Origin of the sequence: Undibacterium sp. YM2, assembly GCF_009937975.1 — a bacterium.
Classification (GTDB): Bacteria; Pseudomonadota; Gammaproteobacteria; order Burkholderiales; family Burkholderiaceae_D; genus Undibacterium.
The window spans coordinates 922,747-979,549 of the sequence record NZ_AP018441.1; the positions used below are offsets into that span (position 1 = coordinate 922,747).

Sequence of the window (56,803 nt, forward strand, 5' to 3'; positions counted from 1 at the left end):
CAATGGCGGCTGAGATTACCGACGTTTCCCGTTCTGCGAATGAATCAGCCGAGGTTGCGCGTCAATCGGTTGCTGCGGCGGAGCAAGGTGCCCATGCGGTGGAAAACGCCATCAAGGGTATGAACGAAATTCGCGAACAAATCCAGGAAACCTCCAAACGTATTAAACGTCTGGGTGAGTCTTCACAAGAGATTGGTGAGATCACTGAACTGATTTCCGACATTACCGAACAAACCAACGTACTGGCGCTGAATGCGGCGATTCAGGCGGCGTCTGCGGGTGAAGCCGGTCGAGGCTTCTCGGTGGTTGCGGAAGAGGTTCAGCGTCTGGCGGAACGTTCAGCTGAAGCGACCAAACAGATTGGTGCGCTGGTTCGCACGATTCAAACGGATACTCATGACGCGGTTGCCGCGATGGAAAAATCCACCCAGGGTGTGGTTGAGGGAGCAAAACTGTCAGATGCGGCCGGTACGGCGCTGTCTGAAATCCGTAGCGTTTCCAACCGTCTCGCGGAACTGATTCAAGGTATCTCGCTGGCGACGGAACAACAAGCTACCTCAGCCAACGGCGTTGCACAAAATATTCAACACATTTTGACCATCACCGAGCAAACGCAGCATGGTACGCAGCAAACTGCGGTTTCCATTAAGGAATTGTCCATGCTCGCGGAAGAACTCAAGAACTCTGTGTCACGGTTCCGGGTTGCCGCCTGATTCCCCAGCCCTGGTTGTACTAGCTGCAACCCTATCATATTTGCACGGCAATGGACTGCGGTCCATTGCCCTTGAGTTTGCGGAGTACGCATGACATCCGATTTTTCAAAATCGCCAGATCTTCCACAGGAGCAGTTCGACATCGGGCCGCTATCCTGGGTGATGGGAGAAGTGCGGGAAGCAATCACGAATGCTGGCAAGATGCTGACGGACGCACTTGGCCAGGACACTGAAACCCGCCCTACCTCCTTATTACATGCAAAAAGCTATCTGCACCAGGCTCATGGTGCCTTGCAGATTGTTGATATCGATGGTGTATCCATCGTTACAGAAACCATAGAAGAATTGCTTGAACGCCTGCAAGGCGGGCAGCTTGAAATGACGCAGGCAAATGTCGAAGTCATCGTCGATGCCTTCCATGCCGTCTTGCGCTATCTGGAAGACTTGTTGTCTGGCTCGCTGCATCAGCCCGTACGCCTGTTCCCTTATTACCGCGCACTGCTGGAACTCAAGGGGGCCGAGAGAATACATCCGGCTGACCTGTTTTTCCCGTCCCTGTCAGCCAAAGAGCAAATACCTGAACTAGCCGTCAGCAGCAAGGCAGCGGCGATCAGTTACACCGGCCTGCGCCAGCGCTTTGAAAAGCTCTTGTTGACCGTTCTGACCAGCAAGGATAAAGAGCAGCAGCGTACAGCCACGCAATCCATGCATGACATGATTGCAGAAATTGAAAGCGGCCAGACCAATTCGCAAGCCAAGGCTTTCTGGGTCGTTATGCGCGCTTTTGTCGAGGCCGTGGGTCATGGCGCCATCGATAACCAGCAATACGTCAAACAGATATTTGGCCGCATCAATCTGCAAATCCGCCGTTTGGTAGAAGGTGTCAGCACCATCCCTGAACGCCTGTTGCGCGACGCCCTGTTTTTCCTGGCCCAGGTTGAAAATCCTTCTCCTTTTGTCACCAGGGTACGCAAGGCTTACCAGCTTGATGACAAAGTACCGGTCGATTACGACAAAAAGAATTATGGTCAGATCACTGCAGGCGCACTGACCGCTGCAAAAGAACAATTGTCCGCAGTCAAAAATCTGTGGGGCAGGATAGCCAATGGCGAAACTGGCCTGGCAGAAAAGTTTTCCCAGAAAATGACCGACCTCGCCGATACTGGTGCTGGTCTGAATGCTCCTGCGCTGGCAAAGCTCTTGCGTGAACTGAACGGCATTGCCCGCAGTGTTGCGCATTCGCCAGATGGCAGCAAGCTCGGCATAGAGCTTGCAACCAGCCTGCTGTTTGTTGAGCATGCACTCGATCATGTGACACGCCTGCCTGCCAATTTTGCCGAACGTGCAGAAGAAATTACCACCCGTTTGCTGTCCGTAGTCTCAGGTGAAACACCCCAGACACAGGCGAGCTGGATGGGGGAGATTTCCCGCGAAGCGCAGCAGCGTCAGACCATGGGTGTACTGGTTGCTGAAATGCAATCCAGTCTGCGTCATATAGAAAAAGTACTGGATGAGTACTTCCGCAATCCTGCCGACAAAGAAATACTGAAACCTATAGACGGTAACCTGCACCAGATCGGTGGCGCCCTCGCCATGCTGGATCAGGATGACGCCATGCTGGCAGTCGATTATACCCGTCAGAAAATCAGCAGTTTTAATGCAGATGCTGGCGATGCTGCTGAGCAGGCAGCCGCCCATGAAAACGTCGCGCAAAACATAGGCGCATTGTCTTTCTTTATCGAGACCCTGCAGTCCCAGCCGGATACTGCGAAAAAGAAATTCAGCTTTGACCAGGAGGCTGGATTATTCCGCTCCAATTTGCTGGAAGCGCAAGCAAGCAAGGAATTGCTGCCTAGTGCAGACATCCATCTGCCTGGCGATGAAGCACATGGGCAGGAACCCAAGGTCGCCATATTGCAGACTGCCGAGCAGGAACTGGCCCAGCAACAACAGGAATCTGCCCGTCTCGCCGCATCCCTGGCTGCCGCGCCGGAAGACGCAGGCCTGCAGGCACAACTGAAGAGCTCGCTGGAATCGGAACGCTCTGTAGCTATCTTGCTGGACGATACTGCTGCTTCTGAACGTGCCAAATCTGCTATCGCCCTGCTGGCGCAGGCTGATACCGTATCTGGTTCCGGTGCCCTGCAGGAAATAGTCACGACACCTGCAGAAGTAGTAGCAACAAGCGCACCCGCCCAGGATATTCCTGACGGTGACGATGCCATTGATGCTGAACTGCTGGAAATCTTCCTCATGGAAGCTGATGAGGTGTTGGCATTTGTCCAGACTACCTTGCCACTGTCCAGAAAAGACACCAGCAACCAGGAATACCTGACCAGTTTGCGCCGTTCTTTCCACACCCTCAAAGGCAGTGGCCGCATGGTCGGCCTGATGGTGTTTGGTGAGGCCGCCTGGAGCATAGAGCAGGTCATGAACCTGTGGCTGTCCGATTCCCGTAACGGTGACGACAATCTGTACGCACTGCTGGAACGTACCGCCAGCGAAATGCTTGTTTGGGTAGAAGAGCTGAAACAACACGGCGTGTCCTCACGCACCGGCAAGGCCATCATCGCTGCCGCAGAGCGTGTCAAGGCTGGTGGCGATTATCAGGATATCCCTGAAGTCGTTGCCGCGCCGGTAGTTGAACATCAGGCTGAGCCTGAGCCGCTTGCTGTCGCACCTGTCATTGAAGAAGTGCAAGCCCTTGCAGCACCAGAGGTCGCAGAAACAGCAGAGACCGACATACCGGCTATACCTGCTCTCGAAGAAATCGCTGCAGAAGCAAGCGTTCCTGCGACGGAGCATGCTCCAGTTGAGCTCGATGCGTTTGAATTTACACCTGTAGAACTGGTCAACGCCGAACCACCAGTAGTGGCGGAATTGGCAAAATTGGCAGAAGTGCCGGTAGTCACTGAACATGCAGAACTGACAGAGCCAGTCGCCAACCTGCTTGCAGAAGCAGCGCCAGAAATTGCCAGCTTGCCTGAGCTGACACTGGATGCGCCAGCTATTGCAGAAGAGGCGGCCTTGCCTGAAACCAGCCTGCCTCTGGAGCTCGCGCTGGAAGTTGCCGTCGCTGCAGAAGATATGCCAGTGCCGGAAGCAGAAGAACTGGTCGCTGATTTGCCGCTGGAAGCAGTACATGAAGAAATTCAGGCAGTTGCTGTTCCAGCAGAAGATGCCGTGCTGGAAATCCTGACTGAGGCTGCACCAGACACAACGACAGATGCCGCTGCATTGGAATTGCCAGAAGTCATAGAACTGACAGCCTTGCCAGAAGCAGATTTGCCCGCAGTTGAGCCACATTCTGAGCCAGTTTCTGTAGAGTCTGTTGACAGCCTCTTGCCTGAGCTTGCGGCAGAAGAATTGCCTGAAGCGGTCTTGCCTGCTGCAACCATCGCAAGTGAAGAAATCGCAAAAGCACCTGAAGTGGCAGAAATCGCTACCGCGAAAATCATCGACTTCCCTGATTTGTCAGCACCGGCACCTAGCGTGGATGACAATATCAAGCGCATAGGTGATATAGAAATCAGCCTGCCGCTGTATTCCATCTACATGGCAGAGACCGATGAAATCGTCCGCTTCCTGGTGCAAGATTTTGCTGAATGGAGGCATGAGCCGCACCGTCATGTTTCTACACACGCTATTCACGCCAGCCACTCTCTCGCAGGTAGTTCGGCAACAGTAGGCCTGAAGCCTTTGCAAGAACTGGCACATAGCCTGGAATTCGTTCTGCAAAGACTGGAACGACATCCTGTCGTCTTGCTGGATGCAGAATACGACGTGCTGGACCGTTCCCTCGATTCGGCCAAACGCATGTTGCAGAAGTTTGCCTTGTCAGAAATGGCAGCGCCTGCACCTGAAGAAATCCGTCAGCTTGACCATTTGTTGCAAGTCGTCATCGAGCGTTCCAACGCTGGTGCAGATGAAGAATTCATCACTTCCACCAATGAAAAACTCGACCCGGTTTCTCTGGCTGAAGAGCCACATGCGCTTGACCTGGTCGCCGCAGACGCACCAAGTATCGATGCGCAGGACGCGCCGTTCACGCTGGAAAGCCTGCCTGAGCACGAAGCGGTTGAATTGCCTGAGCTGCATGAACTGGCTGCCTCGGCAGAAGTGTCAGCCGACATTCCTGTCGTCAGCGAAACCTTGCCTGAACCAGACTTCAGCCTGGAACATGCAGAAGTACTGGAAGCCTTGCCTGTTCCTGAAGAGCAACTGCTTGCAGATTTGCCGCTGGAAGCAGAGATCGTTGTGGCAGAGGCACTGCCAGAGCCAGACGCACCGGTAGAAACCATCGCTGACCGTATGGGCGCCATCATGTCGGATGCCCTGGATGATATACATCCGGTGGAAACGCATGCAGAAGCGGCTGGATTTGCAGCAACTCCTGCGCCTGAACCTCTGGTTGAGCTTGTATCTGAACCGGCGCCTGTGGTGGAGCCTGTAGTTGCAGAACCTGAAATCGCCGACACTGTGGCAGCATCTGTTGCTACGCCATCAGCCCAGCCTGCGGCGGCAGAATATGCGGCCCCAACTGATGGTACAGTGCAGATCCGTGATGATCTGGATATGGACTTGTTACCTGTCTTCATAGAAGAAGGTAATGACTTGCTGCCTATGGTTGGTCAGTTGCTGCGCACCTGGCAGGAAAAACCGGACGACATGGCAGCACCACAAGCCATCGCCCGTATCATGCATACCATCAAGGGTAGTGCACGTATGGCCGGTGCCATGGCCCTGGGTCAACACATCCATGACATGGAATCGCGCATCGAAACACTGATGCATGGCGGTAGTGCAGTCCGTGCATCCCTGCTGGATGACTTGCTGGCTCGTCACGACCACAGCATGCACATGTTTGATCGCCTGCTGCACCCAGAAGCGCACGTAGCACCTGCACAGCCTGAAGCAGCATTGACTGCCGCACAGGAACTGGATCAGTTCCAGGAACAAATGGCCGCGACCAATACCGATGCGCCGGTTGTCATCAATGAACTGGTCAACCTGACACCTGTCGTGCCGCTCATGACCCGCGCCATACCGGCCAGGGAAGTGGCTGCACCGGTTGCCGTGGCAGCCAATACGCCAGCGACACTGGTGCGTGTGCGTGCCGATATACTTGACCGTCTGGTTAACCAGGCCGGTGAAGTTTCCATCTCGCGTTCACGTCTGGAAAATGAAGTCAGCACCTTGCGCTCGTCCCTCAGCGAGTTGACAGAGAACGTCAACCGTTTGCGCGACCAGTTGCGTGAAGTCGAGATTCAGGCAGAAACCCAGATCACTTCACGCATGGCACTCTCTGGTGACCGTGAATTCGATCCGCTTGAGTTTGACCGCTTTACCCGCCTGCAAGAACTGACACGCATGATGGCCGAAAGCGTCAGCGACGTCGCCACCGTGCAAACCAACTTGACCCGTACCATCGACGGCGCATCGAATGACTTGCTGGTACAGGCGCGTTTGACACGTGACCTGCAACAGGATTTGATGCGCGTGCGTATGATTCCTTTCGCCAGTATTTCCGAGCGTCTGTATCGCGTGACCCGTCAGACTTCCAAAGAAGTCGACAAGCGCGTCAACTTGGATATCCGCGGTGCAACGGTAGAGATGGATAGGGGCGTTCTGGAAAAAATGGCCGGTCCTTTCGAGCATTTGCTGCGTAATGCGATTGTCCACGGCATAGAAAGCCGTGAGCACAGGCGTAATCATGGCAAAGAAGAAACCGGCGAATTGCTGATTGAAATCCGTCAGGAAGGTAATGAAGTTGTGATCCGCTTCAGCGATGACGGCCAGGGCCTGAACCTGACCCGCATCCGCGAAAAAGCCTTGTCTGTTGGTCTCATCACCAGCGAAGATCATCCTAATGAGCTTGAAACAGCCAATATGATTTTCGAACCTGGCTTCTCGACAGCGACAGAAATTACCGAACTCGCTGGTCGTGGTGTTGGTATGGACGTGGTCCGTTCTGAAGCTGCGTCGCTGGGTGGCCGTGTTGAAGTTATCAGCAATGAAGGCAAGGGTGCTGAATTCACGATTCGCCTGCCTTTGACACTGGCTGTGACGCAGGTGGTATTGCTGAGCTCTGGTGGCCGTACTTTTGCCGTACCTTCCGTTCTGGTCGAGCAAGTACAGCAACTGAAATCGAATGCCCTGGCCAATGCCTATAACGAAGGCGCAGTTATGTGGCAAGGTCAGCGTGTGACTCTGTACTACCTGTCCTCCATGCTGGGTCAGGACGATGCCACGCCGATGACACAACAATACAGCCCGTTGCTGATCATGAAGAGCGGTGGCGAACGTGTTGCGATTCACGTGGATGACGTTCTGGGTAACCGCGAGGTGGTTGTTAAAAACATCGGCCCGCAACTGGCACGTATGACAGGTATCGCTGGCGCTACCGTACTCGGTTCCGGTGAAATCGTTCTGATCCTGAACCCGGTACCGCTGGCACAACGCATGGAACATGAACATGCACGCCTGCAACAACTGGGTACAGAAGCCACGCCTGAAATGGGTGCGGTTGCCAACCTGCACAGCGCAACTGAAGTGGCAGTCGCCAAGGCCGAACCTGTACAGGGCCTGCGTACCCAGCATACTGTCATGGTGGTCGATGACTCCCTGACCGTACGCCGCGTGACCCAGCGTTTGCTGACACGTGAGGGTTATCAGGTCATCCTGGCAAAAGACGGTATTGATGCGCTGGAGCAGTTGCAGTCAGTCACGCCAGACGTGATGCTGGTTGATATCGAAATGCCACGCATGGACGGCTTCGATCTGACCCGCAACGTCCGCAGTGATTCACGTACCAGCCATATCCCTATCATCATGATTACTTCGCGTACTGCGGATAAACATAGGAACTATGCGAAAGAACTCGGTGTGAATGAGTACTTTGGTAAGCCGTATCGTGAGGATGATTTGTTGGGGGCGATTATGGGCTTCCTGGGTAAAGATGCGGCGGTGATTGTGTAAGTAGGCTGTAGATTTTAGATAGTCAAAAAAGCAGAGAGTGATCTCTGCTTTTTGTTTTGCTTTTAGCTTTATCTGACCGTTAATACACATCGATTGAATCACCGTAAACTAAATGTCGTCATTCCTGCGTAGGCAGGAATCCAGCGGCGTTCGTAGCAAACCATTGTTTGAATTAATTTCAGATTGCTACTTGTTGTAGGCATCTATGTTTTGAATACCTGCGCTCGTTACTTAAGATTGCAGGCCGGTGGTAGACCGGCGGCTACTTACCTTTTTGCTTCGCCAAAAAGGTAAGCCAAAAAGGCGACCCAGGCGTAGCCGCCCCTCCGGGGTTCCCGTTTGTGCAGTACAAAAAATGGGAAGGCCCGAAACTCGCTTCGCTCAGACAGCGGTCCTTCTTAATCCATTTTCTGTACCGCACAAACGGCGTCTACACATGGGAACTGCAAAATTCAAAACCAACGTCAAAAGCAACTTCAAAAGCAACTTCAAAAGCAACTTCAAAAGCAACGTCAAAACCAACGTCAAAACCAACGTCAAAACCAACGACAACGTCAAAACCAACGACAACGTCAAAACCAACGACAACGTCAAAACCAACGACAACGTCAAAACCACATCAACACATTGCTATCAGCGTCGGTTCATCAAACCTTCAGTTCTTTCACTTCTTCACTCATCCTCATCATGCGTAGCCACCTTCTTCACCAGCGCATACCGCGTCAAAGTCTGCTTGCGCGCCACATCATGCTCAACCAGCGGAAACGGATAATCCCTGCCTATCTTGACCCCAGCATGCTCCAGTAACAGCGGTGCAGCCTTCCACGGCGCGTGGATGCTGCGCTTGTCCAGTTTCGCCAGTTGCGGCAGGTAGCGTTTGATGAACTTGCCTTCGGCGTCGAATTTTTCTGACTGGGTGATGGGGTTGAAGATGCGGAAATAGGGTTGGGCGTCGCAGCCGGAGGACGATGCCCATTGCCAGCCGCCGTTATTGGCGGAGAGGTCGAAGTCGTTCAGGTGCTCGGCGAAATAGGCTTCGCCGCGGCGCCAGTCTATGCCCAGGTCCTTGATGAGGAAGCAGGCGGTGACCATGCGCAGGCGGTTGTGCATGTAGCCGGTCTGGTTCAGTTGCAGCATGGCGGCATCGACCAGGGGGTAGCCGGTGCGGCCTTCGCACCAGGCAGCGAAGTGGGCGTCCGCTTGCGGGCCGGTTTCCCACTGTATGGCATCGTAATCCGGTTTGAAGGAACGGCTTGCCACATGCGGGTGGTGATGCAAGATCATGAAATAAAAATCGCGCCAGACCAGTTCAGACAACCAGATTTCTGCACCGCGATTGGCAGAGATACGCATTTGCCTCAGGGCTTCCTGCACCAGTTGACGTATCGATATCGTGCCAAAGCGCAAATGGACTGACAGATAGGATGGCCCCTTGATTGCTGGAAAATCTCGCGACTGGTCATACAGCTTCATACGGCCCACAAAGTCTTCCAGCAAAGTGAGTGCGCCCGACATGCCTGCAGCAACTGGCATGCGGCGTTCAGCGGCCTGTGCAAAACCCATTTCGGCCAGCGTCGGCATGGTTTGTGCTGAGATGCTGCTTAGCTTGCTCGCATATTTTTCTATAGGGTAAGAGCGCGAATAAAAGTCGCTTCCTTCGGCATGGAATTTTTTTAGCCAGGCATTTTTGTAAGGCGTGAAGACAGAGAAGGGCGCGTTCGCCAGCGACAAGACTTCTGACTTTTCAAAAATAACCTGGTCTTTAAAACTCAGAAATGCACAATTTTGTTTTAATAATTCTTGCCTGACGGACTCATCCCGGTCCGCAGCCTGTGGTTCGTAATCATGATTGGTGAATACGGCATCGACACCAAGTTCGGCCACCAGTTGCGGGATGGCTGTTTCTGCATGGTCATAGCGCACCAGCAAGCCACCGCCCATCTGCTGTAATTCTTGATCCAGTTCAACAATACTTTCATGAATAAAGGCAACGCGCCTGTCATTTTCTGGCAAATTGTCTAATATTGTTTTATCGAAGATAAAAGCGCAGCAGACCTCGTCACTTTGCCGCAGGGCATGGTATAGGGCAGCATGGTCAAAATTACGCAGGTCGCGGCGGAACCAGACCAGCGAACGAGGGTAATGGGCTTTATGGGCTTTATTTTCTTGCATGATCTGTTTGATAGTGTGGTCAAAACGCTTGTGGCACCTTAGCACACATCGAAAATACACGCTAAAAATGCTAAAATGTGACTATGGCGAAGCAAACAAAATCACTACATACCAATCTGCACGACGATGCAACACAGTCGGCCCCGATGACTTCCAGACATAAATTTCAGGTGAAAAGCGAAGACGATAACAATTTGGAATTGAATTTAACCAATCATTTCCTGATTGCAATGCCGTCCATGATGGACCCCGTCTTTGGCGGCACGGTGATTTATTTGTGCGAGCACAGCCCGCGCGGTGCCATGGGCATGGTCATCAATCGTCCCATAGAATTGACCGTGGCTGGCCTGTTTGACCGCATAGATCTGAAGCTGGAAATCATTCCCGATTCCCACCCCATAGGAAAACGCCCTGTCATCTTTGGCGGGCCGGTGCAAGATGACCGTGGCTTTGTCTTGCATACACCGGTCGGTGCATATTCATCTTCGCTTAAGGTTACAGACGAAATAGCCTTCACCACCTCACGCGATGTGCTGGAAGCAGTGGCAGCCGGTGACGGGCCAGAACAAGTCCTGATCAGCGTTGGTTATGCGGGCTGGGGTGCTGGCCAGCTGGAACAAGAGATACTGGCGAATGGCTGGCTGACAGTCGCTGCCGACGCACGCATCCTGTTCGATTTGCCGCTGGAAGAACGTTTTGCCGCCGCCATCAAATTGCTGGGCATAGACCCATTGATGCTGGCAGCCGAAGCGGGGCATGCCTGATGGCTGCAAGCGAAGGTACGGTACTCGCCTTTGATTTTGGTTTAAAGCGCATAGGCGTTGCCGTTGGCAATACCTTTTTACGCCAGGCTGAAGCACTCAGCATCATCCACGCCCCTACCAATGATGGCAAATTTGCCGACATCACCAAGCTCATAGAAAAATGGCAGCCTGTGCTGTGCGTGGTGGGCTTGCCCATGCACCCCGATGGTGCCGACAATGAAATGACGCAGCGCTGCAAGCGCTTTGCCAATCAGCTTAATGGCCGTTTTAATATACCTGCCGTGTTGGTCGATGAACGCTATTCTTCTGCAGTACTTTCAAGCTCGCGTGGCGAGTACATTGATGACGATGCGGCTGCCCTTATTCTGCAACAATATTTTGATGAAACGCCATGACTACCACAACCACTCATGCTGCCCAGCTTGATGCAGAAGCCCTGTATCAGCAGCTACTGGAGCAAATCAGGCCACATGCGCTGGCACAAGATAAACTGGCCATCGTTGGCATTTATTCAGGCGGCGCCTGGATAGCGGAGCGTCTGGTAAAAGACCTGGGCTTGCCGAATAAAGCCGGCCGCATCGATGTGTCCTTTTATCGCGACGACTATGCCGCCAAGGGTCTGCATGCCGAAGTCAAACCTACGCAAATTCCTTTCGATGTCGATGGTGCACAAATCATCCTGGTAGATGATGTGTTATATACAGGCCGCACCACCCGCGCCGCCATCAATGAATTATTTGATTATGGCCGTCCGGCCCGCATCATGCTGGCTACCCTGGTAGACCGTGGTGGCCGTGAATTGCCGGTGGCTGCTGATTTTGTAGCACATACCGCCTCATTTGAACCCGCCGTCTCTGTCAATCTGCAACGTGCAGATGACGGCACTTTCAGCATCTCCGTCGATCATGCATAATCCCCAGCTCAATAAACACGGCGAACTCCAGCATTTGCTGACGATAGACGGCTTGCCGAAAGCCATCGTCAATCATATCCTGGATACCGCATCTTCCTTCGTCAGCGTCAGCGACAGGGAAGTCAAAAAAGTGCCGCTGATGCGTGGCAAAAGCGTCTTCAATCTGTTCTTTGAAAACTCTACCCGCACACGTACTACCTTTGAGATTGCCTCCAAGCGTTTGTCGGCAGATGTCATCAATCTTAATATCGCCGCGTCCAGTACCAGCAAGGGTGAATCCCTGCTCGACACCATCGACAATCTGGCAGCCATGCATGCCGACATGTTCGTCGTGCGTCACGCCACTTCAGGCGCACCTTTCCTGATTGCCAAGCATCTGAATGACACCAAACAGCACCATGTGCACGTGGTAAATGCCGGTGATGGCCGTCATGCCCACCCTACCCAGGGTTTGCTGGACATGTACACCATACGCCACTACAAAAAAGACTTCACCAACCTGACAGTCGCGATAGTCGGCGACGTCTTGCACAGTCGCGTCGCCCGTTCCGATATCCATGCATTGACCATGCTGGGTGTGCCGGAAGTACGCGTGATAGGCCCGCGTACCCTGTTGCCTGGTGGTCTGGAACAAATGGGTGTGCGGGTATTCAATAATATGAATGAAGGCCTCAAAGGCGTCGATGTCATTATCATGCTGCGCTTGCAAAATGAACGCATGAGCGGTGCCTTGCTGCCTTCTGCACAAGAATATTTCAAGAGCTATGGTCTGACACCCGAACGTCTGGCACTGGCAAAACCAGATGCCATCGTCATGCATCCCGGTCCCATGAACCGTGGTGTGGAAATTGATTCTGCGGTGGCCGATGGCCCGCAGGCAGTAATACTGCCGCAAGTGACTTTTGGTATCGCCGTGCGCATGGCTGTCATGAGCATCGTTGCAGGCAACAGCGGCGGGGTATGAGGAGAATATGAAGATACATATCAAAAATGGCCGCGTGATTGATCCGGCAAGTGCTAGCGATGTAGTACAGGACGTGTTTATCGCTGCGGGCAAGATCGTCGCCCTGGGTCAGGCACCAGCCGACTTTGTCGCCAATAAAACGATTGATGCCACTGGCCTGATCGTCACCGCTGGCCTGGTCGATCTCAGTGCCCGCCTGCGCGAACCCGGCTTTGAATACAAGGCCACGCTGGAATCTGAATTGCAGGCCGCCATGCGCGGTGGTGTTACCAGCCTGGTGTGCCCACCGGATACAGACCCTGTGCTGGATGAATCAGGCCTGGTAGAAATGCTCAAGCAAAGAGCGCGCATGCAAAACAAGGCCCATGTTTATCCGCTGGGTGCATTGACTGTTGGTTTGAAGGGCGAATCCCTGACCGAGATGGTAGAGCTGACAGAGGCTGGCTGCATAGGTTTCTCACAGGCTGAAGAAACCATTGCCAATACCAATACCCTGCAAAGAGCGCTGGATTACGCTGCCACCTTTGGTTTCACCGTCTGGCTGCGTCCGCAAGATGCCTACATAGGCCAGGGCGGCGTTGCCCACAGCGGCCCGCTGGCTTCACGCCTGGGTTTGTCTGGCGTGCCTGTCATGGCCGAGACGATAGCTCTGCACACCCTGTTTGAACTCATGCGCGCCACCGGCGCCAAAGTGCATCTGTGCCGCATCTCTTCTGCTGCTGGCCTGGAGCTGGTGCGCAAGGCCAAAAAAGAAGGTTTGCCGCTGACCTGCGACGTTGGTGCTCATCATGTGCATCTGACGGACGCCGACATCGGTTACTTCGATTCCAACGCCCGCCTGACACCACCTTTGCGCAGCCAGCGTGACCGCGATGCCATTTCTGCGGCATTGAAAGACGGCACCATCGATGCCATCTGTTCAGACCATACCCCGGTCGATGATGATGAAAAATTGCTGCCCTTTGCTGAGGCATCACCCGGCGCCACCGGCCTGGAATTGTTATTGTCACTGGCACTGAAATGGGCAGAAGACAGCCGTGGTGACGTCAGCCTGACGCTGGCCCTGTCCAAGATCAGCCAGCATGCCGCCAGAGTGGCAGGTGTGCCCGCCGGACAAATCGCCGTAGGCCAGGCAGCCGATATCTGCATCTTTGATCCTGTCACACGCTGGAAGGTAGAAGCCAAAGCCCTCGCCAGCCAGGGCAAGCACACGCCTTTCCTGGGTTATGAATTGCCAGGCGTGGTCAAGGCCACGATAGTGTCAGGGCATATTGCGTTTGATACCTTGCATTAACATCGCAGATGAAAAGTAATCAGCTTACCCGTGGCGAACAAAGACGCGTCATGTATGTGGAAAACAAAAACGGCTTGATCGATGGTGTCGCTGCACGCATAGGTTGGGTTGAGTTTTCCAAAACAGGGCGAACAGTTTACTACCGTGGCAAATCCTTGCAGGCATGTACCGGAGGTGGAATCTCCGGTAATTTTATGGATGCCGATACCCGAGAAGAATATTGGGTTTCAGGCGTCAAAAGACGCGGTTCCAATGTGCACTATGCAGAGTCAGTGAGCGTCTTGATTGATGAAGGTGCCAAAGAGGAAGTGGCAAGGCTGCGTGCCTGAAGCAGGCTGAGGTAGTGTCCAAACTGCTCAGTGAGAAATTCGTTTGATTGAGTGGGATGAGTGGGAGTAAAGGCAGGGAAGCCTTACTCCCGCTTTTGTTTATTCAGCTTGGCTATTTTTAATTGTTACTCTACGTGAGTATTTTTGTGAGTCAGTATGATCGTTTGGCATTTTTTCCGGATATTTCTCCATCTCACGGCAGGTCTGCTGACTTGTGCATTGATTTTTCCGTTTTCTTCTGATGCCAGGCGTGACTATCTGGTACGCCGCTGGTCGGTAAAATTACTGGCCATCTGCACTGTGGATGTGGCTTTCAAGGATAAAAGCGAGGGGGCGGTGAATCCGTCGGCGATGATCGTTTCGAATCATGTGTCATGGCTGGATATTTTTGTCATCAATACCCTGCATCCTTGCCACTTCGTCGCCAAGTCTGACATCCGCAACTGGCCTTTGCTGGGCTGGTTATGTGAAAAGGCTGGTACAATTTTTCTGGTACGCGGCAGGCAGCGTGACGTGCGCCGTATTTACGAAGGCCTGGTACATCAGATAGAAGCTGGCAAGCGCATTGCTTTTTTTCCCGAGGGTACAACAGCAGCACAAGGCAATCTGCTGTCTTTTCACGCGAACCTGTTTGAAGCGGCAATAGAAGCACATGTACCTGTGCAACCCTTTGTTGTGCGCTACCTTGATGCGCAGGGGCAGTTCCATGCGGCGGCTGACTTTATCGGTGACATGACTTTTGTAGAAAGCATGCGGGTCATCCTGCTCGCGCCGCGCATGACGGCGGAACTGGTGCGCCTGCCTGCGATACCCACCGAAGGTGCGCACCGCAGAGAAGTAGCGCAAGTTGCGCGTGCGGCGGTGATGAAAGAACTGGGAATAAGCGAGTAAGGCTTAACCCGGTTTTTGCTGCTGCGGACAATCTATCTGTACGACTTGCCTGTCTTCCAGCGCTACGGCAGTCAGTTTACCACCCCAGATGCAGCCGGTATCCAGGCTGATCAGATTGTCACGCAAGACCAGGCCCAGGGTGGACCAGTGACCAAATACCACGGCGGTTTTTTCACTGTCACGTGACAGGTCAAACCAGGGGGCAAAGCCTTGCGGTGCGCTGTCCAGGCCATCCTTGCTGTCAAAGTCCATGACGCCATCTGCACTGCAAAAACGCATGCGTGTGAGTGCGTTGATGATGCAGCGTAATCTGTCATAGCCTTGCAAATCATCCTGCCATTGCGCCGGGGTGTTGCCATACATATTGCGTAATAAATCCAGCCAGTCTTTACCGCGTAGCTGTGTTTCGACTTCATGCGCCAGCTTCATGGTTTGCTTTGCTGACCATTGCGGGAAGATGCCTGCATGCACCAGCAAATGCTGGCGTTGCAAAATCGCCATCGGTCTGTGCCGCAACCATTCCAGCAATTCTTCACGGTCTGGTGCTTGCAGTATGTCGTCGAGGGTGTCGCTGCGGCTTGCTTTGCGTATGCCATTGGCAACAGCCAGCAAATGCAGGTCATGGTTGCCGAGTACGGATTCTGCCCGGCCAGCGATTTGCAAATCACGTATCAGGCGCAGGCTGGCCAGCGATTTGGGACCGCGATTGACGAGGTCACCTGCAAACAAATATTGCGCATCTGGTTCTGTCTGCTCTATTTTGTTGAGCAGGCTTTGTAACTGGTCGGCACAGCCTTGTATATCGCCGATAAAATAAGTTTTTGCCATTGCTGCCTCAGGGCTCGCCACCCATGCGTTTGGCTTCTGCGCGGCTGATCAGGGCTTGCTGTTTTTGTTGTTCACGCACGCTGGCAGTGATCATGGTAGGCCAGCCTATCAGATGTTGCTCAGCAATTTCAGCCAGACCGCGCATCCATGCCGGTGATTCATTCAGGCAGGGGATGTAGTTGAATTCCTTACCACCTGCTTTAAGAAAATCGGTCTTCACTTCCATGGCGATTTCTTCCAGGGTTTCCAGGCAGTCAGCGATAAAGCCAGGGCAAATCACATCTATGCGTTTAACGCCTTCTTTGGCTAGCTTTGCCACGGTAGGTGCCGTGTAAGGCTGCAGCCATTCTGCCCGGCCCAGACGTGACTGGAAAGTAACGACATAATCATCTTTGCCCAGCCCCAGTTTTTCTGCGAGCAGCCTTGCTGTTTTATAGCATTCGCAATGATAGGCATCACCGCGCAATAAAAATGCTTTTGGCAAACCATGGAAACTCATGACCAGTTTGTCCGGGCGACCATGGCTCTGCCAGTGATCCATGACCGACACGCGCAAAGCCTGTATATAACCTTCATGGTCATGATAATTCTTGACGAAGCGCAGTTCAGGCATGTTCCTGACTTGCTGGTAATGCTGGGCCACAGCGTCAAAATTGGAGGCAGTCGTGGTGGCAGAATATTGTGGATAGGCTGGCAGTATCAATATGCGTTCACAGCCTTCTTCCTTGAGTTTTTGCAAGACATCCGGGATGGGCGGCGAGCCATAACGCATGGCATAGGCAACCTGCACTTCATGTCCACGTTCACCCAGATAACCTTTCAGCAATGCCGCCTGTTTTTGCGTATGTATCTTCAGTGGCGAGCCATCCCTGGTCCAGATCGATGCGTATTTCTTTGCTGACTGGCCAGAACGGAAGGGCAGGATAATTCCATGCAAGAGCAGCCACCAGATAGGGCGCGGTACTTCAACCACCCGCCGGTCCCATAAAAATTGTTTGAGATAGCGGCGCACGGCCGATGTCGTCGGCGCATCTGGTGTGCCGAGGTTGATCAGCACCACGGCTGTCTTGGCGATTTTGCCGTGTGAATATTCAGGTTCTTTAAGGAAGCGCATGATGTATTTTTTTTATTAAGATGCCAGTAATTCTCTGGCGTGTTTGCGCGTAGTCGCGGTAATTTCTATGCCGCCCAGCATGCGGGCGATTTCTTCCACTCTTTGTTTATTATCGAGTGCTTCTATCTGTGAAACGGTTTTGCCGTTCTGGTTGGCCTTGCTGACCTGGAAGTGCTGGTTAGCCTGGCTGGCCACTTGTGGCAAGTGCGTAACGCACAAGACTTGCCGGTCCTGGCCCAGGCGTTTCAGCAAGCGCCCAACCACTTCCGCCACGCCACCACCTATGCCACTATCAACTTCGTCAAATATGAGGGTAGGGGTGGCTGTAGCACAAGAGGTGATGACAGAAATCGCCAGCGAGATACGCGCGAGCTCACCACCAGATGCCACTTTGGCCAGCGGCCTTGCCTGCACTCCGGCATGACCTGCGACCAGAAATTCCACTTGCTCCAGGCCATAGGCAGCTGGTTCCACAGGATTGAGTGCAACAGAGAAGCTGCCTCCACCCATGCTCAGGTCTTGCATTGCCGTGGTGACTGCGGCGCCCAGGTCTTTGGCAACTTTTTGTCTGGCCTTGCTGAGTTTTTCTGCAGTTTGCTGATAAGCCAGCCTGGCTTTTTCTTCCTGTGCTTTCAGGGCGTCCATGTCAGTCGCATTGGATAGCTGTGCCAACTGGGCTGATAGCGTGGCAAATTCTTCGTGCAATTTTTCAGGTGCAACGTGAAAGCGTCTTGCTGTAGTGTGTATCGCTTCCACGCGGTTTTCGACTTCGCGCAGACGGGCTGGGTCGAGTTCTGTGCGGCTCAGGTAGTCGTTGATTGCGTAGGTGGTTTCCTGCAAATTGATGCAGGCAGATTCCAGCGCATCGGTGACAGGCTTGAGTGCGGCATCATAATCGAGCAGTTTCAAGAGTTTTTGCTGTATGGCACTCAACTGTGACAGGACCGGATGTTCGGATTCCGATATCAATGCTGCTGCTTCCTGCGCACCTTCGAGCAGGCTGGCGGCGTGCGCCAGGCGGCTGTGCTCCTGGCTGATGCTTTCCCATTCACCGGGCTTGATCTGCAATTTATCCAGTTCGCCGACCTGCCATTCCAGACGCTCGCGTTCTTGCAAGACACTCTTGGCATTGGTTTCAAATTCTTCGCGTTGCTTGCTGATATTGCGCCAGGCACGGTAGCGCAAGCCAACTTCTGCGACTTGCTCTTGCAAGCCACCTTGCATGTCCAGCAAGTCGCGCTGTGCTTCGGTTTTCAACAAGGATTGGTGCGCATGCTGCCCGTGGATATCCACCAGCATGTCGCCTATCTCGCGCAATTGCCCTGCAGTGGCGGTGATGCCATTGATCCAGGCCTTGGAACGGCCTGCATTATCGATGGTACGACGCAAGATCAGCGGTTGATCCTGGTCAAAGAATTCATGTTCTTTGAGCCAGGCGGCGAGTGTTTCATTGACGGCAAATTCTGCACTGATATCCGTTTTACTGGCAGATTCGCGCACCATGCTGGCATCACCCCGGCCACCGAGGGCCAGGGTCAGGGCATCGATCAGGATGGACTTACCCGCACCGGTTTCACCGGTCAGCACACTGAAGCCTGAAGAAAACTCCAGCTCCAGCGTATCAACAATGACAAAATCTCGTATGGCAAGCGTGCGCAACATAATGGGCAGACATGAAGGAATTTGTTAAGAAAATGGTGCCGGAAAGTACCAGCCAGCATAGCGAAATCGCTATTCTAGCAACAGCCTGTGACTTCTGTGTTCGTAAGAGTGGGCGAAAAAATTAATTCAGCGCACCCTCTACCGATGGATATTCATTCCAGTGCAATTTCTCGCGCAAGGTGTTGTAATAATTCCAGCCAGGAGGGTGCAGGAAGGTCACCGTATGGGCAGAACGGTTCACGATAATCCTGTCCTGATGCTGCAGGCTGGCAAAATTTTGCATGTCAAAGTTCAGGCTGATATCGCGTCCGGCTACGATGGTGATGACGATTTCGCTACTGTCTGGCAGTACGATAGGGCGGTTCGACAAGGCATGCGGCGCAATTGGCACCATCGCAATGCCTGACAGGCTGGGGTGCAGCAGGGGGCCGCCGGCAGACAGCGCATAGGCTGTCGAGCCTGTCGGTGTCGAGACTATGAGACCGTCCGAGCGCTGGTTGTACATGAAGTGCCCATCTACCTCTACCCGCAATTCCACCATGCCTGAACCCGCACCACGTGAGACCACGATGTCATTGAAAGCCACGCCGCTGAATATCTGGTTACCATCGCGCGTCACGATGGCCTGCAACAGGCTGCGGCGCTCAGACACATATTTGCCATCCAGCATTTCTGTGATGACAGGGATCATGCGGTCAAGCGCGATATCGGTGATGAAACCCAGCCTGCCCTGGTTGATGCCTATCAGGGGAATATTGTAGGGAGCCAGTTGCCGTGCTATCCCCAGCATGGTGCCATCGCCGCCAACGACGATGGCGACGTCGGCCAGTTTACCTATCTCAGGGACGGGCATGCTGCTGAATTCGCTTAATTGCAGGTATTGCGCGGTTTCTGCCTCGATGACGACACGATGTCCCGCGCTTGCGAGAAAATTGGCCAGTTCCTTAATCGAGTCAGCAATGCCTGTCGCATTCGATTTTCCAACAAGTGCAATGGTTTTGGCCTGTACTGTCATAAACAAAGGTAGGGTGACATGATGCCTGAGATTAGAACATAATTAGGGCATCTATGAATGGAATGAGTGCTCTTTATGGCAATTAAAGCAGTTTTGCTGGACCTCGATGATACTTTGTGGCCGGTTGCACCGGTTATTCGTCATGCTGAATCCGTTTTGCAACAATGGATGCATGAACACGCACCTCTTGTGGCGCAAAATTACAATGTGGAAAAATTGCGTGAGCGCAGGAATTTGCTGGTAGCGAGCGACCAGCGTTTTCAGTACGATTTATGGGCCCTGCGTCATACCTTGTTGAAACAGGTTTTTGATGAACATGGTGTGGAAGCCGGGAAGGCTGACCAGGCCATGGCCGTTTTTGCCGACGCCAGGAACAAAGTTGATTTGTATAGCGATGTAAAACCGGCTTTACAGGCTCTGCAGGAAAAACTGCTGCTGGGCACTGTCTCGAATGGGTTTGCCGATTTACAGGCGATAGGTCTGGCACATCACTTCAAGGTATCTATCGCCGCCTTTCGTTTTGGCTGTGCCAAGCCTGATCCCAGGATATTCCTGGCCGCTTGCCAGGAACTGGGCCTGGAACCTGCAGAAGTATTATATGTAGGTGATGATTTATTGCTGGATGTGCAAGGTGCGCAACAAGCGGGATTAAAAGGCGGCTGGATGAACCGCCAGGGTTTAAAAATTGAAGATGAGCGCCATCTGCATATCAAGCCGGATGCAGAATTTGCCAATCTGCATGACCTGACTCTATGGCTATGAATTTTTCTATGTTCATGTCAGTCATGAACGCATAAAATGAAATCATGCAACTAGATATCCGCGCACAAACTTTATTAAAAGCCCTGGTCGAGCGTTATATCGCTGATGGCCAGCCTGTGGGTTCCCGCGCCTTGTCAAAAATATCCGGCCTGGAATTGTCCCCGGCAACGATACGCAATGTCATGGCTGACCTGGAAGAAATGGGTTTTGTTGCCAGCCCGCATACTTCCGCTGGCCGTATTCCTACCCCAGAGGCTACCGGGTCTTCGTTGATAAATTGCTTACAGTGCAAGATATCAATGCTGCGGGCATGGATACACGTCTGCAATCCAGCTTGCAATCGAATATGAATGCGCAGTCGCCACAAAAACTGATTACCAATGCGGCGCAGATATTGTCGTCCCTGTCACAATTTGCCGGTGTCGTCATGACACCACGCACAGAGTCGATTTTTCAGCAGGTTGAATTTTTGCGTTTGTCTGAAAAACGCATCTTGCTTGTGGTCGTCACACCGGGTGGCGAAGTCCATAACCGCCTTTTGTTGACGGATGTCGACTACACGCCGACACAATTGGTGCAGGCCGCCAATTACCTGAACCAGAATTTCGGTGGTTTGAGCTTTACCGATGCGCGTTCGCGTATCAATAGTGAGTTGAGGCAACTGCAGAATGACATGACCAGGCTTATGCAAGCCGCTGTTGAAGCCGGTAGCAATGCCATGGATGAAGATAATGATGAAGTCGTCATCTCTGGTGAGCGCAATTTGCTGAATGTGCAAGACCTGTCATCAAATATGGGTTCATTGCGCAAATTGTTTGACATGTTTGAACAAAAAAACAGTCTCATGCAGCTACTGGATGTATCCAGCAAGGCAACAGGTGTGCAGATTTTTATAGGTGGCGATTCGCAACTGGTACCTATGGAGGAAATGAGCATAGTCACTGCCCCTTATGAAGTGAATGGCAAGATAGTTGGAACCCTGGGCGTAATTGGGCCTACACGTATGGCGTATGAGAGAGTGATACCGATCGTGGACATCACGTCAAAATTATTATCTAATGCCTTAAGTCAATAAGACTGGGTATGCACTGGCGAAGCAGGGTGGCACACATTCATCCGGAGCAGGGTTGCTATGGAAAAGAAAAACGCAAAGATTTTGTTAATTGATGACAATGACGTAACCCGCGAGGTACTCAGGGTCATCCTGAGGAGCGAGGGGTATCATGTTGTTGGTGAAGCAACTGACGGCGGCAGTGGTTTGGAACTTGCTTTGAAGTTGAAGCCAGATTTGATCTTGCTGGATATCGTCATGCCCAAGATCAGTGGCACTGAAATCCTGCCACGTATCAGGGAACTGCTGCCAGACGCAAGGGTGCTCATGGTGACAGCCAATAAGGATCAGGAAACGATTACCGAGGTAGTCAAAACAGGCATACATGGCTATATCCTCAAGCCATTCAATGCGCAAAAAATCATAGGAACTGTCGAGGCTGTAGTCGCCAAGATCAACAAATAAGCTGGAGCGCACAGGGCAGCTATGGCCCGGTGCGCTTGCCAGGCTTAAAGTTGGGGGGCTGGGTTAAGCCTTGTGTTCGCAATTGGTCTTGGTGCAGTTGCCATAAATCGCCAGTGCATGCTCGGCAATCTTGAAACCACGCTCCAGAGCGACAGTTTGCTGGCGTTGTTCTATCTCTTCGTCAAAAAATTCTTCTACGCGGCCACAATCGAGACAGACCAGATGGTCATGGTGTGAGCCCTCATTCAATTCGAAAATGGCTTTACCAGTCTCAAAATGATTACGGTTTAACAGGCCAGCCTGTTCAAATTGGGTCAGTACGCGGTATACAGTTGCCAAACCGACATCCATATTTTCGTTCAGCAGGATCTTATACACATCTTCTGCTGTCAGATGACGAACCGGGCTGCTCTGGAAGATTTCCAGGATTTTCAGTCGGGGCAGAGTGGCTTTCAGACCGCTGGCCTTGAGGTTGGAGGTGCTGTTTGTCATGTTTTCGATCAAAAAATTGCTATCTGCTTTATGATATCGGGTTTTAGGGCTTGTTGCTCAATTAAGAGGTTATCTATGCAACTGTTGTTTTCAGGATTAATGCGGAACAAGATGAGCCGTGTAGCGGGTCTGGTCGTGCTGGCTTCTTTGACGGCATGTTCATCACCTATTCCCTTGCTGTCTTCGGCTGACAGGACTTCAGTATATGCAACATCAGGCACCCCTAGTGATGCAAATGGCGCGCAAGTGGTCGAGCCTACCGGTTTTGGCAAGGTGCTGGCCTTTATTTCACCTTACCGCGTTCCCATACAGCAAGGTAACTTCGTTTCCCAGGAAATGGTGGCACAGTTAAAAGAAGGTATGACACGTGAGCAGGTGCGTTTTATCCTTGGTACAGCCTTGCTGACCGATATGTTTCATGAAGACCGCTGGGATTATCCTTTCCGCCTGACCAAGCCAAATGGTGAACGTATCACCAGCCGCGTGTCGGTGTTTTTCAAGGATGGTACGGTAGCAAAATTTGAAGGCGGCAATTTGCCGACTGAAAAAGAATATCTGGCACGTATTACCGAATCCGCTTTGGGCCTGAACCGCGTGCAATCGGTGATAGAGACCGATGCACCGAAGAAAAAAGAGAAATAAGCTGTTATGACTGCACTTAAAATTGCCGTGGCCGGGGCTTCTGGCCGTATGGGAAAAATGCTGGTCGAAGCAATCAGTAATGCCGGTGATATGGTCCTGGTTGGCGCGCTGGACGTGCCTGCCTCACCAGCCCTGGGTACGGATGCCGCGGCCAGTCTGGGCAAGCCTTGCGGCGTGAATATTACTGCTGACCTGGCGACCGGCCTGGCAAATGCCGACTACCTGATCGATTTCACCCGCCCTGAAGGTACCCTCAAGCATCTCGAATATTGCGCTGCCCATGGTATCAAGATGATTATCGGCACCACGGGCTTTGATGACGCTGGCAAGGCAGCGATTGCCGCTGCCGCAGAGAAAACCGCCATCATGTTTGCGCCGAACATGAGTGTAGGCGTGAATGTCACGATGAAGCTCCTGGAGATGGCAGCCAAGAGCTTTGCTGAAGGCTATGACATCGAAATCGTCGAAGCCCATCACCGCTTCAAGGTCGATGCCCCTTCAGGCACAGCCCTCAAGATGGGCGAAGTCATCGCCGATGCACTGGGCCGTGACCTCAATGAAGTGGGCGTGTTTGCCCGTGAAGGTGTGACAGGTGAGCGCGACCCGTCTTCCATCGGTTTTGCCACTATCCGTGGTGGTGACATTGTTGGTGATCACACGGTCTTGTTTGCCGGCATAGGTGAACGTGTCGAAATCAGCCACAAGTCTTCCAGCCGTGTGACTTATGCGCATGGTAGCCTGCGTGCAGCACGTTTCCTGCAAGGCAAATCTACAGGCTTGTATGATATGTACGATGTCCTGGGTTTCCGTTAATCAGTCTGTAATAGCACGTGTGACTTCTACATGAATTCTGCAATCGCACATTATTGGGAACAGGCTGACGCACTGGGTCATCTGGTTGGCTGGTTATTATTGTTGATGTCAGTACTCAGCTGGACATTAATACTGATGAAGGGCTGGACCTTCTGGCGTATCCGTAAAGCAGCCCCAGGCTTGCGCGCCTTCTGGCGTGCGCCCAGTCTGGCAGATGCATTGTCGTCGCTGCGCCAAACTGATCAGTCCAAAATATTCATCACCCTGGCAGATGCTGCACATGCCGCCAGTGACACGGCACAACGCAGCGCCACCTTGTCTGCCAATGCAGGTTTGAGCGAAATACTGACGCGCAGCCTGCGCCAGGAATTGCAGGGCCTGACGGTCAGGCTGGAAACTGGTTTGAGCTTTCTCGCCTCAGTCGGCGCCACTGCTCCTTTTGTCGGTTTGCTGGGCACAGTCTGGGGCATTTATCGCGCCTTGACCGCCATTTCATCCAACGGCGTGGTGCAAATCGACCAGTTGGCAGGGCCAGTGGGCGAAGCCCTGATCATGACTGCGCTGGGTTTGCTGGTGGCGATACCTGCCGTGCTGGCTTATAACGCTTTCAACCGGATTAACCGCATTACCCTGGCTGAGCTGGATGGTTTTGCCTTTGACTTGCATGCCCACATGAACAAGTCTTAAATTAAAAACAAAAAACCGCCCCCAAAATTAAAAGATGACATTCGGTCAATTTCATACGCCGCGCGAGTCCTCATCACGTCCCCTGACTTCCATGGCGGACATCAATGTCACGCCCATGGTCGACGTGATGCTGGTTTTGCTGGTCATCTTTATCATCGCTGCCCCTTTCATGACGCATGCGATCAAGCTGGATTTGCCGCAGGCGCAATCAGCGCCGGTGGCCGAGCAGGCTGAGTCTGTGCGTATTTCCTTTGATGCTGATGGCATTCTTTACTGGGATAAACAAGTCCTGGCCATGGCTGACCTGGAATCCAGGCTGGCTCTGCTGGCGAAAAAGAACAAGCAGACAGAAATCCAGTTGCGGGCCGATAAGGCCACCCGTTATGAAATTATCGCCCAGGTGATGGCGGCAGCCCAGACGCAAGGGCTGGCTAGGATTTCTTTCGTAACCGACAGCAAACAAGCCAAAAAACCGTAATTGTCACGGTTCAGTCAGTACAAAACCGCGCTACACTCTGTAAAACGCCTCCAGGAGCCTTTGCCCATCAGGCTTTCCTCAATAATGTGCCTGAACCAGTTATAATCAAAGGTTCTGAGTCATTTTCGCATCTACTTCTGCTTACGCCATGCAAGAAAAATACACGCCCTCTGACGTCGAACAATCGGCGCAATCCCATTGGAAAAAGATCGATGCCTATAAGGCAGTAGAAAACAATCCACGTTTCCCAAAAGGCAAGTACTACGCTTGCTCCATGCTGCCTTACCCATCGGGCAAGCTGCACATGGGCCACGTGCGCAATTACACGATCAACGACATGCTGGCACGCCAGCTGCGTATGAAGGGCTATAACGTCCTTATGCCCATGGGTTGGGATGCATTTGGTCTGCCGGCAGAAAATGCGGCGATTGCCTACAAAAAATCGCCAGCAGAATGGACTTACGCGAATATCGAAGACATGAAGTCACAAATGCAGCCCCTGGGCCTGGCATTTGACTGGACGCGTGAAGTCGCGACTTGCGACCCTGATTACTATCGCTGGAACCAGTGGCTGTTCCTGAAGATGCTGGAAAAAGGCGTGGCTTACAAAAAAACCCAGGTTGTGAACTGGGACCCAATTGATCAAACCGTGCTGGCGAATGAGCAGGTTATCGATGGCCGTGGCTGGCGCTCCGGCGCCCTGGTAGAAAAACGCGAAATCCCTGGCTACTACTTCGGTATCACCCAGTACGCAGACGAACTGCTGAACAGCATCGATGATCTTGATGGCTGGCCTGAGCAGGTACGTACCATGCAGCGTAACTGGATAGGCAAGAGCGAAGGCGTGCGCTTTGCTTTCCCACACCAGATCGCTGACGAAACTGGCGCACTGGTACAAGACGGCAAGCTGTATGTATTTACTACCCGCGCTGACACCATCATGGGCGTGACTTTCTGCGCAGTAGCGGCAGAGCATCCTATCGCTACGCTGGCAGCAAAGAACAATGCCGCACTGGCAGCCTTCATTGAAGTATGTAAAGCTGGTGGCACCACAGAAGCTGAAATGGCGACCAAGGAAAAAGAGGGCATGCCTACTGGCCTCTTCGTTACCCATCCACTTACAGGCGAACAGGTCGAAGTCTGGGTTGGTAATTATGTCTTGATGACGTATGGCGATGGCGCGGTCATGGGTGTGCCTGCGCATGATGAACGCGATTTCGCGTTCGCGAAAAAATACAATATCGCTATCAAGCAAGTCGTGGCGATTGAAGGCGAAAGCTTCACGACGGATGCCTGGGCAGAATCTTATGGCGACAAGCAGCGTGGCCTTACTGTTAACTCCGGCAAATATGATGGTCTGACTTTCAAGGCCACGGTTGATGCCGTGGCAAATGACCTGATTGCCAAAGAACTCGGCGAAAAGAAAACCACCTGGCGCTTGCGTGACTGGGGTATTTCCCGTCAACGTTACTGGGGTACACCTATTCCTATCATCCACTGCGACAGTTGTGGTGATGTGCCTGTGCCTTATGAAGATTTGCCAGTGGTATTGCCTACCGACTGCATCCCTGATGGTTCTGGCAATCCATTAAAACACCGTGAAGATTTCCTGAATGTGCCTTGCCCTAAATGCGGCAGCCCGGCACACCGTGAAACCGACACGATGGACACCTTCGTTGATTCCAGTTGGTATTTCATGCGTTATACCTGCCCTGATGCGACAACCATGGTGGATGGCCGCAATGATTACTGGATGGCGATGGACCAGTACATCGGCGGTGTCGAACATGCGGTCTTGCATTTGCTGTACGCACGTTTCTGGACCAAGGCCATGCGTGATCTGGGCCTGGTCAAGATAGACGAGCCTTTCAAGAACCTGTTCACCCAGGGCATGTTGCTCAATGAATCCTTCTACCGTGAAGATGAGACTGGCAAGAAAATCTGGTTCTATCCGAATGAAATCGAAGTCCAGCATGATGACAAGGGACGTCCCATTTCTGCTTCGCTGAAGAGCGATGGCCAGCCTGTGCAAATGGGCGGCATAGAAAAAATGTCCAAGTCCAAGAACAATGTGGTGGAACCGAAAGACATTATCGAACAGTTCGGTGCTGATACCGCACGTCTGTTCACCATGTTTGCCGGTCCCCCAGATCAAAGTGCGGCATGGAGTAACAGCGGTGTAGAAGGTGCTTCACGTTACCTGCGCCGCCTGTGGGCTTCTGCCTTGAAACTGTCTGGTACGATTGCTTCTGGTACTGCTGTGCCTGCGGCGTATGCCAATGATGTCAAAGCCTTGCGCCGTGAAGTACATCTGACGCTGAAGCAGATTGATGCCGATTACGATAGGCTGCAATACAACACAGTCGTCTCTGGCGCGATGAAGTTGCTCAATACCATAGAGTCCTTCAAGTCAGAAGCCGAAGGCAGTGCTGCAGCCCTGCGCGAAGCCTTCAGCATCTTGCTGCGTGGCCTGTATCCGGTATGCCCGCATATCACCCATGCCCTGTGGCAAGAACTGGGTCTGGCGACAGAGCTCGGTGAAATCATTGATGCGCCTTGGCCGCTGGTCGATGAAGCTGCCTTGGTGCAGGATGAAATAGAGCTCATGGTGCAAGTCAATGGCAAACTGCGGGGGAGTATCAAGGTCGCCAAGGATGCCGACAAGGCCACCATAGAAGCGACTGCCCTGGCCAATGAAAGCGTACAGAAGTTCATGGAAGGTGCCGCCAAGAAAATCATCATCGTGCCTGGCAAGCTGGTGAATATCGTCGCCTGATTGTTTAACAGATATACCAGTAACAGGGAAAACCGCATGCAAGCAAACTATGTAAAGCGTCTGCAATGGCTGGCAGCCATCATGTCCATCATGTTGTTGTCGGCCTGTGGTTTCGCCCTGCGCGGCCCGGTTGCCTTGCCGTTTAAAAGTATTTATATCGGCATGCCAGAAAGCTCGGCCCTCGGTGGTGAATTGCGCCGCCATATCCGTGCCAATGGCCAGACCCAGATCATGTCTGAGGCCAAGGACGCGCAAGTGGTACTCGAAGTATTGAGTGAAACACGCGAAAAACAAATCCTGTCGCTGAACAGCCAGGGTCGCGTGCGTGAATATAATCTGATTTATAACTTCCGCTTCCGTGTCCGCAATAATGTAGGCAAGGAATATCTGGAACCGGTAGATCTGCAGTTGAAGCGCAATATCACCTTTAATGAATCGCAAGTACTGGCGAAAGAGGCAGAAGAAGTCTTGCTGTACCGCGATATGCAAAGTGACCTGGTGCAGCAAATCATGCGCAGGCTGGCTGTTGTAAAGATGGACGACTGATATGCAATTACGCTTCGATGCCCTTGATGGCCATCTGGCGAAAACACTGGCGCCACTATATGTGATCACCAGTGATGAGCATTTGCTGGCGCTGGAAGCGGCAGACAAGATACGTCGTGCGGCAAAATCGCAAGGTTTTTACGAGCGCGAAATCCTGACGGTGGAACGCAGTTTCAAATGGGGTGCCTTGCTGGCAGCAAATCAGTCGCAATCCCTGTTTGGTGATAAAAAACTCATCGACTTGCGCATCCCTACTGGCAAGCCGGGCAAGGACGGTGGACAGGCCCTGCAGGATTATGTGGCGAATCTGTCGCCCGATAACCTGACGCTGATCACCTTGCCCAAGCTGGACTGGGCCACGCAAAAAGCTGCCTGGGTAGGCAGCTTGCAGCAAGCCGCGGTATATATCGACATCCCGCTGGTAGAGCGCAATCAATTGCCGGGCTGGATCAGTATGCGCCTGTCCTTGCAACAACAAAGCGCAGACCGGCAAAGCCTGGATTTCATTGCCGACAGGGTAGAGGGTAATTTACTGGCAGCCCATCAGGAAATCCAGAAGCTGGCCTTGCTGCACCCGGCAGGCAAACTGAGTTTTGAGCAAATCCATGATGCCGTGCTGAATGTCGCGCGCTATGATGTCTTCAAACTCAATGAAGCCATGTTGGCCGGTGATGTCGCCAGACTGGTGCGTATGCTGAATGGCTTGAAAGGTGAGGGCGAAGCACTGCCACTGGTCTTGTGGGCCATGGCAGAAGAGATACGCACCTTGCTGAAACTGAAGTCTGGCATGGCACAGGGCAGGCCCTTGTCAGCCCTGCTGAAAGAATACCGCATCTGGGGCCCGCGGGAAAAACTCATGGACCCCGCCCTGCGCCGTGTCAGCCTGGCAAATTTGCGGGCTGCGCTGCAAGAGGCATCGCAAGTCGATAAGATGGTAAAAGGTTTACGAGCGAAGGCATTTGCAGGTGATCCCTGGGATGCCTTGTTGCAATTGGGTTTGAGAGTGGCAAAAGCGGCTTAATCGCAATTGTGCCAGCACCTGATTTAGCGGTTTATCAAACCGGAAATTGAATTCCCTCGCCACCTTGCTGGTGGCTGATCAACGAATATGAGGACTAAATGTCCTCTGAATGACGATATGGATATCAAGCACTACATGAATGACCTCGGCATCCGTGCCCGCGCAGCATCGCGCGCCATGGCCAAAGCCGACACCGCCGCCAAGAACAAGGCCCTGTCCCTGATCGCTGCCGCCATCAGGCGTGAGGCTGCCGCTTTGCGCGCCGCCAATGAGCTGGACCTGGCCGCAGCCAAAGCAGCAGGCATGGAAGCCGCGATGCTCGACAGGCTGACCTTGTCAGATAAGGCGATTGCCACCATGGCCGAAGGCCTGGAACAGATCGTTAGCCTGGCTGACCCTATCGGTGAAATCTCGAACATGAAATACCGCCCCACCGGCATACAGGTAGGGCAAATGCGCGTGCCGCTGGGCGTCATCGGCATTATTTACGAAGCACGCCCAAATGTGACGGTAGATGCCGCCGGCCTGTGCATCAAGAGTGGCAACGCCACCATCTTGCGCGGCGGTTCTGAAGCCATCCATTGCAATCAGGCCCTGGCGAAACTGGTCAAGGAAGGCCTGGCTGGTGCCAGTTTGCCTGCCGATGCTGTACAGATCGTTGAGACCACAGACCGCGCTGCCGTTGGTGAACTGATCACCATGCCGCAGTATGTTGATGTCATCGTCCCGCGTGGCGGCAAAGGCCTGATTGCGCGTCTGATGCAAGAGGCGACAGTGCCCATGATCAAGCATCTCGATGGCATCTGTCACGTGTATATCGATGACAAGGCTGACCTCAAAAAAGCAGTGGATGTGGCATTCAATGCCAAGTGCCACCGCTACGGCACCTGCAACACGATGGAGACTTTGCTGGTCGCGCAAGGCGTCGCGGCCCAGGTCTTGCCCCCACTGGCTGAGCTGTATGCAGGCAAACAGGTAGAATTGCGTTGCGATGAAGCCGCCACTGCGATACTGGCAGGCTATTCGCATCTGGCGAAAGCAACAGAAGAAGACTGGAGCACTGAATACCTGGCACCTATTCTGGCAATAAAAGTAGTGGCTGATCTGGATGAAGCCATCACGCATATCAATGATTATTCATCCAAGCATACAGAATCCATCATCACAGAAGACTATAGCCGCGCCCTGCGTTTCTTGCGCGAAGTTGATTCCGCCTCGGTGATGGTGAATGCCTCCACCCGCTTTGCTGACGGTTTTGAATATGGCCTGGGTGCAGAGATCGGCATCTCGAATGACAAGCTGCATGCACGCGGCCCGGTAGGGCTGGAGGGGCTGACTTCGATGAAGTATGTGGTTTTTGGTCACGGTGAAGTACGTCAATAATATTGCTAGGACTTACGCAAAACCGCCCCAGCTGCGTTGCAGCTCCTAGCCGTACTAAAGTACTGTCTTCGTCGTTGCGGTGTAGTCGGGGTTTCAGACAATACATTGTCTGCCGACGGATCGAGCCTCCCTTACAAGGGAGGCTTCCTTGGTGATAACCTTGCTGGGACAATTTTGCGTAAGTCCTAATTGAATATTTATTAAAGAAGGCCTAATAAAGAAAGTAAGCCATGCTCTGGGTTAAAGTTTTCCACATCCTGTTTGTCACTTCCTGGTTCGCTGGCCTGTTTTATATGCCACGCATCCTGGTTAATCTGGCGATGGAAAACCATCCGCCGACGACAGAGCGTCTGTTACTGATGGCGCGCAAGCTGTATCGTTTCATGACGGTATTGGCAGTGCTGGCATTGATCTTCGGCCTGTGGTTATGGCAAGGCTATGGCATAGGCAAGGGGCCGGGTAATGGCTGGCTGCATGCCAAGCTGACGTTGGTGATCTTGCTGATAGGTTATCACCACGCCTGTGGCAGCTTGTTGAAAAAGTTTGAGAAGGGTGTAAACCAGCGCAGCCATGTCTGGTTCCGCTGGTTTAATGAAGTGCCGGTGATATTGTTGCTGGCGATATTGATATTGGTAGTCGTCAAACCTTTCTAGGTTTGACGTGGTATCAAAACACCGCTGGCCTGGAGTGCAGAACTCCAGGGCAGCAATCGGCGGTGAATTTTCACCATTGTTTTTTTAACGGATAAAGGGTACTCCTATGACGCGTTATTCTTATTTTTGCCCGTGCCCACGTGGCCTGGAAATAGCCCTGGCTGAAGAGCTGGGTGAAATTGCAGCCCTGGATAAAACCATGGCTGTCCACAATCAGGTGCCGGGTGGCGTGCATTGCTCAGGTAGCCTGCATGATGGCTGGCGTATCAACCTGCATTCACGCATAGCCTCGCGCGTGCTGATGCGTATGGCGCACTCTGGCTATACCAATGAAAACGATATTTATGACCTGGTGCTGGCCCAGCCATGGGAAGACTGGTTTGGCTATCACCACACTATCCGTGTCGATGTCACCGCAGTCAAATCACCTTTGAAGAGCCTGGACTTTGCCACGCTCAAAATCAAGGATGCGATCTGCGACCGTTTCCGCGACCAGTTCACCCAGCGCCCGTCGGTCAATACCAAGAACCCTGACATGCGCATCGTCGGTTTTATGGATGCACGTAACTTCACGGTGTATCTGGATATCTCTGGCGAGCCTTTGTTCAAGCGCGGCTGGCGTCTGGAAACCGGTGACGCGCCCTTGCGTGAGAATCTGGCAGCGGGCTTGCTGCGCACCGCAGGCTGGAAGCCGGGTACACCTTTGTTTGACCCCATGTGCGGTTCTGGCACCATCCTCATTGAAGCTGCACAAATCCTGGCAGGCATACCACCGGGCTTGAAGCGTGAATTCGCCTTCGAAAAAATGCATCAGTTCGATGCCGATGCCTGGGCACAGATCAAGGCCAGCGCCAAACCACACCCTCTGCCTGCAGAGCCAACGATTTTTGGCAGTGACATTTCTGGCGACATGATCGTCATGACACGCAATAACCTGAACAAGGCGGGCATACGTTTTGACGTGCCACTGAAGCAGATAGAAGCGCAGGAAATCAAGGCACCAACGACAGAGCCAGGCATCTTGCTGACCAACCCGCCTTACGGTGAGCGTATCGGTGTACGTGGTGACAGCACGATGGAAGAAGATGATATGGCCAGGGATTTCTTCAGTGCCTTCAGTACCACACTCAAGCAGCGCTTTGCTGGCTGGAGTGTGTTCCTGTTCACCGCTGATCTGGGCTTGCCCAAGATGTTGCGTTTGAAAGAGTCACGCAAGACCCCATTCTTCAATGGCGCGCTGGAATGCCGTTTGTTCCGCTTTGACATGGTGGCAGGTTTTAACCGCAGGGAAGAAGCCAAACCCAAAGATATAGCTGAATAATTTTCATGCTATGGCAATAAGCTACTGAAAAAACGGCCAGGTCTCAGCAGACCTGGCCGTTTTGCTTTAGGCTTGAGGCTTCACTTCAAGATTTTGCAAGGAGATGTAGTCATGGCACTGGAATCAACCGCCAAACAACTGAATTTGAAAGACCCGTCCTTATTACGCAACCAGGCCTACATCAATGGCGAGTGGGTCACAGGCACAGCCAGTTTTGAAGTGAATAATCCTTCCACGCTGGCAATACTGGGTACAGTCCCTAATCTGGAAGCCAGCCATACCGAGGCTGCCATCAAGGCCGCGCAAGTGGCCTTCCCGCTCTGGGCCGCAAAAACCGGCAAAGAACGTGCGACGCTCATGCGCAAGTGGTTTGACCTCATGATAGAGAATGCCGACGACCTGGCTGCCATCATGACGGCAGAGCAGGGCAAGCCACTGGCTGAGGCCAAGGGTGAGGTCATTTACGGTGCCAGCTTCATAGAATGGTTTGCTGAAGAAGCCAAGCGCGTATCTGGCGATGTCATGGCCTCAACCTGGAGCGACAAGCGCATGGTCGTCCTGAAGCAGCCTATTGGTGTCTGCGCTTCCATCACGCCATGGAATTTCCCTATCGCCATGATCACCCGTAAGGTGGCACCTGCGGTGGCGGCGGGCTGTTCCATCGTCATCAAGCCTGCCGAGCAGACGCCTTTGTCTGCGCTGGCCATGGCAGAGCTGGCACACAGGGCAGGCATACCGGCAGGTATCATCAATATCGTCACGGCTGACTCTGAGCAATCCATTGCTGTTGGCAAAGTCTTGTGCGACAGCCCGGTTGTACGGCACTTGTCCTTCACAGGTTCAACGCCGGTAGGCCGCATCCTCATGCGTCAATCTGCCCAGACAGTCAAAAAGCTGGCGCTGGAACTGGGCGGCCATGCTCCGTTCATCGTGTTTGAAGATGCTGACCTGGATGCTGCCGTCGAAGGTGCGCTGCAATCAAAATTCCGTAATTCCGGCCAGACCTGCGTCTGCACCAACCGCTTTTATGCGCATGAATCAATTTACGATGCCTTTGTTGAAAAATTGTCAGCCGGTGCTAAAAAGATCAAGGTGGGCGATGGTTTTGCCACTGGCATCAACCAGGGGCCGATGATCGATGCGCAGGCAGTCGCCAAGGTAGAAGAGCATGTGGCCGATGCCCTCAAGCAAGGTGCAAGCTTACAGGCTGGCGGCAAATTGCTGGAAGCTGGCAAACTTTTTTATGAACCAACCGTGCTGTCGAATGTCACATCTGGCATGTTGATCATGAATGAAGAAACCTTTGGCCCGGTGGCCGCAGTCGTCAAGTTCAAGACTGAAGAAGAAGCCATTGCCGCCGCGAATAACACTGACTTTGGCCTGGCATCCTACTTTTATTCACGTGACATAGGCCGTGTCTGGCGGGTTGCTGAAAAACTGGAATATGGCATGGTAGGCATCAATACCGGCCTGATCTCAAATGAAGTAGCACCGTTTGGCGGCGTCAAACAATCCGGCCTGGGGCGTGAAGGCTCCAAATATGGCATGGATGAATACCTGGAAATGAAATACCTTTGCATGGGGGGCATCTGAACTTCAGCCTGGTAATCGCTGCAGTCTCTTAGCCCCCCAATTTGTAGTCCCATGCCTGATAGTTGTACTGACTATCAGGCGCAACACTGAATCTGCCCATGTCCTCTGCAACCAAGATCAGCAATGCTGGCCTGGCGACCTTACTGGCTGCCCTGGCCATGCTTGGTCCGTTCTCGATTGATACTTACCTCCCGGCTTTCCCCAATATCCAAGCTACCCTGCATGCGAGTGCACTGGAAGTACAGCAGACCCTGACAGCTTATATGCTGTCCTTTGCCGTCATGACCTTATGGCATGGCGCTTTGTCAGACGCATTTGGCAGGCGCAATGTGATACTGGTGGCACTGGCGGTATTTGCCGTGGCCAGCTTTGGTTGTGCTTCTGTGCACAGCATTCATTACCTGTGGGGCTTCCGTATCCTGCAAGGCGTGTCTGCCGGGGCTGGCATGGTAGTGGGGCGTGCCATTATCCGAGACTTGTATGCAGGTGCCCCGGCTGAGCGTCTGCTGTCGCTTGTCACCATGATATTCTCTATCGCGCCGGCGATTGCGCCCATATTGGGTGGCTGGATAGTCAGTTTCCTGAGCTGGCGGGCGATTTTTCTGTTGTTGTTTGGCTATACCGTGGTCTTGTGGTGGGCTTGCTACAAGCGTTTGCCTGAATCCCTGCCTATGGACAAGCGCCAGCCTTTCAGCGCCGAATTTTTATGGGTCAGTTATAAAAAAGTATTCAAGTCTCCACTGTTTCACTTGAAGGCTGGCACTATTGCTTTTAATTTTGCCGGTCTTTTCCTGTATGTGTCAGCGGCACCTGCCTTTATCACCCAGCATTTGCACCTGGGGCCGGACCAGTTTGGCTGGCAATTTGTGCCCTCTGTCGGCGGCATCTTTTTTGGCGCACTGGCAGCCAACCGCCTGGCAGGCAAAATGACGGTATGGAAACAGGTCAGCATAGGCTTTTGCTTTCTGCTTGGCGCATCCTTGTTCAATGTCATCTTCCATTATTTTTCTCCACCTATACTCCTGTGGTCGGTGACACCCCTGTTTTTCTATACTTTTGGCATGTCACTGGTGGCGCCTGGGGCGACTCTGCTGGTACTGGACTTGTTCCCGAATATACGTGGCATCGTTGCTTCCTGCCAGTCGGCCACGGTGACACTATTGGGTGCAGTGATTGCCGGCATTGTTGCGCCAGCTCTTGATCATTCTGTTCTGACGCTGGCATTAGGTCAATTTGCGTGTGCCGGCATAGGTGCCATCATGTGGTTCACGGGCCGGGCTTATTGGCGTGCGATGACAGCGCAACAACAAAATGCCTGGGAAACTATTGACTGATTGATTTGCGAATAGTCAAACAAAATTTAAATACTTTTTAAGAAGTAAATAAATTTTGAGTCAGTTACTTGAAATGCATTTTGCTGCCCCTATATAATTGATGCTTTGCAACAATGGTGCAAAATCAAGCGTGTCAGCAGCTTTTCTGGATTTTGTGTACTATTCGTTCCGCATATGCAAATAAGATATCCATCGTGTCTTTATTTTGCGAACTTAATTAAAGTGTAGCTTTCTAAACACATCGAATTCATCAAGTTGTCACTTTTCACAGGTATCGTGCCGCTTGTCATTGGATCTCTTGCTGATTCAAGGCTGTAAAACACCTGTGCTTCTGTTTTTACCGTACTTGATGATGTTGGTAAAAACTTAACATTCATTTTTGGATACATGATAATGAAAAAATCAATCTTCGCACTCGCTCTGATGGGTGCTTTCTCTGGCGCGGCTTTCGCACAATCTACAGTGACTATCTACGGTGTTGTAGACGTTGGCTTCCAAAGCCTGGACAACGGTACTCCAGCTGGTCGCTTCAACAAGATCCAAAGTGGTCAAGAAGCAGGTTCCCGTATCGGCTTCAAAGGCGTTGAAGATCTGGGCGGCGGTTTGAAAGCAAACTTCGTTCTGGAGCAAGGCGTTCAGGTTGATACAGGCGAATCCGATCAAGGCCGTACTTTTGGTCGTCGTTCTACAGTTGGTCTGTCTGGCGATTTCGGTGCAGTTGATTTCGGCCGTGACAAGTCTCCAACTCTGAAATACTTCGACAACTTCGATCCGTTCGGTTCCGCTCTGATCAACAATGGTAATGGCGTTCGCGCACTGTACTTCGTTGGTGGCTCTGCAACTGTTGCTGGCGTTAATGCTAACTCCACAGGCCGCGTAAGCAATTCCGTTTTCTACTACACACCAGGTAACCTGAGTGGTTTCTCTGCTGCTGCACAATACGGTTTCGGCGAAGCTGCTGGTGATAACTCTGCAGGCCGTTCCCTGGGTTTGACCCTGGGTTACAAAGTTGACGCTCTGGAAGTTGGCTTCAACTACCTGAAAGACAATGCACAAGACGCAAAACTGTTCACAAACGCCAAAAAAGGTGTTTCTGTTGCAGCTTCTTACGACTTCGGCGTTGCCAAGCCAGTATTCATCTATCAAAAAACGACAGACGACCTGACTCTGGAAAAGAAAGCATACACTCTGGCAGTAACAGTTCCTGTTGATGCAAACAGCAAAGTATTTGCTGGTTTCACACAACTGAAAAACTCCACACCATTCAACGCAACTAGCCAAGTTGGCGATGCAAAACAAATCGCTATCGCTTACAACTATGCTCTGTCCAAGCGTACAGACCTGTACACAGCGTTTGCACGTCTGACACAAGATGCTAATTCCAAGGAATTGGCAGCTGTGAATGGCGCATCCGTTAAAGAATTTACTGCTGGCGTACGTCACCAGTTCTAATTCGACAGAAGGGCCAGTCCCTTCTTGACGATGTATAAAAGAGTGCCCTTTATGGGCACTCTTTTTTTATCTGCAGTACCTGCCGCAGTCTGAGCTACGTTGTAATTCAGGGTGCAGGCGAACGCTGACAGTCGCTTTGTACGGGGTCTGACGGGATATTCCTGTCAGACACGGCTGGGTTTGTTACAATGCCTATATATCTTTTCCGGGCTTCATCATGAAAATCACGAAAAAATCCGCGGTATTACTGACGCTTATGCTGGCTTCTACTGCAGGACAGGCCGTTTTCGCACAAGCTCCTTCCAAGGCCGATGTGCCACCCCCACCGAAGATGGAGAAACTGGAAGAAGTCCCTGATCCCAAAGGTGTATCAGTGAGCAAGCCAGAACCCAGGACCAAAGTGACGGAAAAGCGCGTCATTGGCGGCAAGGGGACTGAAGTACAGGTCAAGTCTGGCAAAAGCAATTACACAGTCAAGACAGATACCGATGTAGGTAATGCCCCAAAAGGCACGGTACAGGGCGATGCCAACCGTGCAGCCCAATGGACCATCCTTGAATTCGGTGGCAAAAAAGAAGTGAAAGAGGGAAATCCTCCTGATGTACTGGCTCCTGCACCAGCTAAATCAGCCGCTTCCGCCAGTGCTGCAGCATCGAAGTAAGCATTTAAGTAAGCATTCACTTAGCTCTCATTTTTAATCGACATGGCAGTTTTTACACCGGTAAGTCTGGAAGACCTTGGCCTCTGGATGCAGCAATTCCCTTTGGGTAAGGCCCTAAGCATCAAAGGTATCGCCTCAGGCATAGAAAACAGTAATTTCTTTATCAATACAGAGGCAGGTGAGTTTGTATTGACGATATTTGAAAACCTGAGTTTTGAGCAGCTGCCTTTCTATCTGAAACTCATGCGTCACCTGGCGGATCATGGCGTACTGGTGCCCGCACCTATTGCCAATGATCAGGGTGAGTTAGTAGTTGCTTTGCATGGCAAGCCCGCGGCTATTGTCAGCAAGCTTGAAGGCAGTTCACAAATGGAGCCGCAGGCAGTGCATTGTGCGGAAGTCGGCGCGATGCTGGCACGCATGCATATTGCAGGTAAGGATTTCAGCATACAGCAACCTAATTTGCGTTCGCTGGACTGGTGGCATGAGACCACACCCAAGGTTTTGCCTTTCCTGACAGATGAGTTGCAGCACTTGTTGCGTGCCGAAGTTCATTTCCAGGACGCTTTCGACAGCACGCCAATTTACCGTGCCTTGCCACGGGGCCCCGTGCATGCAGACTTGTTCCGCAATAATGTGATGTTCGACGGCGAGCGCCTGACCGGTTTCTTTGATTTTTATTTCGCCGGTTGTGATACCTGGATTTTTGATGTGGCCGTAACCGTCAATGACTGGTGTATTGACGTCGCCACCGGCGTGCTGGATGAGGCGCGCGTGCTGGCCTTGCTGAACGCTTACCATGCAGTGCGCCCTTTCACCAAAGAAGAGGGCATTGCCTGGCAACCCATGTTGCGTGCAGCGGCTTTGCGTTTCTGGTTGTCGCGTCTGTATGATTTTTACCAGCCCAGGGATGCAGAGATGCTGACCCCGCATGATCCTACGCATTTTGAACGCATTTTGCGCCTGCGTGAATCGGGTCGTGTGCCAGCATTGCCTGTCAATACATGAAAACAGTAGATGCAAGGTCAGGCTGGACCTGGGTGGCCCGGGGTTTTGCGCTATTCCGTCAACGGCCCGCAGAGTTGATCAGCTTGTTTTTCTTATGGATGATGCTGACTCAATTGCTGAAGTTCATTCCTGTCGCAGGGCAATTCCTGAGCCTGTTTTTGTTCCCTGTATTTTCAGTCGGGCTTATGCAAGCCTGTTTGCTGGTAGAAAATGAGCAGAGAATAACGCCCAGCTTGCTTTTCACTGGTTTTAAATCTCAGCACAGGATGGCTTTGCTGGGGTCAGGTGTCTTTCGTATATTGGCCATATTTGTAACGGGCTTACTTTCTGATGCACTGGCTGACGGAGATATCGAGGCCTTCGTAAAAATTATGCAAACCGCCGGACCTATGGATGCGAATGCGCTGCAGCAAGCTTTTCCTTTCAAGGGCATTTTCTTTTCGGTCCTGTTTTATATTCCATTTGCGATGGCATTTTGGTACAGCGTTCCGTTGATGGTATGGCAGCGAATGTCGCTGATGAAATCCATGTTCTACAGTTTCTTTGCCGTACTCCATTCCTGGAAAGCCTTCATTGTCTATGTCCTTGGCTTGTATGGTGTGATGATACTGGTCAGCCCGTTTGCACTCATTTTTGCAGGAATAGATATTTATGTTGCAGCACTTATGCTTGCGGCATTGTCATTTCTTATTTTTGTTATCGCTTATTGCTCTTCTTATCCGACTTACACAGATGTTTTTGGCAAGCCGGATGCAGGAGATCAGCCTGCTGCCTGATGTTCTGAAGGCAGATCCAGGTCTTCGATGATCTCAAAGCTATGTGTCATTTCTGCTGTCTTTTCCAGCATGATTGATGCAGAGCAGTATTTTTCATGTGACAGCTTGATAGCGCGTTCAACCAGGTTGGCTTTCAACTGACGGCCACGCACGACGAAGTGAAAATTGATCTTGGTGAATACCTTGGGTTCGGTTTCCGCACGTTCGGCTGTCAGCTTGACGTCACAGCCACGGATATCTTGCTTGCCCTTGCGCAAAATCAGCACCACATCATAAGCCGAGCAGCCACCTGTGCCCAGCAATACCATTTCCATAGGGCGGGGCGCAAGATTACGGCCGCCGCCATCAGGTGCGCCATCCATTAATACAGCATGACCGGAACCGGTTTCTGCCAGAAAAGACATGCCGGACGACCCTGTCCAGCGTACTGTTGCTTCCATTCTTTACTCCCCTCCGTTGAAATAGAAAATACCGTGCTCAGATTGTAGCCTATTGCTCAAAATCGTGAACTTTTGCGCAAAAAACTGTAAATTACCTTGCACTGCACAATTTCTTGTCCTATTATTGACTCATCGGTTAGTTAATGGCAAGTCTGTCAACTAACCTCGCAATTGTCTCCTCCACCTACTCCTTTGGTGGATTCAACCCGAAGCCAGTCTTCGGGTTTTTTTTTGCCCTATTTCTGCAAAATTTCCACACAGTGCCTGCAAAGACTGCACAAAAATTAAACAGTTCTTGCACTAAGTCTTTGAAAATACTATAATTTCCGACTCCCTGATCGCCCAAGGGAGAAGTGATAAGGACGAGTCTGCTGAAATTGATGGCAGAACCACCAAAAACACAGAATATTTGAGGGCGTTTTTAACTTTTATTAGGATTCAACATGAAAACCTTTTCCGCTAAGGGCCATGAGGTTCAGCGCGACTGGTTCGTGATTGACGCGACAGATAAAGTACTCGGACGTGTTGCCAGCGAAGTGGCACTCCGTTTACGCGGCAAACATAAACCAGAATTTACACCACACGTAGACACAGGCGATTTTATCGTTGTTGTTAACGCAGGCAAACTGCGCGTGACTGGTACTAAAGCTCTGAACAAAACATACTACCGTCACACTGGTTATCCAGGCGGTATCTATGAAACAAATTTCCAGAAAATGCAAGAGCGTTTTCCAGGTCGTGCACTCGAGAAAGCTGTTAAAGGCATGTTGCCTAAAGGCCCACTCGGCTATGCAATGATCAAGAAGCTGAAAGTCTATGCAGATGCAACACATCCGCACGCAGCTCAGCAACCACAAGTACTCGACATCTAAGGATTAGCCATGATCGGTAATTACAACTACGGAACTGGCCGTCGCAAGAGCGCAGTTGCTCGCGTATTCCTGAAATCCGGCAGCGGCAAGATCGTTGTCAACGGCAAACCGGCTAACGAGTATTTCTCTCGTGAAACTGGCCTGATGGTCATCCGTCAACCTCTGGAACTGACTAATAATCTCGAAACATTCGACATTATGGTTAACGTTCACGGTGGTGGCGAATCCGGCCAATCCGGTGCTGTTCGTCACGGTATCACTCGTGCCCTGATCGACTACGATGCAACTTTGAAATCTGAATTGTCCAAAGCTGGCTTCGTTACTCGTGATGCTCGCGAAGTTGAACGTAAAAAAGTTGGTCTGCGCAAAGCACGTCGCGCAAAACAATTCTCCAAGCGTTAATTTTTTATCGCTGGAAGCAATTGCTGCAATTGCAGCAATTGTTACAAGAGAAAGCCGCCTGCAAGGGCGGCTTTTTTGCTTTGGAGCATGTAACGAGTTTTTTCAGTCTCGACGGCATGGACTCTTATGCTGCTAGAATAGCGTCAAAATTTCTTGCAAGGAAAGCATATGATTAAAATTGGCATCGTAGGTGGCACGGGATATACCGGGGTAGAATTATTGCGCATATTGGCCACCCATCCTGAAGCGCAAATCACGGCAATCACTTCCCGCAAGGAAGATGGCTTGCCGGTTTCTGAAATGTATCCTTCCCTGCGTGGCCGCGTGGATATCGCTTTTTCTGCGCCAGATAAAGCCAACCTCAAGGAATGTGACGTCGTCTTCTTCGCCACCCCGCATGGCGTCGCCATGGCACAGACACCTGAATTGCTGGCCGCTGGCGTCAAGGTCATCGACCTGGCAGCAGATTTCCGCATGAAGAATGTGGCCGAATTTGAAAAATGGTATGGCATTCCGCACACTTGTACCGATGTGCTGGAAGAAGCCGTGTATGGCTTGCCAGAGCTGAACCGGGCCGCCATCAAGACCGCCAGGGTAGTTGGTAATCCTGGTTGCTACCCAACCACCATGCAACTGGGTTTTGCACCGCTGCTGAAGGCAGGCATCATTGATGCCGGTAACCTCATCGCTGACTGCAAATCCGGCGTCTCCGGTGCAGGCCGCAAGGCTGAGCTTGGACTCTTGTTCTCTGAGACCAGTGACACCTTCAAAGCCTATGGCGTATCCGGCCACAGGCATACCCCTGAGACCATAGAACAATTGCAGCGCATCAGCAAAGACCAGGTAGGTTTGCTGTTCACGCCGCACCTGGTGCCTATGATACGCGGCATGCATTCCACCCTGTATGCGCGCCTGAATACAGAAATCAGCAACGAAGACTTGCAGGCCCTGTTTGAAAACGCCTACAAGGATGAAGTCTTTGTTGATGTTCTGCCATTCGGCTCGCATCCTGAGACACGTTCTACCCGCGCTTCCAACATGTTGCGCCTGGCTTTGCACAGGCCAAACAATGGCAATACCGTCGTCATACTGGTCGTGCAGGATAACCTGGTCAAAGGTGCATCCGGTCAGGCGGTGCAGTGTATGAATCTGATGTTTGGCCTGGCCGAAAATACCGGCCTGATGCACGTACCAGTGCTGCCGTAATCACGCAGCCATGGCAAAGTCACGTCTGACTCCCAAGCGCTTCCTGGCGCCAAAAATGACGATTACGCATGAAAAGCCATGGACATTTAAAGTGGCCATGGCTGGAATCGTCATTGGCATTGCTGCCGGCGTTGCCTGGTGGACTTATGACCTCGGCAAGAGCTTTGCTTTTGGTTCCAGGATCAGTGCTGACCAGGTCGAAGAACTGAAAGAAAAAATCAAGGAATTGACTGCCGAGCGTGACAAGCTGTCACTGGCAGCCAATACCATAGAGAGCACGGTCAATATTGACAAATCTACCCAGAAGCAATTGACCGACCAGGTCAAGGCACTGACGACAGAAAACCTCAAGCTCAAGGATGACCTGGCTTTTTTTGAAAGCCTGACACCCTCAGCCGTAGGCGCAGAAGGGATTTCCCTGCAAAATTTCAAGGTGGAAATGCTAAGCCCTGGCCAGTTACGCTACAGGGCGCTGGTCATGCAAGGTGGCAAGACAGGGCGGGATTTCACTGGCGAAATGCAATTTAGCTTGAACTTGGTACAAGTTGGTAAACCTGCTACGATGCTGTTTCCCGATCCTAAATCGGGCGATGCCGGGAAGTTGAAGTTATCATTCCGGCATTATCAAAGGCTGGAAGGTACGATCACCTTGCCAGAGGGAGCTACGGTTAAAGCTGTACAGGCCAAGGTGTTAGCAAATGGCCAGACCCGGGCTCAGCAAATGGTCAATTTATAGCGGTCAATTTATAAACCACGCAAAGAAACTGCTGCAATTGCTAAAAATAGCATTTCTCATCTGCTGCGGGTTCTGGCTTATTTCCTCAAAAGGGAGCAAGAATGTTTAACCGAAAAACAAAAAACACCATAGATAGCCTGATCGGTGCAACTACGGTCATACAAGGTGACTTGCATTTCAAGGGCGGTTTGCGCATCGATGGTCATATCCGCGGCAATGTTGTCGCTGACCTTGAAGCATCCAGCATGCTGGTGATCTCTGAGCAGGCAAAAATTGATGGTGAAGTCCGTGCTGCCCACATCGTTGTCAATGGCGTCATCAATGGCCCGGTATTTTCGTCAGAATTGCTTGAATTACAGCCCAAAGCACAAATATTTGGTGACGTACACTATAAAACACTGGAAATGCTGAGCGGTGCCGTGGTTTCCGGCAAGCTCAGCCATGACCAGGCGCAAGAACCTGTCCTGAAACTCGCAGCGAACAATGCATAGATTTCCGTGCGGGTCTATAATGATGGTAAATAGTCTGAAGGAGTAATTATGAACGCTGTTGCCGAAATGCCCGCACCCATTGTTTTCACTGAAAGCGCCGCTGCTAAAGTAGCCCAGCTGATTGAAGAAGAGGGTAATCCTGACCTGAAATTGCGTGTCTTTGTACAAGGCGGCGGTTGCTCAGGTTTCCAGTACGGTTTCACATTTGATGAAATCACCAATGAAGATGATACGACCATGACCAAGAATGGCGTCCATTTGCTGATCGATTCCATGAGCTACCAATACCTGGTTGGCGCAGAAATCGATTACAAGGACGACCTCGAAGGCGCACAATTTGTTATCAAGAACCCAAATGCAACAACCACTTGTGGTTGCGGCTCTTCGTTCTCAGCATAATCCTCGTTGATTTGCCTGAAAAAGGACGCTTAGGCGTCCTTTTGTCTTTTGCAAGCCTGATCTTGGAGTAAAGTCAGAACTAATTGTTACAGTTTATAGATTCTTAATAAACTGCTTATTAAATGATTTCATGTAAGATTCTGCCCTCTGGCATTTTAATTAATTTGGCAAGGCGGTTCGACATGAAAAATAAACTGGCATTTATCCTGGTATCCATCTTACTCACGATGACGATGGCCGTACATGCAGGCGAAGGCGAGTTGAGCAAATCAGAACGCCGCCAGTACAACGCCATGCTCAAGGCGATTGATGGTAATGACGCCGCTGCCGTAGAGAAACTCATCAAAGACAAGATCAGGCTGGACTTGCAGGAAGACAGTCGGGCGGCGCCCACCTTCATGACTCAGGCTGCATTGAAGGGTAGCAACGACATTATCCTGGCATTGCTAAAGGCCGGCGCCAGCATAGAATCTACCAATGGTGACGGACATACCCCCTTATTCTGTGCTGTGATGGCGGATAAGCTGGAAACAGTGCAACTGCTCATCAGTAAAAAAGCTGATGTGAATGCCACCGCACCTAATGGGGATACGCCTTTGTCCACTGCAAAAGATGCAGCAAAAACCAACAAGAAAATGATTGAAGTTCTGGTGAGAGCCGGAGCTAAATAAGTAAGCCTTCCAAGTGATTCTTATTATCGACTTGGCAGGCAATATCTCGCCCTGCGAAGCAGCCTGTCTGACAGACTGTTGCATACTGCACTTCCGCAAGGAATAATGAAAAGTATTTGCGGCAATTTCTCAGAACAATTCATCACAAGAGCATTAAAGCTGATTACACTCCTTGAATAAACAGGAGCCAGCATGGAAGCATCCCTAGCCATATCTTCACGCCAGCAAGACCTTGTGCGCGCATTGCGTCAGCAATTGCCTGCGCATTGCATTTTGTATGATGAAGAAGATACCCGTCCTTATGAATGCGACGGTCTGGCTGCCTACCGCCAGTTGCCCATGGTGGTGACCCTGCCAGAGAATGAAAGCCAGGTCATCAGCATCATCAATATCTGCCGCGAAAAGCAAATTGCCATCGTGCCGCGTGGTGCTGGCACTGGTTTGTCTGGCGGTGCCATGCCGATTGCTGATGGCCTGGTGCTGTCAACAGCCAAACTCAATAAAATCATCAAGGTCGATGCCTATGCGCGCACTGCGGTCGTGCAACCTGGCGTGCGTAACCTGGCGATTTCTGAAGCGGTAGCCGCCCACGGCTTGTATTACGCACCCGACCCCTCTTCACAGATAGCCTGCACCATAGGCGGCAATGTGGCAGAAAATTCTGGTGGTGTGCATTGCCTCAAATATGGTCTTACTGTGCACAATGTCATGGCCGTACGTGCCGTCACCATGGAAGGCGAAGTCATAGAGCTGGGCGGTGCCTCACTCGATGCGCCTGGCCTGGATTTGCTGGCCGTGTTCATAGGTTCTGAAGGCATGCTCGGTGTCGTCACAGAAGTGACCGTTAAACTTATTCCCAAGCCGCAAACAGCACGCGTCATCATGGCCTCGTTTGATGATGTCGTCAAAGGTGGCAATGCGGTCGCCAGCGTGATAGCCGCAGGTATTATCCCCGCCGGGCTGGAGATGATGGACAAGACCTCTTCACGCATGGTCGAACCCTTTGTGCAGGCAGGCTATGACACCGATGCCGAGGCCATTTTGCTCTGTGAATCAGACGGTACCATAGAAGAAGTTGAAGAAGAAATTGCCCGCATGAGTGCCGTACTGGAGCAGGCGGGTGCCACCGCACTGGCCGTGTCCACTACCGAAGCAGAACGCCTGCGTTTCTGGTCTGGTCGTAAGAATGCTTTCCCCGCGGCGGGTCGCATCTCCCCCGATTATTACTGCATGGATGGCACGATACCGCGCAAGCATCTGGCGCAAGTCCTGATCGGCATCGCCGCCATGGAAGAAAAATATGGCCTGCGTTGCGCCAATGTCTTTCATGCAGGCGATGGCAACCTGCACCCGCTGATTTTATTTGATGCGAATAAAGAAGGTGAGTTTCATAGGGCCGAAGAATTTGGCGCCGAGATACTGGAGCTGTGCGTCAAGGTCGGTGGCACCATCACCGGTGAGCATGGCGTGGGCATAGAAAAAATCAATTCCATGTGTGTGCAGTTTTCCAGCGAAGAGATTACTGCATTCCTCGCCCTGAAGCGGGCTTTTGATCCTGCGGCCTTGCTGAATCCGGATAAAGCCATACCTACCTTGCACCGCTGCGCCGAATACGGTCGCATGCATGTGAAAAAAGGCGTATTGAAATTCCCTGATTTGCCGCGTTTTTAAAGACAGAGGCTAGACTTAATTGGACGATGGCATGCAAACGACGCTAGACAATTTTCGTGAACGCATAGTGGCAGCAAGTGCCAGTGGCACCGCGCTGCAGATACAGGGCGGTGGCAGCAAGCACTGGTATGGACAGGAAGTGCAGGGTGAGGTACTGGATACCCGTGCCTACAGCGGCATCCTGGCGTATGACCCGACAGAACTGGTACTGACAGCCCGCAGTGGCACGCCGCTGTCAGAAATAGAAACTGCCCTGGCAGCACAAAACCAGATGCTGGCATTCGAGCCACCGCACTTTGGTGCTACCGCCACCATAGGCGGTGTCGTCGCAGCAGGCTTGTCTGGCCCACGGCGGCCTGCTGTCGGTGGCGTGCGTGATTTTGTACTCGGTGTCAGCCTTATGAATGGCCAAGGGCAAATACTGGAATTTGGTGGTCAGGTCATGAAAAATGTCGCAGGCTATGATGTCTCGCGCTTACTGACGGGCTCCATGGGCTGCCTGGGTTTGCTGCTGGATATTTCCATCAAGGTTTTGCCCAAACCATTTGCAGAAACTACGCTGGTGTTCGCCTTGTCAGAAGCAGATGCGCTGACGCGTTTGAATCAGTGGGCAGGGCAGGCCTTGCCTATCTCGGCCAGTTGCTGGCATGTAGGCCGCCTGATGTTACGTTTGTCCGGCGCAGAGGCCGCAGTGCGTGCCGCCAAGGCCAGGCTGGGTGGTGAAGAAATGCAGGATGCCACGGTTTTCTGGACGGCTTTGCGCGAACAGACCCTGGATTTTTTCCAGCAGGAAGAAGAGCACGGCTTATGGCGTTTGTCGCTACCATCTACCAGCCCAGCCTTGAAGCTGACCGGCAAATCCATGATCGAATGGGGCGGAGCGCAGCGCTGGCTTTACAGCACAGAAAAACCAGAACTGATACGCTTGGCGGCACTGGCTGCCAGTGGCCATGCAAGTTTGTTCCGTGGTGGTGACAAGAGCATAGGTGTGTTTGCCCCCTTGTCTGCGCCCGTGGAAAAAATACACAGACGCCTGAAGAATACTTTTGATCCCGCCGGTATATTCAACCCCGGTCGCATGTACAAAGGCTGGTAAACAATGCAAACCAATCTCGCTGATTTCATCAAAGACACACGCGAAGGCAAAGAGGCTGAAGATATCTTGCGCAAGTGTGTGCACTGCGGATTTTGTACAGCCACTTGCCCGACTTATCAATTGCTCGGTGATGAGCTCGATGGCCCGCGTGGCCGCATCTACCTCATCAAGCAGGTACTGGAAGGCAAGCCTGCCACAGTCAAAACCCAGCAGCATCTGGACCGCTGCCTGACATGCCGTAATTGCGAAACCACCTGCCCATCCGGCGTGCAATATGGTCGCCTGGTCGATATAGGCCGTCAGGTAGTCGAAAAACAGGTGGGCCGTCCGCTGTTCCAAAAACTGAATCGCGCCGCTCTCAAAGCAGTGTTGCCACGCAAATGGATATTCAACCCAGCGATGAAGCTGGGGCAAAGCCTGCGCGCAGTCTTGCCCAAGACTTTACAGAATAAAGTACCGGTAGCGCAAGATGCAGGGCAATGGCCGCAAACTGAACACGCCCGCAAGATGCTCTTGCTCGATGGTTGCGTGCAACCCGCGATGTCGCCGAATATCAATGCTGCCACCGCCAGGGTGCTGGATGCCATGGGCGTACAATTGCAGATTGCTCCCAAGGCTGGCTGTTGCGGCGCCATACGCTATCACCTGAATGAGCATGAAGATGGCCTCAATGATATGCGCCAGAATATCGACGCCTGGTGGCCTTATGTAGAGGCTGGTGCAGAAGCCATTGTCATGACAGCGTCTGGCTGCGGTGCCACCGTAAAAGAGTACGGACATCTGCTGGCGCATGACGAAGTCTATGCAGTGAAAGCAGCAAAAATCTCGGCATTGACGAGAGATCTCAGTGAGATTTTGCCGGAATTCCAGCCGCAACTGGTTCAGCGCCTGCAAGGCAAACTGAGCAAGCGCATAGCCTGGCATCCACCCTGCACCCTGCAGCATGGTCAGCAGATACGTGGCAAAGTAGAAGGCCTGTTGACAGCGATTGGTTTCGATGTGAAGCTGTGTGCCGATAGCCATTTATGTTGCGGCTCAGCCGGTACTTATTCTGTCCTTCAACCCAAGCTCTCGTATCAGTTGCGCGATAACAAATTACGCAATCTGGAGGCAACAGATGCGGAGATGATCTTGTCAGCGAATATAGGTTGCCTCACGCATTTACAGTCGGGAACAGAAACACCTGTCAGGCACTGGGTAGAGCTGATTGATGAGTTGATGCAGGCAACTCCTAGTGAAGCTGCAATTACTTAAAAGTATTCTGAGCGTCTCATGAAAAAAAAGAGCAATCACTCGATTGCTCTTTTTGTTTATTCCGCCAGCAGCTTTTCTATATCATCCAGCAAATCCTTGGGTGCAGTTTGTGGCGCATAGCGCTTGAATACCGTGCCATCTTTCTTGACCAGGAACTTGGTGAAATTCCATTTGATGGACTGGCTACCCAGCAAGCCAGGTGCCTGGCTTTTGAGGTGCTGGAACAAGGGGTGGGCCTTGTCGCCATTGACGTCTATCTTGTCGAACAGCGGGAAGGTCACACCATAATTTTTTTCGCAAAAAGAGCCGATTTCACCGGCAGAGCCCGGTTCCTGATGACCAAACTGGTTACAGGGGAAGCCGAGTACTTCGACACCCTTGTCCTTGAATTGCTGGTAGATCGCTTCCAGGCCTTTGTACTGTGGCGTGAAACCGCAATTGCTGGCGGTATTCACGATCAGCAAGACCTTGCCTGCATATTGCTTCAGATCGACGGGTGTGCCTTGCAGGCTATTGGCTTGGAAATCCAGCGTGCTCATACGATGCCCAGATGTTTGGTGCCAGCACTGAGGTCACGGTCCTTGGCATCTTTGCCTTTCAACATGATGGCCAGGCGCAGCTCATTGACAGAGTCGGCATTGCGCAGCGCATCTTCATACGTGATCTGGTCTGCTTCATGCAGATCAAACAAAGACTGATCGAAGGTTTGCATACCGAGTTCACGGGATTTTTTCATGATCTCTTTGATTTCATGTACCGCACCTTTGAAAATCAGGTCAGACACCAGCGGCGTATTGAGCATGATTTCCACGGCAGCAGCCCGGCCTTTGCGGCCCTTCAGCGGTACCAGGCGCTGGGAAATAACCGCCTTCAAGTTCAGGGACAAATCCATCAGCAACTGGGCACGGCGCTCTTCAGGGAAGAAGTTGATGATACGGTCTAGTGCCTGGTTGGAACTATTCGCATGCAGGGTGGCCAGGCAAAGATGGCCGGTTTCTGCAAAGGCAACGGCAAAGTCCATGGTTTCGCGGTCACGAATCTCACCGATCTGGATAACGTCTGGCGCCTGACGCAGGGAGTTTTTCAGCGCCGCGCCCCAGTCGTCAGTATCAATGCCGATCTCACGCTGGGTGATGATGCAATTCATGTGCGGGTGCACATATTCTATCGGGTCTTCGATCGTGATGATGTGCCCGTAGCTGTTTGCGTTTCTGTACCCCAGCATGGCCGCCAGCGAGGTGGATTTACCTGAACCGGTAGCACCTACCATGATGACCAGACCGCGCTTGGTCATGGCGATTTCTTTGAGGTTTTCTGGCAGCCCCAGGTCTTCGAGTTTGGGAATGGCCGTGGTGATTGTCCGCAAGACCAGGCCAACGCGGCCTTGCTGCATGAAGGCCGAGACGCGGAAGCGCCCGAGTCCAGCAGGGCTGATCGCGAAATTACATTCCTTGGTCGACTCAAATTCTGAAGACTGCTTGTCGTTCATGATAGAACGGGCCAGATCGACAGTATGGGCAGGGGACAAAGGTTGGTTCGACACTGGCGTTACCCGCCCGTCTATCTTGAAGGCAGGCGGGAAGTCTGCAGTAATAAACAAGTCTGAACCGTTTTTGCTGAGCATGAGTCTCAGCAAATCATTCATGAATTTGGTGGCCTGATCGCGTTCCATGTTCTTATCCTTTGATCTCTTAGCCTGGGAAATTGTCTGGTGTTTTGGCTGCACCACGTGCAGTCGCCACCGAGATGACATTGCGGCGTACCAGATCAGTCAGATTTTGATCCAGTGTCTGCATGCCCAGGTTACTACCGGTTTGTATCGACGAATACATCTGCGCAATCTTGGCTTCGCGGATCAGGTTGCGTATCGCTGGTGTACCCAGCATGATTTCATGCGCTGCCACACGGCCAGAGCCATCCTTGGTTTTCAGCAGGGTTTGCGAGATGACCGCTTGCAGGGATTCTGACAACATCGAACGCACCATCTCTTTTTCTTCCGCCGGGAATACGTCAACAATACGGTCGATAGTCTTGGCGGCAGATGAAGTATGCAGGGTGCCGAATACCAAGTGACCGGTTTCAGCAGCAGTCAGTGCCAGACGTATGGTTTCCAGATCACGCAACTCACCGACCAGGATGGCATCAGGATCTTCACGCAGGGCAGAGCGCAGCGCGTTGTTGAAAGACATCGTATGCGGGCCGACTTCACGCTGGTTGATCAGGCATTTCTTGGATTCATGGACAAATTCTATCGGGTCTTCAACCGTCAGGATGTGGCCATACTCATTTTCATTGAGGTGATTCACCATGCCTGCCAGTGTTGTGGATTTGCCCGAACCGGTAGGGCCGGTCACCAGGACCAGGCCACGCGGTTTTAGTGACAACTCAGCAAAGATTTTGGGCGCATTCAACTGTTCCAGCGACAAAATCTTGGACGGAATGGTACGCATGACAGCTGCGGCGCCACGTTCCTGGTTAAACGCATTCACGCGGAAACGTGCCAGACCAGGGATGGAGAACGAGAAGTCGCACTCCAGCGTGTCTTCATAGGCTTTGCGCTGCGAGTCATTCATGATGTCATAGATCAACTCATGGACATCTTTATGCTCCAGAGGGGGCAAATTAATGCGCCTGACGTCGCCATGTACCCGTATCATGGGCGGCAAGCCGGAGGATAAGTGTAAGTCGGAGGCATTGTTCTTGACGGAGAACGCCAGCAGTTCTGAAATGTCCATTTATAATTCCGGTAATGAAGTCGTTGCTGATTGTGGGTAAGCTGCTCTAAAGCAAGATAAAAGCAATATTAAGCTGTGGAGGGGAGTTTTACCAGAAGTCCACAACGAATTAGATAGATTTTTGGTTACTGATTATGTCCTCAATTTCTGACAACTTGCAAGCCGTAAGTGCGGATATCCGCGCTGCTGCCCTCGCCAGCGGGCGCGATCCGCAACAACTACGCCTGCTGGCCGTTTCCAAGACCTTTCCTGCTGATGCCGTCATAGATGCGGCTGAGGCTGGACAGCATAGTTTTGGTGAAAATTACCTGCAGGAGGCTTTGGAGAAGATACAGGAAGTAAAGGCAAAAAAGCCGCAACTTCAGCTCGAATGGCATTTTATCGGCCCCATACAAAGTAATAAGACCCGCCCCATTGCCGAGCATTTTGCCTGGGTACATTCAGTCGACAGGGAAAAAATCGCCCAGCGGCTGTCGGAACAAAGGCCGGCAGAGATGCCAGCATTGAATATTTGTCTGCAAGTTAATATTAGTGGTGAGGCAAGCAAAAGTGGTGTTTTGCCAGATGAAGCTTTGGCCCTGGCGCAAAAAATCGTGTTGCTGCCAGGCTTGCACTTGCGCGGCTTGATGGCCGTGCCAGAAGCCAGCGATGATGAACAGGTGCAAAGGCAGGCATTTCGCCAGTTGAAACAATTGAGTGACAGCATACAAGCCGCAGGCATTGCCCTGGATACCTTGTCCATGGGTATGAGTGGCGACATGCACGCAGCCATCGCAGAAGGCAGCACTATGCTCAGGATAGGAACAGCTATTTTTGGAAACCGGAACTATGCAAAATAAGATGAAAATCGCCTTCATAGGTGGCGGCAACATGGCAAATGCCCTGATCGGTGGCTTGCTCAAGAATTTGACGACGGCTGAACATATTCATGTCATCGACCTCAATCAGTCTTCTCTCGATAAATTGAGCAGCGATTTTGGTGTCAGCACAGCACTGGCTGCCGATGCCAGGCTGGCACAGATGGATGCGATTATCCTGGCTGTCAAACCGCAGCAATTGCGTGAAGTGGTGCAAGGCCTGGCACCATATATAGATAAGCAATTACTGATCTCCATCGCCGCTGGCATACGTGCAACCGATATCGCACGCTGGCTGAGCGGCTATGAAAAAATTGTGCGTACCATGCCCAATACCCCGGCGCTGATAGGCCAGGGCATGACTGGACTGTTCGCCCTGGCTGCTGTCAGTGCAGAGCAAAAACAAATGGCCGAACACATTATGCAGGCAGTGGGTGCAACAACCTGGCTGGACGATGAAAGTTTGCTGGATGCTGTTACGGCAGTATCCGGCAGTGGCCCGGCCTATGTGTTTTATTTTATTGAAGCCATGCAGCAGGCCGCGACAGAGCTGGGCCTGAGTCCTGAGCAGGGCCTGCAACTGGCAATGACGACTTTTACTGGCGCGGCGCAACTTGCCTTGCAAGCGACAGAGCCGGTCAGTGTTTTACGTGAGCGCGTGACATCCAAGGGCGGTACTACCTATGCCGCTTTGACAAGTATGGAAAATGCCGGTGTCAAACAGGCTATCGTCAATGCAGTCAAGGCTGCGGCAGCGAGGGGTAAAGAATTGGGAGATGAATTCGGGCTAGTGTAATGAGGAAGGGAGAGGGGCGCTAAGATGATTTGCCAGAGTTACTGACATCTGCACGCACGCGTTGCAGTATATTGGCAACACCGCGCCAGGTTTCCCAGCCCAGTATCGCTGACCTGGCAAAAGAAAATATACGCCTGGGTTTGAATATCAGTACGGCTGCAACAGCCAGACCGCCGAGCAGCGGGCGCTGGCGGACGATTTGACCAGCTTTGCCAAGCAAGCCTGTGGCTACTCCTGCCATTCCCATGGATTCTTTTAATTCCTGGCAATGCATAGTCATCAGGCTACGTTCTGCCTGTATCTTCAATAATAAAGCCTGACGCCGTAAGGCCAGTCTTTCCTGACGCTTGCCCATGGTCTAGCCCTGATCCTTTTGATTATCATTGCTACGATTGAAGACAGAAGCATCTTTTTTCAGTTCAGCCAGGCTATGGAATAACAAGCCGGGTTTGTCACGGAACTGTTTGCGCAAGTGTAAGGCGATTCCCACAGCCAGCAGACCAAATACGGTAATTAAAGCCAGCAATACCGTATAGCGATAAGTCGTATCCCAAAACACGGCTACCACGGTCAGTATTGCCAGCATGATGGCAATGCAGGCAAAAAACAATGCGGTCAATGACCATATCAGGCTGGAAGAAAAATGCGCAAGCTCTTCTTCCAGCTCAACCGCAGCCAGTTCCAGGCGGGTACGAACCATACTGCTCAGTGTCGCAGCAAGTTGTCCCAGCGAATCGCTGATAGCCATTGATTTTTGCTGCGCTTATCTGCTACGGCCAATCAGCAAGCCAACCAGCAAGCCCACACCGGCTGCAATACCTGCAGATTGCCATGGGTTTTCCTTGACATAGACGTCAGTGGCTTTGGCGGCTTCTTTTGTGCGTGTGACGACGATATCTTCAATGCGCTCAACTTCTGCCTTGGCATTTCTCAGGGTTTTTTCAAATTTGGCCTTGGCAGACTTGAAGCCTTCGCTGCCTTGCTGCTCGGTATTTTTCAAGAGCTCTTCTGCATCGCGGATAACCAGATGCAAGTCATTCATCAATTGTTCTTTATGTTCATCTACTGTGCTCATGATTCATCCCTTCAGGTTGGTGAAATAATTTACAGCTTATGCGGATTAAGTATGGCTACTTTGCGATATAACAAGACCACGCTTAAATCTGGTTCAAGGCAGCTAATTAAGAAATTGGCAATCTGTCAGCTTACTTTACTGCATAGTCAATGGCAATACCAGCAAAGATTGCTGCACCCAGCCAGTTATTATTGATAAAAGCCGCAAAGCAGGCCATGCGTTCACGCTCACGTATGAGGGTGTAGTGGTAGAGCGAAAATCCTACGGCGACTCCCATGCCAGCCAGGAACCAGGTACGCAGGCCAAATTGCCAGCCTGTCAGCGCTATCAGCACGAAGCTGAGGGCATAACATAGCATGACGGCAAACACATCATAGCTGCCAAAGGTGATGGCAGAAGTCTTGATGCCTATCTTCAAGTCGTCATCCCTGTCTACCATCGCATATTCGGTGTCATAGGCAACCGCCCAGAATACATTTGCCAGTAGCAAAATCCAGGCTGCCATAGGCACGGTATTTTGCACAGCAGCAAAAGCCATGGGTATGCCAAAGCCAAAGGCTATGCCCAGATAAGCCTGAGGAATGGCAAAGAAGCGCTTGAAATACGGGTAGCTGCCCGCCACGACGACCGCCACGACAGACAACTGTTTGGTCAGTGTATTCAGGGGCAGGATCAGGCAAAAAGAAATCAGCGCCAGCACTACGGCAACGCCGACGGCTTCTTTGCCAGATATCTTGCCACTGGTAAGTGGCCGCTCTGCCGTGCGTTTGACATGGAGGTCAAAGTCGCGGTCTGCATAATCATTGATTGCGCAGCCAGCAGAGCGCATCAAAGCCGTGCCCAGGCTGAAAATCACGACCAGTTGCCAGTCGGGCTTGCCATCCGATGCTATCCACAGCGCCGCCAGCGTAGGCCAGAGTAATAAGAGTATGCCTATGGGTTTGTGCAGCCTGACCAGTTTGATATACCAGCCCAGGCGAGTCAGCAAGAAATTCATGATTCAGCTTTGTTGTTGCGCATGGCAGAATTATAAGTGTTATCTATACACGGAGTGGTGCAGAGTGATATCTTAACGATTTGCCACATTCAGAGCTTGCCTGAAAGCCTGAGTACATCATGTCATTTGCACGTCATGATATTGCAGCAAATTTACATAATTACTATAAATTACTATAGGTTTTCCGGGACTAATATGAAACTGCAAACCAAGCTGGCCTGGGCCAGTGCTGCTGTATTGATGAGCCTGGCTGGCTCTGCCCACGCGGTGACTGAAATAAGCTGGTGGCATTCCATGACAGGGGCACTGGGTGACCGCGTCACCGCGCTGGCTGAGCAATTCAATAAAAGCCAGAATGAATACAAGGTCACGGCTGTCTACAAAGGCAGTTACGACGAAGCCCTGGCCGCAGGTATTGCGGCCTTCCGTGCCGGTAATGCGCCGCATATCCTGCAAGTGTTTGAAGTCGGCACGGCGACCATGATGTATGCCAAGGGCGCAGTCAAGCCAGTATCTGAAGTCATGAAGGTCGCAGGCGAGAAATTTGATACCTCTGGCTATGTGCCTGCCGTAGCGGGTTACTACACCTCACCCAAGGGGGAAATGCTGTCCTTTCCTTTCAATAGTTCAACCACGGTGTTTTACTATAACAAGGACATGTTCGCCAAAGCAGGCATGGACCCCAACAAGGCGCCATCAACATGGCAAGAAGTCGTTGCTGCTGCTGCCCGCCTCAAAGCCAGCGGCGAAAAATGTGCCTACACCACAGGCTGGCAAACCTGGGTGCACCTGGAAAGTTTTTCAGCATGGCATAATGTCGAGTTCGCCTCCAAGGGCAACGGCTTTGGCGGTCTTGATGCGCGTCTGACCTTTAATAGCCCCCTGCATGTACGCCATATAGAAAACCTGGAAAACTGGGCCAAGCAAGGTTACTTCACCTATGCCGGTCGCAAAAATGAGCCGGAAGCGAAATTCTATTCCGGTGAATGCGGCATGCTGACGTCGTCAAGCTCTGCTTATGGCAATGTCGCCAAGAATGCCAAGTTCAAATTTGCCGTTGCCCCATTGCCCTATTATTCTGACGTCAAAGGCGCGCCGCAAAACACCATTATAGGTGGTGCTTCGCTATGGAGCATGAATGGCAAGAAGCCCGAAGAATACAAGGGTGTCGCCAAGTTTTACAAATTCCTCTCGCAACCGGAAGTACAGGCCAAATGGCATCAGGAAACCGGCTACTTGCCGATCACCAACGCCGCTTATGAGATGACCAAGAAGTCTGGCTTCTATGAAAAAACACCGGGCCCGGGCGTCGCCGTTCAACAGATGATCGTCAAGACCACAGACAAATCCCGTGGCATACGCCTGGGCAGTTTTGTCCAGATACGCACCATTATGGATGAAGAGCTGGAGGCTGTCTGGAGCGGCAAAAAATCCGCCAAGGCCGCACTGGATAATGCTGTTTTGCGTGGCAACGAATTGCTGGATCGTTTCGAAAAAGCGAATAAGTAAAGTCAAGATCAAGACCTCTCAAAACAGAGGAGGGAAGCCGCTCTT

The 56,803-nt window shown here is 52.0% G+C and carries 54 protein-coding genes and 1 pseudogene (1 of these 55 cut by a window edge); 41 read left to right on the forward strand and 14 right to left on the reverse strand.

Features of this window, described 5'->3' with window-relative positions:
- Window positions 1-713, forward strand: the final stretch of a protein-coding gene (locus UNDYM_RS04230) for a methyl-accepting chemotaxis protein (protein WP_162039915.1). It extends 1,624 nt beyond the left edge of the window; only the last 713 of its 2,337 coding nucleotides appear in the window; the start codon falls outside the window, past its left edge; the stop codon is at window positions 711-713.
- A gap of 90 nt (window positions 714-803) precedes the next feature.
- Window positions 804-7,691: an Hpt domain-containing protein gene (locus UNDYM_RS04235; protein ID WP_197740976.1), complete on the forward strand. Its 6,888-nt coding sequence runs from the start codon at window positions 804-806 to the stop codon at window positions 7,689-7,691.
- A gap of 672 nt (window positions 7,692-8,363) precedes the next feature.
- Here UNDYM_RS04235 and UNDYM_RS04240 read toward each other — a convergent pair.
- Entirely contained in the window at window positions 8,364-9,863 is a 1,500-nt protein-coding gene (locus UNDYM_RS04240; RefSeq protein WP_162039916.1) for a deoxyribodipyrimidine photo-lyase, read from the reverse strand.
- Between the two features lie 146 nt (window positions 9,864-10,009).
- Here UNDYM_RS04240 and UNDYM_RS04245 point away from each other — a divergent pair, with 146 nt between their 5' ends.
- The 7 genes from UNDYM_RS04245 (at window position 10,010) to UNDYM_RS04275 (ending at window position 15,018) form a co-directional block, all read left to right on the forward strand.
- Window positions 10,010-10,627, forward strand: a complete 618-nt coding sequence (locus tag UNDYM_RS04245) for a YqgE/AlgH family protein (RefSeq protein WP_232063396.1) — start codon at window positions 10,010-10,012, stop codon at window positions 10,625-10,627.
- Window positions 10,627-11,022 (forward strand): Holliday junction resolvase RuvX, encoded by a 396-nt coding sequence (gene ruvX, locus UNDYM_RS04250; RefSeq protein ID WP_162039917.1) that lies wholly within the window; start codon window positions 10,627-10,629, stop codon window positions 11,020-11,022. Before UNDYM_RS04245 ends, ruvX begins: the two co-directional genes overlap by 1 nt.
- A complete protein-coding gene (gene pyrR, locus UNDYM_RS04255; protein ID WP_162039918.1) occupies window positions 11,019-11,540 on the forward strand; it encodes a bifunctional pyr operon transcriptional regulator/uracil phosphoribosyltransferase PyrR in 522 nt (173 codons plus the stop codon). The genes ruvX and pyrR overlap by 4 nt, the downstream gene beginning before the upstream one ends.
- Complete coding sequence (locus UNDYM_RS04260; protein ID WP_110255208.1) at window positions 11,533-12,504, forward strand: aspartate carbamoyltransferase catalytic subunit; 972 nt, start codon at window positions 11,533-11,535, stop codon at window positions 12,502-12,504. The genes pyrR and UNDYM_RS04260 overlap by 8 nt, the downstream gene beginning before the upstream one ends.
- Window positions 12,505-12,511: 7 nt before the next feature.
- Window positions 12,512-13,798 carry a dihydroorotase gene (locus tag UNDYM_RS04265; protein WP_162039919.1) on the forward strand — a complete coding sequence of 429 codons (1,287 nt, stop codon included), beginning with the start codon at window positions 12,512-12,514 and terminating at the stop codon, window positions 13,796-13,798.
- Window positions 13,799-13,806: 8 nt separating this feature from the next.
- Complete coding sequence (locus tag UNDYM_RS04270; protein WP_162039920.1) at window positions 13,807-14,127, forward strand: hypothetical protein; 321 nt, start codon at window positions 13,807-13,809, stop codon at window positions 14,125-14,127.
- A gap of 156 nt (window positions 14,128-14,283) precedes the next feature.
- Entirely contained in the window at window positions 14,284-15,018 is a 735-nt protein-coding gene (locus UNDYM_RS04275) for a 1-acyl-sn-glycerol-3-phosphate acyltransferase (protein ID WP_162039921.1), read from the forward strand.
- A 3-nt stretch (window positions 15,019-15,021) separates the two neighbouring features.
- On the opposite strand, the gene UNDYM_RS04280 is transcribed toward UNDYM_RS04275, so the two are convergent.
- The 4 genes from UNDYM_RS04280 to UNDYM_RS04295 form a co-directional block, all read right to left on the reverse strand.
- A complete protein-coding gene (locus tag UNDYM_RS04280; protein WP_162039922.1) occupies window positions 15,022-15,846 on the reverse strand; it encodes a symmetrical bis(5'-nucleosyl)-tetraphosphatase in 825 nt (274 codons plus the stop codon).
- Window positions 15,847-15,853: 7 nt separating this feature from the next.
- Complete coding sequence (hemH, locus tag UNDYM_RS04285; RefSeq protein ID WP_162039923.1) at window positions 15,854-16,960, reverse strand: ferrochelatase; 1,107 nt, start codon at window positions 16,958-16,960, stop codon at window positions 15,854-15,856.
- 15 nt (window positions 16,961-16,975) lie between these two features.
- Complete coding sequence (gene recN / locus UNDYM_RS04290; protein ID WP_162039924.1) at window positions 16,976-18,622, reverse strand: DNA repair protein RecN; 1,647 nt, start codon at window positions 18,620-18,622, stop codon at window positions 16,976-16,978.
- 121 nt (window positions 18,623-18,743) lie between these two features.
- Window positions 18,744-19,637, reverse strand: a complete 894-nt coding sequence (locus tag UNDYM_RS04295) for an NAD kinase (RefSeq protein ID WP_162039925.1) — start codon at window positions 19,635-19,637, stop codon at window positions 18,744-18,746.
- A 75-nt stretch (window positions 19,638-19,712) separates the two neighbouring features.
- On the opposite strand from UNDYM_RS04295, the gene UNDYM_RS04300 reads away from it, so the two are divergent.
- The 3 genes and pseudogenes from UNDYM_RS04300 to UNDYM_RS04310 all read left to right on the forward strand — a co-directional run bounded on the left by UNDYM_RS04300 (window position 19,713) and on the right by UNDYM_RS04310 (window position 21,915).
- Window positions 19,713-20,399 (forward strand): HAD family hydrolase, encoded by a 687-nt coding sequence (locus UNDYM_RS04300; protein WP_162039926.1) that lies wholly within the window; start codon window positions 19,713-19,715, stop codon window positions 20,397-20,399.
- Between the two features lie 44 nt (window positions 20,400-20,443).
- Window positions 20,444-21,474: pseudogene (gene hrcA / locus UNDYM_RS04305) on the forward strand (heat-inducible transcriptional repressor HrcA).
- Between the two features lie 57 nt (window positions 21,475-21,531).
- Complete coding sequence (locus tag UNDYM_RS04310; protein WP_162039927.1) at window positions 21,532-21,915, forward strand: response regulator transcription factor; 384 nt, start codon at window positions 21,532-21,534, stop codon at window positions 21,913-21,915.
- Between the two features lie 63 nt (window positions 21,916-21,978).
- On the opposite strand, the gene fur is transcribed toward UNDYM_RS04310, so the two are convergent.
- Window positions 21,979-22,407 (reverse strand): ferric iron uptake transcriptional regulator, encoded by a 429-nt coding sequence (gene fur, locus UNDYM_RS04315; RefSeq protein ID WP_162039928.1) that lies wholly within the window; start codon window positions 22,405-22,407, stop codon window positions 21,979-21,981.
- Window positions 22,408-22,482: 75 nt separating this feature from the next.
- Between fur and UNDYM_RS04320 the strand changes: the two genes are divergently transcribed.
- From UNDYM_RS04320 to UNDYM_RS04395, 16 genes are all read left to right on the forward strand, one after another.
- Complete coding sequence (locus UNDYM_RS04320; RefSeq protein ID WP_162039929.1) at window positions 22,483-23,049, forward strand: outer membrane protein assembly factor BamE; 567 nt, start codon at window positions 22,483-22,485, stop codon at window positions 23,047-23,049.
- Between the two features lie 6 nt (window positions 23,050-23,055).
- Window positions 23,056-23,862, forward strand: a complete 807-nt coding sequence (gene dapB / locus UNDYM_RS04325) for a 4-hydroxy-tetrahydrodipicolinate reductase (RefSeq protein ID WP_162039930.1) — start codon at window positions 23,056-23,058, stop codon at window positions 23,860-23,862.
- A 30-nt stretch (window positions 23,863-23,892) separates the two neighbouring features.
- Window positions 23,893-24,549 carry a MotA/TolQ/ExbB proton channel family protein gene (locus tag UNDYM_RS04330; protein WP_162039931.1) on the forward strand — a complete coding sequence of 219 codons (657 nt, stop codon included), beginning with the start codon at window positions 23,893-23,895 and terminating at the stop codon, window positions 24,547-24,549.
- A gap of 34 nt (window positions 24,550-24,583) precedes the next feature.
- On the forward strand, window positions 24,584-25,027 hold the full coding sequence (locus tag UNDYM_RS04335) for a biopolymer transporter ExbD (protein ID WP_162039932.1): 444 nt from the start codon (window positions 24,584-24,586) through the stop codon (window positions 25,025-25,027).
- Window positions 25,028-25,175: 148 nt separating this feature from the next.
- Window positions 25,176-27,803: a leucine--tRNA ligase gene (leuS, locus tag UNDYM_RS04340; protein WP_162039933.1), complete on the forward strand. Its 2,628-nt coding sequence runs from the start codon at window positions 25,176-25,178 to the stop codon at window positions 27,801-27,803.
- A gap of 36 nt (window positions 27,804-27,839) precedes the next feature.
- Window positions 27,840-28,349, forward strand: a complete 510-nt coding sequence (gene lptE, locus UNDYM_RS04345; protein ID WP_162039934.1) for an LPS assembly lipoprotein LptE — start codon at window positions 27,840-27,842, stop codon at window positions 28,347-28,349.
- 1 nt (window position 28,350) lies between these two features.
- The gene (holA, locus tag UNDYM_RS04350) at window positions 28,351-29,370 is read left to right on the forward strand and encodes a DNA polymerase III subunit delta (protein WP_162039935.1); all 1,020 of its coding nucleotides are present in this window, start codon (window positions 28,351-28,353) and stop codon (window positions 29,368-29,370) included.
- A 117-nt stretch (window positions 29,371-29,487) separates the two neighbouring features.
- The gene (locus UNDYM_RS04355) at window positions 29,488-30,753 is read left to right on the forward strand and encodes a glutamate-5-semialdehyde dehydrogenase (protein ID WP_162039936.1); all 1,266 of its coding nucleotides are present in this window, start codon (window positions 29,488-29,490) and stop codon (window positions 30,751-30,753) included.
- A 230-nt stretch (window positions 30,754-30,983) separates the two neighbouring features.
- Complete coding sequence (locus UNDYM_RS04360; RefSeq protein WP_162039937.1) at window positions 30,984-31,406, forward strand: CopD family protein; 423 nt, start codon at window positions 30,984-30,986, stop codon at window positions 31,404-31,406.
- A gap of 106 nt (window positions 31,407-31,512) precedes the next feature.
- A complete protein-coding gene (locus tag UNDYM_RS04365; RefSeq protein WP_232063692.1) occupies window positions 31,513-32,727 on the forward strand; it encodes a class I SAM-dependent RNA methyltransferase in 1,215 nt (404 codons plus the stop codon).
- Window positions 32,728-32,838: 111 nt separating this feature from the next.
- A complete protein-coding gene (locus UNDYM_RS04370) occupies window positions 32,839-34,320 on the forward strand; it encodes an NAD-dependent succinate-semialdehyde dehydrogenase (protein ID WP_162039938.1) in 1,482 nt (493 codons plus the stop codon).
- A gap of 98 nt (window positions 34,321-34,418) precedes the next feature.
- Window positions 34,419-35,654, forward strand: coding sequence for a multidrug effflux MFS transporter (locus UNDYM_RS04375; protein ID WP_162039939.1), 1,236 nt, complete (start codon window positions 34,419-34,421; stop codon window positions 35,652-35,654).
- Window positions 35,655-36,047: 393 nt separating this feature from the next.
- Window positions 36,048-37,106 (forward strand): porin, encoded by a 1,059-nt coding sequence (locus tag UNDYM_RS04380; protein ID WP_162039940.1) that lies wholly within the window; start codon window positions 36,048-36,050, stop codon window positions 37,104-37,106.
- Window positions 37,107-37,323: 217 nt separating this feature from the next.
- Entirely contained in the window at window positions 37,324-37,767 is a 444-nt protein-coding gene (locus tag UNDYM_RS04385; protein WP_197740977.1) for a hypothetical protein, read from the forward strand.
- A gap of 42 nt (window positions 37,768-37,809) precedes the next feature.
- Window positions 37,810-38,775 (forward strand): homoserine kinase, encoded by a 966-nt coding sequence (locus UNDYM_RS04390; RefSeq protein WP_162039941.1) that lies wholly within the window; start codon window positions 37,810-37,812, stop codon window positions 38,773-38,775.
- Window positions 38,772-39,551, forward strand: coding sequence for a BPSS1780 family membrane protein (locus tag UNDYM_RS04395; RefSeq protein ID WP_304941426.1), 780 nt, complete (start codon window positions 38,772-38,774; stop codon window positions 39,549-39,551). Before UNDYM_RS04390 ends, UNDYM_RS04395 begins: the two co-directional genes overlap by 4 nt.
- On the opposite strand, the gene UNDYM_RS04400 is transcribed toward UNDYM_RS04395, so the two are convergent.
- The gene (locus UNDYM_RS04400) at window positions 39,536-39,991 is read right to left on the reverse strand and encodes an OsmC family protein (RefSeq protein WP_162039943.1); all 456 of its coding nucleotides are present in this window, start codon (window positions 39,989-39,991) and stop codon (window positions 39,536-39,538) included. The two genes, UNDYM_RS04395 and UNDYM_RS04400, sit on opposite strands and share 16 nt — an antisense overlap.
- Before the next feature lie 443 nt (window positions 39,992-40,434).
- On the opposite strand from UNDYM_RS04400, the gene rplM reads away from it, so the two are divergent.
- The 10 genes from rplM (at window position 40,435) to glcF (ending at window position 48,789) form a co-directional block, all read left to right on the forward strand.
- Window positions 40,435-40,863: a 50S ribosomal protein L13 gene (gene rplM, locus UNDYM_RS04405; RefSeq protein WP_110255178.1), complete on the forward strand. Its 429-nt coding sequence runs from the start codon at window positions 40,435-40,437 to the stop codon at window positions 40,861-40,863.
- Window positions 40,864-40,872: 9 nt separating this feature from the next.
- The gene (gene rpsI, locus UNDYM_RS04410) at window positions 40,873-41,265 is read left to right on the forward strand and encodes a 30S ribosomal protein S9 (RefSeq protein ID WP_162039944.1); all 393 of its coding nucleotides are present in this window, start codon (window positions 40,873-40,875) and stop codon (window positions 41,263-41,265) included.
- A gap of 168 nt (window positions 41,266-41,433) precedes the next feature.
- Window positions 41,434-42,471 carry an N-acetyl-gamma-glutamyl-phosphate reductase gene (gene argC / locus UNDYM_RS04415; protein ID WP_162039945.1) on the forward strand — a complete coding sequence of 346 codons (1,038 nt, stop codon included), beginning with the start codon at window positions 41,434-41,436 and terminating at the stop codon, window positions 42,469-42,471.
- Window positions 42,472-42,481: 10 nt separating this feature from the next.
- Complete coding sequence (locus tag UNDYM_RS04420) at window positions 42,482-43,207, forward strand: DUF6776 family protein (protein ID WP_162039946.1); 726 nt, start codon at window positions 42,482-42,484, stop codon at window positions 43,205-43,207.
- 101 nt (window positions 43,208-43,308) lie between these two features.
- On the forward strand, window positions 43,309-43,698 hold the full coding sequence (locus UNDYM_RS04425; RefSeq protein ID WP_110255174.1) for a polymer-forming cytoskeletal protein: 390 nt from the start codon (window positions 43,309-43,311) through the stop codon (window positions 43,696-43,698).
- Window positions 43,699-43,746: 48 nt separating this feature from the next.
- Window positions 43,747-44,097 (forward strand): iron-sulfur cluster insertion protein ErpA, encoded by a 351-nt coding sequence (gene erpA / locus UNDYM_RS04430; RefSeq protein WP_110255173.1) that lies wholly within the window; start codon window positions 43,747-43,749, stop codon window positions 44,095-44,097.
- 182 nt (window positions 44,098-44,279) lie between these two features.
- The gene (locus UNDYM_RS04435) at window positions 44,280-44,768 is read left to right on the forward strand and encodes an ankyrin repeat domain-containing protein (protein WP_162039947.1); all 489 of its coding nucleotides are present in this window, start codon (window positions 44,280-44,282) and stop codon (window positions 44,766-44,768) included.
- 192 nt (window positions 44,769-44,960) lie between these two features.
- A complete protein-coding gene (locus tag UNDYM_RS04440; RefSeq protein ID WP_162039948.1) occupies window positions 44,961-46,439 on the forward strand; it encodes an FAD-linked oxidase C-terminal domain-containing protein in 1,479 nt (492 codons plus the stop codon).
- Between the two features lie 31 nt (window positions 46,440-46,470).
- Complete coding sequence (gene glcE / locus UNDYM_RS04445) at window positions 46,471-47,535, forward strand: glycolate oxidase subunit GlcE (protein ID WP_162039949.1); 1,065 nt, start codon at window positions 46,471-46,473, stop codon at window positions 47,533-47,535.
- A 3-nt stretch (window positions 47,536-47,538) separates the two neighbouring features.
- On the forward strand, window positions 47,539-48,789 hold the full coding sequence (glcF, locus tag UNDYM_RS04450; protein WP_162039950.1) for a glycolate oxidase subunit GlcF: 1,251 nt from the start codon (window positions 47,539-47,541) through the stop codon (window positions 48,787-48,789).
- Window positions 48,790-48,845: 56 nt separating this feature from the next.
- On the opposite strand, the gene UNDYM_RS04455 is transcribed toward glcF, so the two are convergent.
- Genes UNDYM_RS04455 through UNDYM_RS04465 form a run of 3 tightly spaced genes read right to left on the reverse strand, consistent with a single transcriptional unit; the run spans window position 48,846 to window position 51,524 of the window.
- On the reverse strand, window positions 48,846-49,328 hold the full coding sequence (locus UNDYM_RS04455) for a glutathione peroxidase (protein WP_162039951.1): 483 nt from the start codon (window positions 49,326-49,328) through the stop codon (window positions 48,846-48,848).
- Complete coding sequence (locus UNDYM_RS04460) at window positions 49,325-50,461, reverse strand: PilT/PilU family type 4a pilus ATPase (protein WP_162039952.1); 1,137 nt, start codon at window positions 50,459-50,461, stop codon at window positions 49,325-49,327. The genes UNDYM_RS04455 and UNDYM_RS04460 overlap by 4 nt, the downstream gene beginning before the upstream one ends.
- A gap of 19 nt (window positions 50,462-50,480) precedes the next feature.
- Window positions 50,481-51,524, reverse strand: coding sequence for a type IV pilus twitching motility protein PilT (locus UNDYM_RS04465; protein ID WP_162039953.1), 1,044 nt, complete (start codon window positions 51,522-51,524; stop codon window positions 50,481-50,483).
- Between the two features lie 134 nt (window positions 51,525-51,658).
- Here UNDYM_RS04465 and UNDYM_RS04470 point away from each other — a divergent pair, with 134 nt between their 5' ends.
- Window positions 51,659-52,363, forward strand: coding sequence for a YggS family pyridoxal phosphate-dependent enzyme (locus UNDYM_RS04470; RefSeq protein ID WP_162039954.1), 705 nt, complete (start codon window positions 51,659-51,661; stop codon window positions 52,361-52,363).
- Complete coding sequence (gene proC, locus UNDYM_RS04475; RefSeq protein ID WP_162039955.1) at window positions 52,353-53,177, forward strand: pyrroline-5-carboxylate reductase; 825 nt, start codon at window positions 52,353-52,355, stop codon at window positions 53,175-53,177. Before UNDYM_RS04470 ends, proC begins: the two co-directional genes overlap by 11 nt.
- A gap of 19 nt (window positions 53,178-53,196) precedes the next feature.
- Here the strand turns inward: proC and UNDYM_RS04480 are convergent, their stop codons facing one another.
- From UNDYM_RS04480 to ubiA, 4 genes are all read right to left on the reverse strand, one after another.
- Window positions 53,197-53,532 carry a YqjK family protein gene (locus tag UNDYM_RS04480; RefSeq protein WP_162039956.1) on the reverse strand — a complete coding sequence of 112 codons (336 nt, stop codon included), beginning with the start codon at window positions 53,530-53,532 and terminating at the stop codon, window positions 53,197-53,199.
- 3 nt (window positions 53,533-53,535) lie between these two features.
- Window positions 53,536-53,925 (reverse strand): phage holin family protein, encoded by a 390-nt coding sequence (locus tag UNDYM_RS04485; protein ID WP_162039957.1) that lies wholly within the window; start codon window positions 53,923-53,925, stop codon window positions 53,536-53,538.
- 15 nt (window positions 53,926-53,940) lie between these two features.
- Window positions 53,941-54,252, reverse strand: coding sequence for a YqjD family protein (locus UNDYM_RS04490; protein WP_162039958.1), 312 nt, complete (start codon window positions 54,250-54,252; stop codon window positions 53,941-53,943).
- 130 nt (window positions 54,253-54,382) lie between these two features.
- On the reverse strand, window positions 54,383-55,249 hold the full coding sequence (gene ubiA, locus UNDYM_RS04495; protein WP_174244923.1) for a 4-hydroxybenzoate octaprenyltransferase: 867 nt from the start codon (window positions 55,247-55,249) through the stop codon (window positions 54,383-54,385).
- Window positions 55,250-55,444: 195 nt separating this feature from the next.
- Between ubiA and ugpB the strand changes: the two genes are divergently transcribed.
- Window positions 55,445-56,758: a sn-glycerol-3-phosphate ABC transporter substrate-binding protein UgpB gene (gene ugpB / locus UNDYM_RS04500; protein ID WP_162039959.1), complete on the forward strand. Its 1,314-nt coding sequence runs from the start codon at window positions 55,445-55,447 to the stop codon at window positions 56,756-56,758.
- Window positions 56,759-56,803: the final 45 nt, after the last annotated feature.

Bases quoted from the DNA above. Each gene is read 5' to 3' on its own strand.
- UNDYM_RS04235 (WP_197740976.1), top strand. From the start codon at position 804: ATGACATCCGATTTTTCAAAATCGCCAGATCTTCCACAGGAGCAGTTC.
- UNDYM_RS04240 (WP_162039916.1), bottom strand. From the start codon at position 9,863: ATGCAAGAAAATAAAGCCCATAAAGCCCATTACCCTCGTTCGCTGGTC.
- UNDYM_RS04245 (WP_232063396.1), top strand. From the start codon at position 10,010: ATGACTTCCAGACATAAATTTCAGGTGAAAAGCGAAGACGATAACAAT.
- ruvX (WP_162039917.1), top strand. From the start codon at position 10,627: ATGGCTGCAAGCGAAGGTACGGTACTCGCCTTTGATTTTGGTTTAAAG.
- pyrR (WP_162039918.1), top strand. From the start codon at position 11,019: ATGACTACCACAACCACTCATGCTGCCCAGCTTGATGCAGAAGCCCTG.
- UNDYM_RS04260 (WP_110255208.1), top strand. From the start codon at position 11,533: ATGCATAATCCCCAGCTCAATAAACACGGCGAACTCCAGCATTTGCTG.
- UNDYM_RS04265 (WP_162039919.1), top strand. From the start codon at position 12,512: ATGAAGATACATATCAAAAATGGCCGCGTGATTGATCCGGCAAGTGCT.
- UNDYM_RS04270 (WP_162039920.1), top strand. From the start codon at position 13,807: ATGAAAAGTAATCAGCTTACCCGTGGCGAACAAAGACGCGTCATGTAT.
- UNDYM_RS04275 (WP_162039921.1), top strand. From the start codon at position 14,284: ATGATCGTTTGGCATTTTTTCCGGATATTTCTCCATCTCACGGCAGGT.
- UNDYM_RS04280 (WP_162039922.1), bottom strand. From the start codon at position 15,846: ATGGCAAAAACTTATTTTATCGGCGATATACAAGGCTGTGCCGACCAG.
- hemH (WP_162039923.1), bottom strand. From the start codon at position 16,960: ATGCGCTTCCTTAAAGAACCTGAATATTCACACGGCAAAATCGCCAAG.
- recN (WP_162039924.1), bottom strand. From the start codon at position 18,622: ATGTTGCGCACGCTTGCCATACGAGATTTTGTCATTGTTGATACGCTG.
- UNDYM_RS04295 (WP_162039925.1), bottom strand. From the start codon at position 19,637: ATGACAGTACAGGCCAAAACCATTGCACTTGTTGGAAAATCGAATGCG.
- UNDYM_RS04300 (WP_162039926.1), top strand. From the start codon at position 19,713: ATGGCAATTAAAGCAGTTTTGCTGGACCTCGATGATACTTTGTGGCCG.
- UNDYM_RS04310 (WP_162039927.1), top strand. From the start codon at position 21,532: ATGGAAAAGAAAAACGCAAAGATTTTGTTAATTGATGACAATGACGTA.
- fur (WP_162039928.1), bottom strand. From the start codon at position 22,407: ATGACAAACAGCACCTCCAACCTCAAGGCCAGCGGTCTGAAAGCCACT.
- UNDYM_RS04320 (WP_162039929.1), top strand. From the start codon at position 22,483: ATGCAACTGTTGTTTTCAGGATTAATGCGGAACAAGATGAGCCGTGTA.
- dapB (WP_162039930.1), top strand. From the start codon at position 23,056: ATGACTGCACTTAAAATTGCCGTGGCCGGGGCTTCTGGCCGTATGGGA.
- UNDYM_RS04330 (WP_162039931.1), top strand. From the start codon at position 23,893: ATGAATTCTGCAATCGCACATTATTGGGAACAGGCTGACGCACTGGGT.
- UNDYM_RS04335 (WP_162039932.1), top strand. From the start codon at position 24,584: ATGACATTCGGTCAATTTCATACGCCGCGCGAGTCCTCATCACGTCCC.
- leuS (WP_162039933.1), top strand. From the start codon at position 25,176: ATGCAAGAAAAATACACGCCCTCTGACGTCGAACAATCGGCGCAATCC.
- lptE (WP_162039934.1), top strand. From the start codon at position 27,840: ATGCAAGCAAACTATGTAAAGCGTCTGCAATGGCTGGCAGCCATCATG.
- holA (WP_162039935.1), top strand. From the start codon at position 28,351: ATGCAATTACGCTTCGATGCCCTTGATGGCCATCTGGCGAAAACACTG.
- UNDYM_RS04355 (WP_162039936.1), top strand. From the start codon at position 29,488: ATGGATATCAAGCACTACATGAATGACCTCGGCATCCGTGCCCGCGCA.
- UNDYM_RS04360 (WP_162039937.1), top strand. From the start codon at position 30,984: ATGCTCTGGGTTAAAGTTTTCCACATCCTGTTTGTCACTTCCTGGTTC.
- UNDYM_RS04365 (WP_232063692.1), top strand. From the start codon at position 31,513: ATGACGCGTTATTCTTATTTTTGCCCGTGCCCACGTGGCCTGGAAATA.
- UNDYM_RS04370 (WP_162039938.1), top strand. From the start codon at position 32,839: ATGGCACTGGAATCAACCGCCAAACAACTGAATTTGAAAGACCCGTCC.
- UNDYM_RS04375 (WP_162039939.1), top strand. From the start codon at position 34,419: ATGTCCTCTGCAACCAAGATCAGCAATGCTGGCCTGGCGACCTTACTG.
- UNDYM_RS04380 (WP_162039940.1), top strand. From the start codon at position 36,048: ATGAAAAAATCAATCTTCGCACTCGCTCTGATGGGTGCTTTCTCTGGC.
- UNDYM_RS04385 (WP_197740977.1), top strand. From the start codon at position 37,324: ATGAAAATCACGAAAAAATCCGCGGTATTACTGACGCTTATGCTGGCT.
- UNDYM_RS04390 (WP_162039941.1), top strand. From the start codon at position 37,810: ATGGCAGTTTTTACACCGGTAAGTCTGGAAGACCTTGGCCTCTGGATG.
- UNDYM_RS04395 (WP_304941426.1), top strand. From the start codon at position 38,772: ATGAAAACAGTAGATGCAAGGTCAGGCTGGACCTGGGTGGCCCGGGGT.
- UNDYM_RS04400 (WP_162039943.1), bottom strand. From the start codon at position 39,991: ATGGAAGCAACAGTACGCTGGACAGGGTCGTCCGGCATGTCTTTTCTG.
- rplM (WP_110255178.1), top strand. From the start codon at position 40,435: ATGAAAACCTTTTCCGCTAAGGGCCATGAGGTTCAGCGCGACTGGTTC.
- rpsI (WP_162039944.1), top strand. From the start codon at position 40,873: ATGATCGGTAATTACAACTACGGAACTGGCCGTCGCAAGAGCGCAGTT.
- argC (WP_162039945.1), top strand. From the start codon at position 41,434: ATGATTAAAATTGGCATCGTAGGTGGCACGGGATATACCGGGGTAGAA.
- UNDYM_RS04420 (WP_162039946.1), top strand. From the start codon at position 42,482: ATGGCAAAGTCACGTCTGACTCCCAAGCGCTTCCTGGCGCCAAAAATG.
- UNDYM_RS04425 (WP_110255174.1), top strand. From the start codon at position 43,309: ATGTTTAACCGAAAAACAAAAAACACCATAGATAGCCTGATCGGTGCA.
- erpA (WP_110255173.1), top strand. From the start codon at position 43,747: ATGAACGCTGTTGCCGAAATGCCCGCACCCATTGTTTTCACTGAAAGC.
- UNDYM_RS04435 (WP_162039947.1), top strand. From the start codon at position 44,280: ATGAAAAATAAACTGGCATTTATCCTGGTATCCATCTTACTCACGATG.
- UNDYM_RS04440 (WP_162039948.1), top strand. From the start codon at position 44,961: ATGGAAGCATCCCTAGCCATATCTTCACGCCAGCAAGACCTTGTGCGC.
- glcE (WP_162039949.1), top strand. From the start codon at position 46,471: ATGCAAACGACGCTAGACAATTTTCGTGAACGCATAGTGGCAGCAAGT.
- glcF (WP_162039950.1), top strand. From the start codon at position 47,539: ATGCAAACCAATCTCGCTGATTTCATCAAAGACACACGCGAAGGCAAA.
- UNDYM_RS04455 (WP_162039951.1), bottom strand. From the start codon at position 49,328: ATGAGCACGCTGGATTTCCAAGCCAATAGCCTGCAAGGCACACCCGTC.
- UNDYM_RS04460 (WP_162039952.1), bottom strand. From the start codon at position 50,461: ATGGAACGCGATCAGGCCACCAAATTCATGAATGATTTGCTGAGACTC.
- UNDYM_RS04465 (WP_162039953.1), bottom strand. From the start codon at position 51,524: ATGGACATTTCAGAACTGCTGGCGTTCTCCGTCAAGAACAATGCCTCC.
- UNDYM_RS04470 (WP_162039954.1), top strand. From the start codon at position 51,659: ATGTCCTCAATTTCTGACAACTTGCAAGCCGTAAGTGCGGATATCCGC.
- proC (WP_162039955.1), top strand. From the start codon at position 52,353: ATGCAAAATAAGATGAAAATCGCCTTCATAGGTGGCGGCAACATGGCA.
- UNDYM_RS04480 (WP_162039956.1), bottom strand. From the start codon at position 53,532: ATGGGCAAGCGTCAGGAAAGACTGGCCTTACGGCGTCAGGCTTTATTA.
- UNDYM_RS04485 (WP_162039957.1), bottom strand. From the start codon at position 53,925: ATGGCTATCAGCGATTCGCTGGGACAACTTGCTGCGACACTGAGCAGT.
- UNDYM_RS04490 (WP_162039958.1), bottom strand. From the start codon at position 54,252: ATGAGCACAGTAGATGAACATAAAGAACAATTGATGAATGACTTGCAT.
- ubiA (WP_174244923.1), bottom strand. From the start codon at position 55,249: ATGAATTTCTTGCTGACTCGCCTGGGCTGGTATATCAAACTGGTCAGG.
- ugpB (WP_162039959.1), top strand. From the start codon at position 55,445: ATGAAACTGCAAACCAAGCTGGCCTGGGCCAGTGCTGCTGTATTGATG.